Below are 57671 nucleotides of genomic sequence, written 5' to 3'. Positions count from 1 at the left end.
CAGGCCCCAAGGCAGGGTCCATTGCGGCACGCCCAGTTTGCGCGCGATGCGATTTGTCAGCTCTTGCAACGCGCCGAAGGGGCAAAGCCAGCCGCAATAGGCCCCGCGCCCCCAAAAGATCAGCGCTGCGGCGACTGCGAACCACAGGATAAAGGTCAGCGGATCAAGCAAAAACGCCTGCCAGCTGAAATCCGAGGTCAGCGCGCCAAAGAGCGCCATCAGGTTGACGACCGACAGCTGCGCATTGGCATACCAGCCCAGAAAGACCAGCGTGACGGTGAGAAACCCCATGCGGAACCAGGTTGTGACCCGTTCGGAGCGCACCAGAAAGCTTTGAAAGAAGAACGCGAGCGTGAGAACTGTCAGCATCACGCCAAGGCCCACGATTTCGACGGTCTTGTCGCGCCAGATCCGGGACCAGAGGGCGGTTTGCGCGGCGCTCTCGCTTGCGGTCTCTTGCGCCAGCGGCGGTGCTGGTGTCGGGGCGGCCACCGGGCGCAGGTAGGCGGCCGGCAACTGATAGCCCAGATCGAAGGTGGTGAAGACCCTCTCGATGGCTGCGACATCGCGCTGCGCCAAAAGTTGCAGGCGCCACGGCTCTGCGGGGTCAAAGCCAGCATCGGCGGGGATCTTGAAGATGTCCATTTCCGAGAGCGCGGGCGCGCCATCGGCCATGATCTCGCCCACGCGGCGGTGGCCCCGGTCGCGGAACCGCACGGAATCTTCGCCCTGCACCAGAATGATGCGATCAAACACCCCGCCCCGCACATAGCCCGACCCCTTAAAGGAATAGAGACCACGGGCGGCGACCAGAATGGCGTGTTCCCCCTCGTCCAGCCAGTCGGCAAGATTGGCAAATTCCGCCTCGCCCAGTAGTTGCCGCCCGATGGCAGGCACGCTGATGAGTGTTGCATACATGTCGATATAGGTGTCGTCCTCGGGCGCGGTGATCGGGCGGGCAGCGGCGCGGGGATCATCCATCGCGGCAAAGGCGGCGTTGACTTGCCCCACATCCAGCGACATGCGGCGCAGCGTGCCATCGCCGGTCAGGGTAAACCAATCGCTGGCCGCCTGCGCATCAGGGTTCAGCTCGAATGTTGGGCCGGTGTGGGCCGCGAGTGGCGCAAGCCCCCCCAGCCCTAGCGCGCGGGCGACACGGATGCCCGAACGGGTGATCGAATCGTCGATCACCATGATCGTGACCGTCGCGCCCGAGATGATGTCGAGCTCATGCCCCGATCCGCCTGCTTCGGCCTCGGCCACCAGATCAAGGCCCACGAAATCCGCAACCAGTTTGGATACCTTGGCCTCGGGGATACCGATGAGGACAATGGGTTCTGAATGTTTGACCAGCTTTACGCCGGTCAGCTTGGCATCCAGTCCGACGGCGACCATCACATGGATGGGCTTGCCGGAATAGCCGGTGGTGCCCACGAAATCGGACGTGATGAAAGCCCAGCCAATCGTTTCTCCGCCGCGCAGCACCGGGGCCACGGGCAAGTCGCTGCGCATTGCGCCATAGCTGTCTGCACCCTCGACCAGCGTCGCGGCGGGCACTTTGGCCAGATATGTTTCAAGATAGGGGGATTGCGCCTGAACCGCCGGGGCCAAAGCCAGCAGAGCGATCCAGAAGGCGGCGATACGTGCCAAAAGGCCGAACGCGCGCAGGCGCAAGAAGAGAGCAAGGGGCATCAGGGGGTCTTTCATGCTGTCGCCTTTGCCGCCGGGGGCGCGCGGCTTTGAGCGGTCAGGATCATTTCGGGATGATGCAGGTCTGCGCCGGGCTGATCCCGGTCAGCAGCCGTCACGCGCTGCGCGCCAAGCTCGAACTCTGCGGTGAGCAAGACGTGAGAGCCGGTCTGCAAACACTCGTCGCAGAGTATCTTTTCGCAATGCGGCAGGTTTACCGGCGTGCCATCGCGGGCAAGATGCACGGTTTTCTCACCCTCGGCCCCCGCGCAGATCACCATCTGCGTCAGAGTGGCCTTGAACGCGGCAAGACCTGCTGCCCGGCCCGCAGTCAAAGCGCCCAACGCCAAGGAAAGCGCAAGGAGGCTGGTCAGCAGAAAGAGGGCGTATTTCCGTATCATTGGGCCAGCATGTCGTGAGTCGCAGAGCCCGACCTTGATATGGGTCAAATGAAATAACTCTTTTGTGATGAGACGTGACAAGCTGACCACTTGCCAATTCAAAATCTTTCAGAATTATGTTAGTTAGCTGGAGGCCGTTATGCGTCTAACTAAGTTTACAGATTATTCTCTGCGTGTTCTGCTTTACGCCGCAACCTTGAAACCCGGTGAATTGACCACCATCGAGGAGACGGCAAAGCTCTATGACATCTCTCGCGCACATCTCAAGAAAGTGGTGTTGCAACTGATCCATGAGGGGTTTCTGGAGGGGATCCGCGGCCGCAGCGGCGGCTTTCGGTTGGCGCGTTCCCCCGGTGAAATCAACCTTGGGCAGGTGGTGCGCAAGATGGAGCCTGAGTTCGCTCTGGCCGAATGTTTTTCTCCAGACAATGCCTGTCGGGTCACCAAAGGCTGTCGGCTGCCCATCGTGCTCAACCTCGCCCTGACCAATTTCCTCAACACGTTTGACGATTTCACACTGGCCGACCTCGCAATTTCTCCGCGCTATTTCGAGACACCGAAGCTGGATCAATATCCACGACGTGGGCCACATCTCGCGGATTCGGTCTGACGCCAGTCCGCCACGCGCGGCCCCTTGGCCTCGGCGCCATCTGCGTTTATCACAAACCTCTCAGATCATCCGAGGGGGCCCAGAGTGACAGACACAGCCGAGCGTATCGCCCGAATTATCGCCACTGAAATCGACGCGCGCCCAAATCAAGTGGTTGCCGCAGTGGGGCTGCTTGATGGCGGTGCGACGGTGCCCTTTGTTGCGCGCTACCGCAAAGAGGTGACGGGTGGCCTTGATGATACGCAACTGCGCAATCTGGCTGAGCGACTGACGTATCTGCGCGAGCTAGAGGCGCGGCGTGTGGCGATCCTGAATTCCATCAAGGATCAGGGCAAGCTGACAGAGCCGCTGGCCCGCTCTATCGCCGGGGCCGAAACCAAGGCGGTGCTCGAGGATATCTATCTGCCCTTCAAGCCCAAGCGCCGCACCAAGGCGATGATCGCACGCGAGAACGGGTTAGAGCCACTTTTGCGCAGGATTTTGGCTGAGCGGTCTGCGGTGCCCGAGGATTTGGCCGCAGGATACCTGAGCGAGAGCGTAGCGACAGTGAAAGAGGCGCTTGAAGGCGCACGCGACATTCTGGCCGAGGAATTGACAGAGAATGCCACGCTGTTGGGCCGTTTGCGTGAGTTCATGCGCGCAGAAGCGGTAATCAGCGCTCGTGTGCTGCCGGGCAAGGAAGAGGCGGGGGCCAAGTTCTCGGATTACTTCGATCATCGAGAGCCTTGGGCAAAGATTCCCGCGCATCGCGCCTTGGCGATTCTGCGGGCCGCCAAGGAAGAGATTGTGACGCTCGATATTGCCCCCGATCCTGACACCGGCGCGCTGCGGGCCGTGGGTATGATCGAGGCGACAATTGGCATTCCCGGTAACGCGCCCGGTGATATCTGGCTGCGCAGCGTTGCCGCTTGGACCTGGCGGGTCAAGCTGAGCCTGTCGATGTATGTCGATCTGATGGGCGAATTGCGCAACCGCGCCCATGACGAGGCGATCACCGTGTTTGCGCGCAACCTCAAGGATTTGCTGTTGGCCGCCCCGGCTGGACCACGCCCAACCTTGGGTCTGGATCCAGGTATCCGTACTGGTGTCAAGGCTGCGGTGGTGGATGCCACAGGCAAGCTGATCGAGACTGCAACGCTCTATCCATTCCAGCCCAAGAACGATTTGCGCGGCGCGCAGGTGGCTGTGCTGGAGATGGTACGCAAACATGGCGTCGAATTGATCGCCATCGGCAATGGCACTGCCAGCCGCGAAACCGAGCGTATGGTGGCAGAGGCGCTAAAGCTCTTGCCGCAAGGGGCCAAGCGCCCGATGAGCGTGATCGTGTCCGAGGCCGGGGCGTCGGTCTATTCCGCCTCGGAGCTGGCGGCCAAGGAATTTCCGGGGCTCGATGTCAGCTTGCGCGGTGCGGTGTCGATTGCGCGACGGCTGCAGGATCCGTTGGCCGAACTGGTCAAGATCACGCCGCAATCCATCGGCGTGGGACAGTATCAGCATGATGTCGATCAGCGGCGTCTGGTGCAGGCGCTGGATGCCGTGGTCGAGGATGCGGTGAACGCGGTTGGTGTTGATCTCAATATGGCGTCGGCGCCGCTACTTGCCCGCGTGGCGGGGCTGGGGGCGTCCTTGGCGCAGGCCATTGTGGCGCATCGTGACGCTGAGGGTGCATTTGCGTCGCGCAAGGCACTGCTCAAGGTGGCGGGGCTGGGCCCTAAGGCGTTCGAGCAATGCGCCGGGTTCTTGCGTATCCGGGATAGTGCGGAACCTCTGGATGCCACCTCGGTTCACCCGGAGGCCTATGGCGTGGCGCGCCGGATCGTGCAGGCCTGTGGCCGCGACATTCGCGCCATCATGGGCACGCCCGAGGCGCTAAACGGTCTGCGGGCCGAGGATTTCGTGGATGACAAATTCGGACTGCCCACGGTCCGAGACATTCTGACAGAGCTGGAGAAACCCGGCCGCGATCCGCGCCCAAGCTTTGTCACCGCGCGATTTGCCGATGGGGTGGATGATATCAAAGACCTCAAACCCGGTATGCTGATGGAGGGCACAGTGACGAATGTCGCGGCCTTTGGCGCGTTTGTCGACATTGGCGTGCATCAGGACGGGCTGGTGCATGTCAGCCAATTGGCCGATCGGTTCGTCAAGGACCCGCATGAGGTGGTCAAGGCGGGCGATGTGGTCAAGGTGCGCGTGACAGAGGTTGATGTTGCGCGCAAACGCATCGGCCTGAGCATGCGCAAAGACGGCGCTGCGCCCGAGACGCGCGCCAAGGACGCGCCAGTGGCGGCCAGAACTGCGAAGTCCGGCAAACCTGCCAGCGCGCCGGTGCGGCCACCAAAATCTGAGCCGCAGGCCACGCAAGGGGCCTTGGGCGATGCCCTTCGCGCAGCTCTGCGGGGCAAATCCTAACCTTCGGTTTGGATTGGGTGGCGGAAGGTCATTGCCTAAATGTAAGTGGCAGACGCATGGGGCGTGCTCCGTATGTGTCTGTTTTCATAAATTGTGTACGAGTTTGCGAGACCTGAGTGTCGCAGATGTGGGTATTCCCATGCTGCTGATAGATCGGCTGTTGGTGGTAAGGATGGGGGCAGCAAATGCCCAAACCCACACCAAAACTGAAGGCGCTTCAGATCAAGACATTGTCTGCGTCAGGCCGAAATGTGGGTGGTTGCGACAATGGCCTTGACCAGACTATCCCAGAGACCGGCGCGCGATCATGGATACTGCGCGCCACCGTCGATTTTTGGACGTATCGCTGGGCGGTAAGGGTGCACGAGCCGTCGGACCGTAGACAGCGCGCGCAGTGTCACCCGAGCCTCTGAATCCTCATCACAAAGGTGTAAAGCCAGAGCGCGCGTCAATAGCCCGGGGCCGGTTTTAAACCACCGATGATCCTTTTCTCGGTCAAGGCAAGAGGCCACTGCTTTTTCAAAGGCCGTTTCGATAACGCTATGGCCGGGCGTTGCTATAACCAGATCGGTCACAACCGCCCCACGACCATCGATGAAAAACCCTGCCTCTTCCGTGTGGTCGATGAGCGGGTCAACATCTCTGCTTGGCCATTGCGTCGCAGACAGCGTAAGACCACCCTCGACCAAAAGAACGCCCAGCATCAGAAGATCAGCCTTTTGTTCACGATCAGGAGCCTTCGCAAAAGCCCGGGCGGCATCAGAGCCGGCGTTTTTCCGTAGCCAACTTTGTGCGTTGCGAATGTCATGCAGAACCACCTGACGCCGCGATACCTGACGCCAAGCATCCAACAGCTGCTCTCGTTCCGAACTTGTTTCGGGAATATCAAACCAAATAGCATGGATCAGATCGGGCACTTTAGGGATACAAACATCTTGTGGGGGCTCAACGTCCAATGCCTGTTTTGCTACTTTGGCCCGCGCCGGAAGGAAAAAATCGGCAATCGCGCTCATGTTACTGCCCAGATCGCCTTCGTCCCAGCCTGACGCTGCTAGAATACGGGCTTCGTTCAACAACGTGCCAACACGGGTAGCGCGAGGCCGACTAATCAGAGCTTCTTCCAAACGGCCCGCGTCTTTCGACAGCTTGGCAACGTAGCCTTCTGCCGTGTTAAAATCGGATACCAGAAGAGACATCTCGATCATATCGACAACCGGTGCTCGTGCGGCCCCCGATGCCGCCTGTGTTTCACAGGCCATCAGCGTTTCACCAATTTCCCCCAAGGAGAGCCCGGCGGAGACGTAACAAGCTAAACGCCAATCCTCATCGACGCCCGAACAAACCTTCTCAAGAAGGTCTGCAACGCGGTGAGCTGCACCGGTTGCAATCAGCGCTTGGGTGGCAAGACGCAAGAATTGGGGGTCGGCGGGCCAGCGGCGGCAACAAGCCCAGAGATAGCGAACCGCCAGCTTGCCAGATCCTCCAGAGACGAGAACACGCCCCAGACGCTCTGCTGCCTCAGACTCTCGGCGCGCTACAGGATGGCTCCGAACCCAGTCCAGGGCAGCGCGCGGCCCGTTGCGCAAGAGCTGATCCTCGATCGCAAAAGCATGCAGGTCAGTGATAGGCCATGAACGGGAGGCAAAAGATTTGCTTAGGCGCTCTGCAAGGTCTGAAGAGCGATTTAGCCAGATGTGCCGCACGATCTTCAGCGCCCGGTACCATGGGATGTCATCCGAGCCGGCCACGATCTGCAGCACGTCGTCGTCTGAGAGGCCATTTTGAGCCCGAGGCGCATCAAGCTGAAGCATAAACCTGTCGATGTCGAACTCTGGAGCAGCAAGGCCAAGATGGCGCTCCTCTTCGCATATTGGCGCAACAAGACCTTGAGCGTCCTTCGTCTGTGTCGCGTGCACGGCATCAAGACGTGCAATCGCTTCGTCTGCCAACACATCGAATGCTGACAAATTCAGGCTCTTTAGCTTAGACCACAGCAGCCGCGCGTCTTCCACGGCACCTTGATCTTCGGCGAGGTTGGCACGCAGTTGTAAAAACCAAGGAGCAAACTGCGTATCCTCAGGCGCGCTTTCTACTAGGCGCATGGCGCGCTGGTAATCTCCGGCACCACGGCATGCTTGCGCAGCACGCAAAACGATTTCGGGATGATCCGAATGATGCATCAGCGCTTCGTTTGCAAAACTGACAGCACCTGCGTTATCGCCGGATTGCAATGCGATTTCGATCCGCGCGAGATGTGCCAAGTCGTGATCCGGGCGAAGTGCTAAAAGTCGCTCGCAAAAAGATGTCGCATCCTCTAATTTTGCCGCCTTTCGGTGCAACGAGATGACGAAAGCAAGATCATCTGGCGCTTCGATAGTCCTCGATGTCATGATCCCAATGGCTTCAACATACCTCTGTGCAAGGTCGAGTGCTTCAGCAGTCTTCCGATATAAAATTGGCTCATGGGGTAGGGTTGCGAGGGCCTTGTGCCCAATATCCGCAGCAGCGTCCGCTTCTCCGCGTGCAAGCGTCATCTCAACAAGTCCGACCCACGCCCAGAGGTGATGAGGATTTGCATCAACGATCTGGCGGAACAAAGACTCGGCCAAGTGGGTCTCACCAGCTTCGGCGAGACCACCCGCGACGCCAAAGCGCAAGGCTGCAAGCCAACCTTGGTCACCAGTTTGGCCTTCAAGTTGAAACGCCAGACTGCGCAGGGTCTGAGCAAAAGTGCCGCTATGATCGTCACGGTCGCACTTGGTCATACATGTGCCTTTGCGTTTTTCTGTCTCACTCTACACGTGGTCCCCGTCAGTAGCGCTCAATTCGCCAAGTGGTTCAATACTCGTAAATAAGTGTCGATTCCTTACGAGCGGCCAAACGGGCTATCTGACGTCCGAACCGCATCTTCGGAAACCTCGGCAAGGATGGACAATCAGGGTTGAAAATGGCCCCGCGTAGATCAGAGACAACCCGAGAGAATAGACCGAGAACCAAGGTATCACGATCCAGCACATCCACCCCGGCCAGCCACAGCCAAACGCTTGTGACGAGCGCTAGAACAGCACCGTCCGGCATGCGTGGCTCGATCCACATCATCGCAAGCATCAGCGAAGGCTAGGATCAAGCCATGCCCAGTCACAGAAGTTTCATCCGATTTGGACCAGTGTCCTATCGCCTGACACGCCAACTGGTGCAGGTGGATCAACCGAACCACCTCTGACAGCAAAACGGCGGCCTAAACATTTTGACGCGTGAAATTACGCTGAATATCAGGCGGCGTCTTTGATGCCCAAACGTTTGCGAAGTGTAGCAGGCAAATACCGAGACGTCGTGATCCGAGGAGTAGAGTTCTCGGATATCGAGCGGGCGTCGCCATAGAGCGATACATACTCTTGGTAATTGTCGAAGGCTTGCCTCCCGACATAGTCTATATACGTCTCTACCGGCAGACCCTCGGCCAAGATCACGTCATGGTTCTCAGTCTCGACATGGTAAACCGAGTGACTGTCGCCCAACTCGGCCAACGAAACCTGCGTGATGGAATAGCCATTGACCATCGCACCGGCGTTTACGAGCAAACCATCGATGAAAAGAGCGTGGTCTGCGGTCAAGGTCAGGTCGCGCACCGGCAATCCGTTCTCTAGCGCGCCTTGGTCCACACGGATAAGGTCATTGCGCGCGGCAGACCCGAAGCGCGTGGACGTCGTCTGCTTTCCTACCCACATCACCCGGGTCAGGGTGCCATCCGACTTGACGACCTGTGTGCCGATTTCCAGATCCTCAACATTGATTTCGCCCTTTGCCGTCGCAATCCGCGTACCTTCGGCAAAGCAGGCCCGATCAAATGTTTCACCGCTATTCAGTGCCAAAGTAGGCGGGACAACAACAGGTTCCTGATCAAGAAAGACAGCAAAGAAACCCGGAAATTCCAAAAACTCAAATACCGGCCAGATCGTGCCGTCCACCTCCATTGTGCCGAGGTACTCATAATTCAGAGAATTGGTTGGCTCAAAATAGGTGTCACCGATTTCGAATGTCGTGTCTGCATCGCCATCCGTGATGGTAAAATTTCCATTCTGAATTGAGGGCGAGCCGCTGCTGTACGTAATGGAGTGCGTTGACGTAAATGAGCCCATTTCAGTTTATCCTTGATGATTAAATGCATATCGCGACTTTACACCCATCTATAAGCAGGTTGCGTCAGGGGGTCCAGCAACTTAACAGATAAGTTTACGCGCGAAGTGAAAAGTCAGAATAAAAACAAGTGCTTGCATTGGGAGATGTCTTGCGGAGAAGCTTCCACTATGACCTGAGTTTGGACGAGAGCCGCAAGATTGCGAGCTGAGGTGCCTCTTCGACCACGCCGTATTTCAAGCCTGTGTTCGATGCAATGTCATGGGAGGAACACGCTGGATCATACGGGCTTTGCCCTCTTGAACCAAGATGCTTCACGGTCGCGAAAAACCCACTTTCATTGGCCGACCGATTTTTCAGAGGTCCTTTGAAAAGGGCAACCGCGATGCGCGTAATTCATGACCATGATACAATTACGGGGCTTACTTAATCACGGTCTCCATTATCTTGCGAAACGAGACGGCTTGTTCCAAGAAGCTTGTTACTTTGACAGGTTGGTCGGCTACGCTCGAGGTGCCGGTATCAAGAGCTTCAAGGATTTGACGGCGTAATTCTCCGGGGCCTGCACCAATGGCGATAAGGCGCTCTCGAGAAACAGCATTATGTTCGACCGTCCCACCACTGTCAGTCTGGATCACCTTGATGCCTCGGGCCAGAGCTTCGCGTATAGTTAGGCCAAATGTCTCTTTCCACTGCGACATGAACAACAACACGTCGATCCCGGCATAGAAATCGTCCATGTCGGAGTGATGATACCGGGGAACGACCCGCCACTCTCCCGGGAGCCTGGACAGGTTTTGCCCGGCCCACCAACTGCCATCAAGGCTGCCATCGACCAGACGCACGCCGAAATCAGAGCGCGGTAGGTCTTTAAATGCCTCGCGGATTTTTAGCCAACCTTTGATTGCCGAGGGTCCCCCAACAAAGCCAAAGACGATCCGCGGGTCTGCTGCGCGTCGCGCGGCCTGTTTGGCGGCAAAATCCGAGCGTGGCATATGCACACCGTTTTCCCACACCACCCCAAGACCCGGAGCCAAACCTGAGGCTTCACAGAGGGTGCGGGCGAAATGGCTGGGATAGGTGACAACATCCGCGAGAGACGCCGCGTCTTGTAGCGTCTGGAACCGCGCCTTGGCTGCGCCAAGATCCGCGACACAGCCCTTGCAGGCGTCGATCTGAACGGGATCTTGCGCGCAATACACCTGATCGGGTTTTACCATGAATTGCCGTTCGCATATCCACCAATAGTCATGCACAGAAATCACAATCGGCACCTGTGCGCGTTTGGCGACGCGCAGGATATCCACCCCGATTTCCTGAATGCAATGCACATGCATCAGGTCAGGTGACAGATTGGCTATCAGATCGCTGACTACGCCCCCTATCTCGGGGTTATCGTAGAAATACTTGTAGGTGCGGTTCTGCGGCACATTGATCAGGTAATTGTCGATCCCCATGACCTGAGATCGTAGAACGGAATAGGGCTGCAACTCTGGGCGGCTGATCAGCGAGATCACACTGACCCTTGCGATGTCTTCGTTCACCAGTTCTCGGGCCACTTGTTCGGCGACAACGGTCGCGCCGCCATAGGTGTAGGGGGCAAAGAACACATTCACGAGCAGGATATGAGGACGCTTTGTCATGGCTTCACCCAGTCGAGCAGGGCAGGGGCGATAATGTGGGGCTCCGCCTGCACACTCCATCGGGTCTCAAGCGTTTCGCGAGCTGCGATGCCCATGACGCGGGCGCGAGCTCTGTCATTCGCGAGAGCTTCCAACGCAAGCCGCCAGTCGCTGGGGCCGCTTGCGATAAATCCGGTGCGCCCATGGTCGATCATTGTGGGCAGGTCCCCAACCGCGCTCACGATGGAGGCCAGCCCCACCGCTGCGGCATCAATCACGCGCACACCGCTTTTGCATCTGTTGAACAGGTCATCCTGAAGCGGCATCACCGCGACATCAGCCCGCGCCAGATTGGTAAGGTAGGCATCATAGCTCAAGAACGGATGATGCTCGGTTTGCTTCATAAGCGATGCAGGCAGCTTATCGGTTTGAAAATGGCCAAGGATGGTCAAGCGGCGCGTGGGATCGGCGGTCACAAAGGCTGCAACGTCGGTCTTAATCAGATCGAAATCCGCCTCGTGGCCCTGGGATCCGCTGGCGAAGACGACGCGAAACAGACCATCAGCCGGACCAAGCGCGGCAATTGCGGCAGCCCCGTTTTGCAAAGTGTCGGGGTCAGCAAAGTTTCGTCTGACGTAAACCGGGCGAGGCGTGTAAAGCCGTGCGAGATCGGCCAATCCGGGCGTCGAGACGGTCACGATATCGGCCCCATTCATCATGGCGGCATAGCGCGGTGCGACGGTTAGAAAATGTGTCTTGAGCATCGGATCAAGGTTCGCCATGTTTTGATAGGTCTCATAGGCTGCGACCGAAAACAGCGGATCGTCGATGTCGAACAGAATCGGCAGGCCAAGTCGGCGTGCCTCATAGCGATACATCTGCGTCAACGGTGTGTCTTCCAGCCTGTATTCGCAATAATGCGTCGCCCTTTGTAGAAGCCGCAGCGCCCTCGGGGTGTCTTCGTAATGCGCAAAATCGAACTCGACATTCTGCGATTTCCACAGCACCTGAAGCTGCTCGACGCGGTATTTTCGGCACTGTGACAGGTTGAGATCACCAATCAGCGCAATACGCGGGCTCGTCTTCTGGTTGATGCGCGCATGAAACCCCTCGCCACGGGCCAGTTCCGACCAAATGGTTTGCATCTGGCGCTCGGGAGTAAATGAGGTGTTTGGGGCAAACGCTGCAGGGGCCTGACGGCCAAACAACGACGGTGCCGATCCGCGTAGATAGAGCCCCGCAAAATAGCGCGATCGGTTCAGCGCTTCGGCAAGACCGTATTCGCGCGTTACCGATATAAAGCGGCGCAAGAGTGACAGACGGACGAATTGCGCCAAATCAGAGTTTTCCTGCCTTAGTCCAAATTAGGTTATGATTACTCGGTACTTAGGCAACTGCGTTCAACTTCACATTTTCACGCATACACAGAATCATGCATCTTGCACGATGGCCGTTGTGGAGTTTCCAAATGGAATGTGACACACCGATTACATGATGAGAATGTCGCCCTTTCTTACCGCTCTCCAGCCACCTTGCATAGGCGGGCGACGGCCCTTTCTTCTGGTTACAAGCCAGAATTTTGGTGCCAAGATTTTTAGTGTCGAGATCCTATCAAGCAGTATGTTGTCGGCCGCATGAATACAATCCTAAGGCGCACTTGAGATGACCACCGTAAAAAGCACGCAACAAAATGACAAGACCACAGATATCGGTGGTTTGCAGACTCTCCTGATGGCGAATGGCGAAGTCTTTGCAAACTTCACCGAGATGCCGCGCGACATTGTGGAAATCGCCATTGGCTCTGCAAGTGCCCAAATGCGTGGCTGTGCGCCGGACGCATTGGCATCCTTCGGGGCGGCGCGCCTGAACGGTCTAGACTCCCGGGATTTGAAGAACAGCATTTGGTCGGAACCCGCAGAAAAGGTGCCAGGCGACACCTACGCGGTCTGGATCAATGAACTTGCGGACTGGGCCCTGTCCGGCACGCAGACCATTCAGATCATGCTTGTTGATCGCAACGCCCCCTGTCGGATCAAAATTGATCATCCCATCGTCATAAAAGGGGATACTTCGGATTTGTTCTTACGGGCGCATATCGCGTCTCATCGCAGCAAGGCTATGCTGCACGTTACGTTTTCAGATTCTGCGACGCGGGAAATTAGGACCTGCAAGGTAGCATTTGCGCCCAGTTTTCTTGGTGGGCGTCACTCTCAGGGGTATCAGCAGGTCAGCCTGCCCCTGCCTAAAAGTGTCGGGCCAATGGAAGTGAGTCTTGCGGTCCATCATGAAGAATATGTCGATGATGGATCAGGGATCGAGCCCTTCGTCTTTCTGGCGGATGTGCATGTCGGCAACCAGAGCAAACCAGAGGATTCATTTCTTAGCCCCATGATGCTCGTGGGCACCGAGATTCCCTGCGATGGTGTTTGGCTTCGGGCTGATCTGCCAGCCTATCTGATGCCCAATGACGACATCCATTTGCGATATGGTGGCAAGACCGATGTCAGAACAATCCCAATGAGCCCAAAAATCAGCGTGGATGACAGGCAGGGGCACACGCTGCAAATTGAAAGCTCGGATGCCGCTCTTCTCAGCTTGTACATTGATGGCTCACCCCAAGGTCAGCTCTCGGTGGGGCCGGGACAGACGCCTTTTCGTTTGGCGGATAAATATTTAGACGGTGCAACGCATCACATCAGCATACGTGATCTGTCTGGAACGGTGCGGCTCTTTGAAACACTGACCCTAGTTCCATCAATTCTGACCCCGGCGGATGTGTTGCAGCGCGAAAGCCGCGCACCGTTTCCATCGTCTATTTTTGCGCAGACACCGCGCCGCTTTGCCAGTCTTCGCAAACTCTTCGAGACGGTCACGCCAGAGACTGATTTCGCCCAGATCATCCATGCGCTCGACACGGTTGAGGCGGGCTATGACTGTGTCACGCTCAAGCCTCTGGCATTCCCAGAAGTGGCCACACCGAAAGTGTCCATTGTTATCCCGGCTCACAACAAGGTCGAGGTGACGTATCTCGCGCTCTGCTCGCTGCTTATCGCGCCCAATGAGGCCAGCTTTGAAGTCATCGTGGTGGATGACGGATCAACCGATGAGACCGCTACGCTCGAGACTGTCGTCAGCGGGATTACCGTCCTCCACAATCCCGAGCCGCAGCGCTTTATCCGCGCCTGTAATGCCGGGGCCGATCAGGCCCGTGGGGAGTATATCGTCTTGCTCAACAACGATGTTGAGGTGACGACCGGTTGGCTGGATGAACTTCTTGCCGCCTTCGAACGCTTTGATAATGTGGGTCTGGCCGGGTCCAAATTGCTTTATCCGGACGGGCGTTTGCAGGATGCCGGTGGCATCATCTGGGGCACGGGCAATCCGTGGAACTATGGCAACCGCCAGAACCCGGAAGAGCCGCGCTTTTGTTATGCTCGACAGGCGGATTACCTGTCTGGTGCCGCGATGATGGTGCCGAAATCCGTCTGGAAAGCGGTGGGCGGGCTCTCCTCATACCTCGAACCGATGTATTTCGAGGATACGGATTTCGCATTCAAGGTCCGCGAGGCGGGCTATTCGACCTGGTTCGTTCCGTCTTCTGTCATCTATCATTACGAGGGGATGACTTCGGGCACCGACGTCAGCTCAGGCTTCAAACGCTATCAAGAGATCAACCGACCCAAGTTCAAACGCCGTTGGATCGAGGCCTATGCTCAGTTTGGCCGCGAGGGACAGAACCCCGACCTGGAGAAGGATCGTGGCATCAAGGGGCGCGTGCTTTTTGTCGACTATACCACACCGCGTCCCGATCAGGATGCGGGCTCTTATGCTGCGCTGCAAGAAATCAGGCTGGTGCAGTCGCTGGGCTACAAGGTCAGCTTCCTGCCGACAAATCTGGCGCATCTGGGCACATATACCGAAGACCTCCAGAAGCTCGGGGTCGAGATGATCTACGCCCCGTTTTTCCTGAGCGTGCAAGAGTATCTGTCCCGGCACGCCGCAGATTTCGACGCCTTTTATGTCACAAGGTTCTATGTCGCTCAGGATGTTCTGGGCCACCTGCGCAACTACGCGCCAGAGGCCAAGATTCTCTTCAACAACGCCGACCTCCACTTTCTGCGCGAGATACGTGCAGCGCGCGCCGAGAATGACGAGAACCGCTTGCAAATTGCGCGGAAAACTCGGGACGAAGAATTGGCCATCATCAACCAGGTCGATGTGGTGCTGAGCTACAACGAATTGGAACATGCTGTGATCGAGGCCTATAGCGAAGGCCGCGCAACGGTTGTGCGCACCCCTTGGGTCGTTGATATACCCGCCGCCGTTCCGCCGCTCTCAGAGCGCAGGGGAATGTCCTTTCTGGGCAGTTTCCGGCATCATCCGAATGTTGAGGGGGTGCACTGGTTCGTCCGGGAAGTCATGTCACACCTATCCACACAGCAGGACGCTCCCATGTTCTCGATTTATGGCTCCGGCATGCCCTCTGACATCGCCGCTCTTGCAAGCCGGACAATCTTGCCTGTTGGCTTCGTGCCGCAGGTCGCCGATGCCTATAACCCGCATCGCATCTTTCTGGCGCCGCTGCGCTCTGGTGCAGGGATCAAGGGCAAGGTCATTGATGCCTTGGCGCATGGAATCCCTTGTGTCCTCTCCCCCGTCGCAGCAGAAGGCATAGGGTTGCGCGACGGTCAGGAATGTTTCATCGCCCGTACCCCCGCCGAATGGATTTCGGCAATCTCTCGCTTGAACGAGGACGATGCGCTCTGGCTCCGGATGTCCGAGGCCGCGCGGTCCTATGTTGCAGAGAATTATTCGTTCACCCGTGGCCGCCACGCCATGCATGAAGCCTTCGAAGCTGCGGATATGTTCCTGCCGGGGATCGTTGCAAAATGAAACATCAGACTTTGCCCTCGGAAGGTGCGCTAATGTTCGCAAGAAACCCACAAAGAAAGACGTGATAGCCGCATGCGCACTGTCATCCTGCACCACCACCTTTTCAAGAACGCTGGCACCTCGCTAGATCAGATATTGAAGGGCAATTTCGGCCCTGCTTGGGTCACGCGAGAGTTTTCAGCGTCGCCCTCCCGACATGGCAACACGCCAGAGGTCGAATCCTGGATTCGCGATAACCCCGAAGCGGTGGCTTTTTCGTCGCACACAATGATGGGGCCGCCGCCGCAGGTCGAAGGCGTCCGAATTGTCTCCATGGTCCTGTTGCGTGACCCAATAGACCGTATCAAATCCGCATACCGTTTCGAGAGAACGCAGGTGGCGGAAACCTTTGGGGCGGTTCTCGCAAAGCACACAGACCTCGAAGGCTATGTAAAGGTGCGGCTTTCTCTCAAGCAAGACAGACAGTGCCGAAACTTTCAGACTTATCGACTGGCTGCGCTTGTCCCAGGCAAGGGGTCTGAGCTGGAGCGGGCAAAACAGGCGCTAGAGCGCATCACTATCGTAGGGCTTGTGGCAGATTTCAGCGGTGCCGTTGCCCGACTGACAGCCGAGATATCCGACACCTTCCCAAATTTCAGGTGGGAGGAAGTTCATAGCAACCGCTCAGATGCGACATCCGCCACGCAAGAGCAAAGCGACCTCAATGAACTCTTGAAGCAGTACAATGCGGATGACTTAGCGCTTTTGTCGGACCTCTCATCTGTCGCTCCGATTGTGCCACCAATGGCGGCCCCATGACGAAGCTAAAACTGCTCGTGACCGGAAATTGTCAAGCACGCCCCGTCGCTACGCTGCTTGAGGCTACGGGGCATTTTGAATGTCTTCCTCCTATCATCCTACAGCTTGCAAAGACTACAGAGAAAGAGGCTCATCTCTTTCGGATTTCTGAGGCGGATATTGTCCTTGCGCAGAACACAAACGATAGTTTTCCTGTGCCGCACCTCAGATCATCGGTATTACGCCAAAGCCATTCGAACGTATTGATCTGGCCGAACGTATTCTTTTCGGGGCAGCAGCCTTTCATTCGTTACATGACCCATATTGCCACGGCCAGCCGTCTGGTGGGCCCAATCGAAGCGCTCCACGACTTGCGCATTTTCTCTCGCTGGCTGTATTCGCGGGGATTGATAAAGCAACCTTGGCAACCCGATGAAAGCACGTTTTCCAGAACAGTCGCGGACCGTTCTATCGCCGATCTGATGACGAGAGAGGCTGACTGCGATATAATGATCTCCGACTTCATTGCAGAGCATGCAAGAACAGAGCGCCTTTTCTTTACGTTCAATCATCCGAGTCGTCGTGTTCTGAACGAACTTTGTAACCGCTTTATGGCGCATCAAAACTTGGCCTATCTGCCTGATGGCACGGCAGAGTATCTAGACCGGTATTTGGTCCCATCCCACTGGGGTAACGAATGTCTGGCGACCTATAGAGGGAACGACTTTACACTGGGTGATGAGGGAACGGTTACAGCGCTCGGCACTGAGCGACTTTACAGCCCAGATGAACTGCAAGCTGCCTTTTTTGAGGTCTATGATCACAATCCCCTGTACAGAGATATGGAGTCCATCCGATTGACTCCGCAGTTTGCTGGCGACCTCGAATGACCGAAAAAACCTAGGAAACTCTGCATCCAAACTTCCTAGATACGATTCAGCATGTCCCGCCGTTTAGTTGACTGCGCGCACCCATTACCGCGACACTTCCCGCCCTCACACCAAATCTTCCCATGTCCCGAGATTTGGCTGAACGGTCAGGGTCTCGTATCCGAAACGCTTGACCCGCTTCATGCGTGTCGATTTGTGATTGGCGGTGACATACTCTTGAACCACCTTCAAAAAATCCCGGTGGAATGATGCAGAGCACAAGAGCAGCTTGTTGCATGTAACGATCAGCGGCACGTACTGGAACTCTCGGATGAGGTACATCTTTGCCACCGCCTCACTCACCCCCGGCCAATTGGGGTTGGTATAGTCATCCACTGCGATGATCCCGTCATCGCAGGTCACGCTCATGGCGAATTCGATGTCGCGCGTCGTATGAAGGACTTCGTGGCACCCATCTACGCTAAAGAACTTGATCTTGCCTGATTTCGCCATGATCTCTTGCGCATCGCTGTGCCTGAGCGTGAGAGAGTCCGCGCGTCGCAGGACAACACTCTCAACGCCATGCGCTGCGCAATTCTCAATCAGCTTGTCGCGTTTGCCAACCCCAGCCCCGTCCAGATTGAATTGCTGGAGGTCAAAGACGTCGATTGCTACAGAATCGTGGCGGTTCTCGGCAAAGCATTTTGCAAGGCCGATAAAGAACTTGCCCTCGAACACACCAATCTCTGCAATCGGACCGGCGCCGATGGCCTGTCTCAGCGGCCATATGCTTTGCCACAGTTGGGGGATACACCACCCATCGACCTTGTGAATGCCAGTCTGGAGATATGCGTTCAAATCCGTGCGCGCTGCGTGCATCTGGGGCTGGTCCTTGAATTCATGGTGTCAGAGGTAAAGGGCGTTGAACTGGTCCAAAGCCTATCAGGCAAGACCCCGGCAACGCCAGAGAGGGATCACGAAAAGAACTCTTGCAAGCGACGCTTAAGCGTCCCGTCCGCAATCACGGGCAGGGCGACGTGATGCGTGTCGACCCCTGCAAGGATCTCGACCTGAGCGTTCCCAAGACCCGCCAAGGCCTGCGCGCGAGCAACATCTGGCGCGTAATCGCCGCCAATGATCTGAACCAGTTTGGTTTCGGGTTTTGCTTTCAGAGCGCCCCGAAGATCATAGGATTGCAGATCGCCGCTGAACAGCTCCACCAACCCCTGCTGGACATGTGGCAGTTCATCATGGTCCGCCAGAGCCGGTGTCACAAAGCCAGCCAGTGAAATCACCTCATCTGCACCGATCGCCAACCCGGTGCGAAGCGCAGCATATCCCGCCGCTGACCCCCCGATGGTCAAAACCTTTCCGCCGCCAAGCTCTGCCACACGTCGGGCCAAACCAGACTGCATCGCAGCTTCGGTCTGACCAAATTCAGGGAGTCCGTTCAAATAGACCCGTCCATATGGATCGCGCAGGTAGATCACATTTGCGGGGATCTCGGATAAAAGAAGGTCGAGATGCCGATCACTCAGGTGGCTTAGCCCCCCGAGGAACCCCCCAAAGACAAGGATTGTGCCGCGCGCGCCAGCTTTCTTGACAATGCGAACATCCGCATCCTGCGTCACTTCTGGACGCGGAACCGCCGAGCCGAGCACTGATATAGCGGCCAACAGGCTGCGTGCTGTCGGCCCGGTGGAGGGATGATCCGTCAAACTTGCCAGCACGGCCCGGCCATGCTCGTCCTGACCCACGCGCAAGCTGAACAACGCAAACTGCAATCGCCAGTTGGCACCGGTCTGCGCCGTGGCGTCGATCTGCGCTAGGGTCTCAAAAATCGCGCGATCCTCGGAATGATCGAGGAAAATCCGGTTGAGCCGATACAAAGACCGCCACTCGAGCGGATGCAGGTCGAGCGTCCGCCGCAACACCGTGAGCGACAGATCAAAGCGGCCTGCCGCCGCCGCAAACCGACACAGACGGCAGAGCGTTTCAACATCCTCCGCGCCCGCCTCCCAAAGCGACAACACCGCGTCGGTCGCCGCATCCATCGTGCCGACGAGTGGCAATACCTGGCTTTTAATGCGTGCGGCATAGGCTGGAAGCGGCCCGGCGCGTTCCGCCCTTTCGAGCATGTCGATGGTCAGGGCTGTATCCCCGCTGACATGGGCACGCATCGCAAGCCGAAGTTGCACCACGGAACTCTCAGGTTTCAAGTCAAGAACCGATTTCAGAAACGTGACCTGTTTTTTTTGCGGCACAGAGCCCAAGAGCGTATTCAGCGCTGTGGTCATCATCGGCTCGTCAATCTCGATCTCTGCCAACCGGGTCAGAAAGAGCGTGCAGGCCGCATCATGCTGTGCAGCCTTATAGAGGCTTTGCAGATGAGACATCAGGACCCAAGGATTCTCGGGTCGTGCCTCTGAGAGAGCAGATGCAAGCGTGACCGCCTGCGCCGCATCGCCCTTGGCCAGCGCATATCGCACCTCTGCCAGTCGCGCGGGCAGAAAATCAGGCTGTTGGTCGAGGATGGCATCAATCTGCCGAGAGGCCTCGTCCAGATCTCCCCCCAAGATCATTTGATTGACGGCGGCGCTGTCCCATTGGGTCTGCGAAGTCTCGGTCATGAAGTTTCCTTTTTTCGCCGGGGGTGTCGTGGTCGGGTTTGATCTCGAAGCTCTGCCGAGTGCCTGCATGTTTTCCTTGCGGATCGCGCGAACGAGTGCGGCGTCCGGGTCAGCACCAGAGAAGACGTCCTTACATCGGACATGTTTGCGCCCAGAGGTTAGGAGTTTGGCCACATCTTGCCAATGAGAATCAAGCTGCACGGCAATGGCATCCGGCAAGCACGGCGGATCACTCGCCAAGAGGCTGGGCAGAGAGGCGAGCGCCTCGGCCCAATTGGTGACAACATCCTGCGCGCGGTTCATTTGTACGGCTTGCCCCATAAACTTGTGGAGCAGGGGCACCGCCACGAGCTTTGATGCCACCCCGTAAGCTGCAGCGGTGATATGGCCATGCAGCGAACTGCCGAGATAGGCGTCGGAGCCCGCGATGACCGCCGCCATATCAATCAGATGCTCGGTATCGGTGATGGAAAAGGTGCAATCAGGCTTCAGCCGGCGGATCTCCTCCGCAATCGCGTGGTCACCGTGGCATCTTCCGAGCGCGACCAGTACCGCAACCGTGCCTGTCCTGCGCAGCGCGCCCTCAAGGGCGTTTGCAAAGCTCGGGATGTCGACACCTGCCAGACTGCGCGCCTTGACGTGGAGCGCCACAACCCTCTTCTCGTCAGGTATCCCAAGTCTGGCGCGGATATCGCGGAACCTGTCTTTCACCAACGCAAGCGGCCACAGGCGCGCAAGGTCCAGGGCCGTGTCGGGGATCACAGACGGCCTTCGACCTGACCACAATTCCAGTCCTTTGGCACTATCGTTGTCGCGCACCACAAAGCGGTCTGCAGCATCCACCGTCCGCTGCAACCACTCAGGCGCCTGCCGGTCCACCCTCTGCTGCAACACGCCTGGCCCGTTCCAAATGACGGGCAACCCCTGCCGCACCGCCTGCGCGGTGGCGCCGATCCACAACGCGGCATAGGCTGTCGCCGAATAATCCGGCAACTCGAAATCCTTGGTATGCACAATGTTCCCGCCCCCGATCAGGACGGCATCGAAGCGGTCGACATCTCGGACAAACTCCGGGTAGGAGAGAGGCAAGACGGCATCGCGGTAGCGGGTCGCATGGGCGGTTGGAGAGATTGCTACCACTTCGACACCCAAAGGCCCAAGACGCTGCTTGGCGATCAAAGGGAACAGCAGGTCACCATAGTTCTCGACATCAAACGTGCCAAAAATCGCAAGACGAAGCGGGCGCTCTTTGGGCATTTTCCACCTCCAAGTGGCGCGACCGGGCGCGGCGTGCGCTCAGGCTTCTGGGCGGCATCCGGATATTCGACTTGCCATTCTTTTGCCGGAACATCAGTGTGTTGGCAAGAGCGGGGCCCGGACACAGATGCGTCTTAGTGTGGGTTCAACTCGTCCAAATGCGACAGGAGCCCTGCCTTAGATGACTGACCACATTGCAAATGTGGGATTTGACCACCAATCCGCCCCCCGGCTGGCGACACTGGTTCAGGACGCAGAGGCGCTGTTCAAGGCGGAACGCTTTGCCGAGGCGATGGCCGTCTTTGAAACTGCCGCCCAACTCCATCCACCGCACAGCACTGTGCTGATCCGTCTTGCAGGGCTCTCGACCCGCATGGGGCAGTTGGACAAGGCGCAAGCGTATCTGAGTGTTCTGCGCGAGCGCTTTCCGGATTTTCAGTGGACCCCCATGGTCGAAGGTGATCTGGCCATGGCGCGGCTTGATTATGCCCGTGCAATCGCGCTCTACCGCGAGGCACAGACCCGGATGCCCGATAAGGCAGCGATCAAGACGCGCTTGGATGAGGCCGTGGCCGAGCACGCCCGTGAGTTTAGCTGGAATGCGCCGGTCGAGATCGAAATATGGCCAGCGTCCGGCCCGTCGACCTTTCTCGAGGCCGCTCCACAAGACCGGGTTCTCGTCGTGTCATGGGACCTTGGCCATAATGTTGCCGGGCGCGGCATCACCATGGCCGAAACCATCTGCGACACCCGGCCCACCGCCATGGCTGGGCCCCTCTTCCCCACCTATGGGGATGCCCTATGGTCGCCACTGGCCGAAGCAGATCGCCGCGTGCCGATCGCAGGCTGGCGCGCTCCTCATTTTCGCCACTTCCTCGAAGGTGCCCTGAAGCTGGTCAAGACCTGGCCCGCAGCAACGGTCTGGGTGTCGAAACCCCGCTTTCCGGGGCTTCTCATCGGCCTGCTATACCGGGAAATCCTTGGTGCCCGCATTATTTGCGACCTAGACGATGATGAATTGGCTTTTGTCAAAGGGTCTGCGCCACGCGATTTCAACAGTTTCCTAGCAGAGTTCAATCCGCAAGATTGGGATCGCCCGCATGGTCGAACCTGGACAGAACTTGGGATGGGCATTCTGCCATTTGTTGATGCCGTCACCTCTTGCAACCCGGTCCTTGCGTCCCGCAATACCGCCACATTGGTTCGCCACGGCCGCTCTCAAATCGCCGCGCAAAACGCCATGGCACGTCGAGACGCCACGCGCTCGGAGCTTGGCTATACGCCCTCGGATCGGGTGGTGTTGTTCCTTGGAACCCCCCGGAGGCACAAGGGCCTTGTTGAACTGGCACATGCTGTTGTCGCCTTGAACCGCCCGGATGTGGAACTCTGCATCGTTGGTTCGGTGGCAGACCCGGACATGGAACGCGAACTCTCCGCCATACCAGGCCTCAAACTGCGCCGGATTGGTGCGCAACCCTTCTCGCGCGTGCTGGACCTAAATGCCGTGGCGGATGTGGTGGTGCTCTTGCAGGATCACGATAGCCCGATCACCCAAAGCCAGACACCTGCCAAGCTGACTGACGCCATTGCCGTCGGGACCCCGGTTCTTGTGACCGAGGCAGGCCCCGTTGCCGATGTGATCGCCTCGGGCGCCGCCATGGCGATCCGCAAGGGCGACATTCTGGTCCATCGCCTTGAGGCCGCGCTTGCGGCTGATCGGCAATCAGGTCACGCACACCCGTTCTTTGCCAACGAGATGTCCTATGAGGCGAACCGTCCGAGAGCGTTGCAGGCGATTGCGGCGGCGCATGCGGCCCCGCCGCGCGTCTACCCGGACATGCCCGGCCTGTTGTCGTTTCTGCGCCGCGAAATGCCTGGGGTGCTCTCGTCAGATATTGGCACTCTCACTGCACCATGGCTGGCCCATGCAACCGCGCCTGCGCCTCTGGTGGACCCTGACCAACCGATCAACGTGGTTTTCTTCTGGAAACAGAATGATTCAGGTCTTTATGGTCGTCGACAAGACATGCTGTTGCACGAACTCTCGCTCAGGCCGGAAGTCGGGCGTATTCTGCACATCGACGCTCCCTTTCCTGTGACGGACCTCCGGGTTCACACAAACCCGATGCGTGCGCCCGTCAACGCCGAAGGGCCGATCATCGCCGCGACCACTTTGGCCCGGATGACGGGTTTGGCCGACGAGGGCAATATTCATCGTCGCAGCTTTTTAATCGGAACTCCGGGTCAGACCATGCTGGGCCGCCCGGTTCACAGCCATGAAAGCTTCCCAAACGCGGTCGAAGCTTGGATGGACGATCTCGACATGCGCAACAATTGTATTGCGTGGGTCTGTCCGGTGGTTCAGGGCTTCGAACAGGTTCAGCAACGGCTCCGTTTTCCTTTTGTCATCGGTGATTATATCGACGACCAACGCTGCTGGCCGATGTCCGAGCAGCGGCGCCGGAAAATTGAACAAAACTATCGCTTCATGGCGCAGACCGTGGATGTCGCGATCACGAACTGCGCTGCCATGCAAGAGGCCCTGAAACAAGAGTCGCTTGCGCCTCTGCTCGTGCCCAATGGCATCGACATGCGCGCCGAAATGCCCGTGGCCGCCCCCGAAATCACCCGTCTGGGTGGCCCGGTGATCGGCTATTGCGGCAATATGGACGACCGCTTTGATTTTGAGTTGGTCGAGGCACTGGCGCAGGCAAGACCGCAGTGGCAGATCGTTCTGATCGGCAAGCTGTCCCGCCCTGCACACCGGGAACGGATGACCGCCTTGCCGAATGTTCATCTGCTTGGCATTCGCCCTTACGATCAGGCACGGGCCTGCATTGCGGGTTTCGACGTGGCAATTGTTCCGCACGAGCGCTCGGATCTGTCGGATCGGATGAATCCGCTCAAGGTCTATGTCTATCGGGCGCTTGGCTTGCCTGTTGTCGCGACGGACATTGCCAATCTCGATGATCTGCGCGACGATCTGACCATCGCAGAAGGTGCCGATGGCTTTGTGACCGCAATCGAGGCGGCGTTGGTCCGGGTGGCAAAACAGGGGCGGCGGTTCTTGCCCACCGATCTGAGAGCATCCCTGTCTTGGCAAAACCGCATGGACACAATCTGGTCAGAGGTTGACCAACGCCTTCGCTCCAAGATGTCTGGATCCGTGTAAAGCGGTTGCTCAAACCGGGGCGGCACAGAATGCTAATCTGTGAAAAATAAACGGCTTTAGCCGCTTTCATCGGGTCGACAGGCAGAGCCGACACAGGCGGTATCCCCGTGTAATCGACCACTGCGTTACTAGCCGATCAGGCTCGGCTCCGGGCTGCGGTAGAGACACTCGAACACGTTGCATCACCGCATCCAGAAGCAGAGACAGGAACTGACGACTTGCCTGCCCCCCAACACACGCCAGTGGGCCAAGAGAAAACGTGGCCGTTGGTTGACGGGGCCGATCCAACAGGCAGGTGTCAGGCTCTTGCCAGAGTGCAGGGTCCCGGTTCGCAGCGGAAAAATCCAGCACCACAAGACTGCGCGGCGGTAGCCAGGCATCGCCAAGGTTCAGCCCCGTCGCCCCAATTTGCCGTATGCCATATCGGACTGAATTCATCAGCCGCTCCACCTCTCGGATATAGCCGGGGCGCAGCTCGGGCCGCGCGCGCAATGTCTCCTGAAGCTCTGGGGTCTCTGCCAGATGGGCCAGCATCGCCACGCTTGTGTAGGCAATCGGCAAGAGCGCCAGAAACGCAGGCGAAATCCAATGCGTGACCGGCATCTCGTGGGCCTTGCCGCGTGTTTTCGCCAAAAGCGTCAGGTCTTGCATCACCGCGACCGCCAGCGGTTCTATCGGTGCAAAATCATTCGGCGCGTGCTGCTCGACCGCAATCATCATCGCCAGCAACCCGTCTTCGACCCTCTGACCCAACTCGGGGTCGATGGCCACCGCCGTTGCCCGCCATGCGCCAAGCATGGGGCGCAAGATGTCCGCCATCACATCGACCGTGCGGCCTTCGGCTGAGGCAATAGCCCCAAGCGCGGACGCCATGTCCAGATCTTGAAGCGTGCCTTGAAAAAGCCGCGTGATTGCAATGGCATCACGTCTTTCTGCGTCGTTGGGAACCCGATGTGCGCGCGCCACGATCCTTACGATTTCCATCGTTTGCTCAAGTGTAACCCCCTGTTGCGACATAAACCGCGCCATCGCCTTGGGGGTCAGCATATCCACCGTCGTGGTTGGATCGGTCAGAACGGTCCGCACATCGCACATCCGCGAGACGATCCACTGCCCATATCCGCGCTGTTTTGGCAGCCCAACCCGCAACGGATCGGCGTTAGGGTCCAGCGCAGGCGGGGCGGCCAACCGCGGAGCATCTTGCGTTGGGGGGACAGGTGAGGGCATGAAAAGCTCTGGACAAGATGGGGCAGGGGAATCGATCAAGGATATGAGTAAAGTTTTCCCGGCCAAAGTGACAGATTTATCGACCCCAGACATCTCCATAGCCATCACCTGCTGGAACATGGAGCGGGAACTGCCGCGCACCCTTTGGTCTTTGTCCCGTGCCTTTCAGCAGGGGGCAGATGACTTGACTTGGGAGATCATCGTTGTCGACAACGGCTCAGACCGTCTTCCCCTCTCCCCCAAGATGAAGCCCGCGCCGCGCATCCTCGCGGCCCGCCTCCCCGCGCCCTCGCCCGTGGGTGCCATGAATGAGGCGCTTGCGCTTGCGCGTGGGCAGATCATCGGTGCCTGGATCGACGGCGCTCGCATGGCCTCGCCTAATCTACTGGCCAGTGTCGCCCGTGCCGCCAAGGCCCATCAGGCGCCGGTCATCGCCATCCCCAATCGGCAATTCGGATCAGACCGCCAAGCCACCGCCGCGCTACAAGGATATGATCGCACAGCAGAAGATGCGCTGCTTGCGGTGGCTGGCTGGCCAGAACCCTCGGCCGATCTGTTCGCCGTGTCTTGGCCGGAAGAGCCCTCGCCAACAGCGCCCATGCTGGAATCAAACGCCTTGTTCCTGCATCGCGATACCTGGGCTGCGTTGAACGGCTATGACCCTGCCTTTGTCGAGGCCGGCGGTGGGATGTGCAATCCGGATATGCTCGACCGCGCCCTAAGACACCCGGGCACCCAGTTCATCCGCATGTCGGGCGTGGCTACCTTTCACCAGTTTCACGGCGGCACGTCGACCTCGGACGAGATGCGGGCGGTTGAGATGGTCAAAAAGGCCACACGCGCCTACGTCGCCCTGCGCGGCCATCCCCCGCGCAAGCAGCGCGCGCGCGGTTGGGTTTACGACGCCACAACCGCCACGATGGACTATGGTTCGTCCAAAGTCTGATTGGCCCCGCGCGCATCGCGGAAAGATGGCATCCCCCAATGGTTCAACGCCAAAGCGAGGGTCGGCCCTCCCTACCGCGGGTCCGCGTCCAAGGTCGCCGCCTCGCGCATCACAATCCCGGCGGAATGGCGCAGGATGTCGCGGTGTCTCCTGAGGGCCTCTGGCTCTAGATCGATCTTGGGCTTTGCCTCGAGCAAATAGGTGCCGTGATCCTGACCACGGACCATTGTCGCATAGCCCTTGGTCGTGCCACGCTGCGCCACATCCCCGGCGATATACCGGATGGCAAACCCAATTCTGCGGCCCGTGATCGCGCGGTTCGTCGCAGAGCCGTGCACCAGCATCACATGGTGGATCGACATTTCTCCGGGTCTGAGCACGCAATCCACTGCGCGCGTCTCGTCTACTGGCTCTCGCACTTCTTCGCCCAATGGCAGCATAGAGGACGCGGCATTTCGGACGGCATGGGGCACCGCCGCGGTATGGCTCTCTGGTATGACACGTAAACACCCGGTTTCCGGCGTGCTTGGTGTAAGAGCAAGCCACGCGGTCAGCCCCCTTGGCGCATTCAGCCCCCAGCAAGTTCCATCCTGATGCCACGGCACCACATCGGCAGAGCCCGCTTGCTTGCAAAAGAAACTCGATCCCCAGCACAGCACATCAGGCCCCAGGATTTCGGCAACGCGCGCAACGATCCGAGAATCTTGCACAACATCCCAAAGAAACGGAAAGAGCAGATGCCCTTTGACGTTCAGCAGTTTGAAAATACTTGGCCCGAGCCGCTCTTCCACCTGCTCGAACTTTGCGACAAGCTCTGCCGCCTCCGTCTCGGTCATCACCGGGACAGCCGAGACATAGCCGTCCCTCGCGTAGCTCTGCATGATATCCTCGGTCATGTCCCAGTCTCCGGTGATGGATCAACCTGCCTAAGATGGGCCTCTTTCGCGCGGCGGATCACCCGCCCGGCCTGGCGGATGACATCCGCATGCCGCGCCAGCGCGTCAGCGCTCAGCGCGCCCTCTGGTGCGGTTTCTAGCGGCATCCCCGATATATTGCGCCCGCTCACCAGTGTTACGGTGGCCCCATCTTGGCTGATGGTGGCTGGTACATAGCGGATAACGAACCCAAGCCGTCGATCCGACGAAAGATTGCGCCCAGACCCGTGCAAGACGAGCGGATGATGCAAAGACATTTGACCCGGTCGAAGCACCAGTGCGCGCGCAAGAGAGCGGTCGATTTCCTGCCGTACTGCCTCGCGCGCACCCAGCATGTTGCGGGCATCCTGCGTATCCAGATGCGCCAATTGCCGCGTGTGTGTGCCCGGGATCACCTCCATGCAGCCCGACTCGGAATTGGTAGCACTCAGCGCCAACCAGGCGGTCGCACCAATTGCGTCGCTCAGTCCCCAAAAGGTTGCGTCCTGATGCCAGGCCACATACCCGTCAGATCCCGCCGGCTTGTCGATAATGCTTGATCCAATGCAATAAATGTCAGGCCCCAGCAGGCTTGAAACGGGGCCGACGATCCGCGGATCATGCACAATGTCCCAAAGAAACGGCAGAAGCAAATGCGGCTTGACCCGTGTCAATCCCGAGAGGCGTCCATGCGATTGCGCCTCCTGTGCCTCGATATGCGCGCGTATCGTCGCGGCCTCCTCTTCCGACATGACGTCGAGAGGACAGAGCACGCCATCATGCCCGAAAGAGCCGCAGGATTCGGGGGTAAGCGCATGGCGTTGTGAGGAATAGGCATCCGTCGAGGGCATGGGTTAGAATGGCTCCGTTTCGTGTATGTCCTGCCCCGTCAGGGCGGCTTTGCGGTCCTGCGGCGTGCTGAAAGGCGTCATCGCCCAGTTCAACCCATCTTGCCTCAGACCTTCACGAAAGGCGAGCGCTGCGAACGCGAGCCGCTCACGCCGTTTCGCGTCTGGTCCGGCCCGAAATGTCTCGGCAACTCTGTCCCAATGGCGATCAAGTCTGGCGAGCACACCGGGCGGTATGGGCTGTGATGGGCCTTGCACAGCCTGTTCCAGCGCGGCAAGCGCCTCTGGCCAATCCTTCATCAGGTCGCAACTACGCCCCAGATGTCTGACAAGGCCGTCGAACTTTCGGTAGGCCGGGCGCGCCACCAAAAGCCCAGGCACACCATACGCAGCGGCGGTGATATAGCCGTGTAGCGATGACCCGGCATAGGCACGCGCATGCGCAAGAAGTGCTGCGATATCCCGGAGCCCGCGCGGCCGGTCAAGGGCTGCGGCGGCCACCCCCCGCGCAACAAGTGCTGCCGTCAGTTCGCGCGCCATCCGGTCGTCGGCATGCGCTGTGCCAAGCCCGATCACAATCGGCGATACGTCAAGGCGCGTGCACATCTGCGCCAGACCTTCGGCGAGGTCGCACAGCGATGCCTCCCCAAGCGATCTGCGCCGAACATGCGTCGCCAGCACCCGGTCTGTCCGTGTCACGCCCAGAGTGGCGCAGACCCGGGCAAAATCTTGGGCCAGTTCTGCTTTTGGCCAGACTGTTTCAAGGCCGAGAATCGTATCTGGAACGATCTCGACCTCTGGATGCTCTGACAGGCCCACCATCCGGATCGAACCGGCATCCCGGAGTGCAAGGTAATCGGCACAGTCAAAGGCCGCCGCCGCGAGCGGCTTTAGTCCGGGCCGAAGAGGGTGCGGAACGCCAGGGGCATTCCACGCTACAGGCACATCCCGCAACGCCGCCGCCAACGTGGCCCCGAGCCAGGTCAAGGGGCCAATCGCAGCGCCGATCCCACCCTCGCGATACTCTTTGAGCGGGTCCATGCGATGGGTATGCACAATATATCCGCCGCCTATGAGTAGGCCATCACACGGGGCAAGCGGATCAAACGCTGTGGCAATGTCGCGAGATGCCATCGCCTCGCGCAGGCCGGTCTCTGCCCCGGTCGGTGACATCGCATGCACGCGACATCCGCGACGGCCCAGTTCATGCGCGGCAACCACGGGGAACATGAGATCGCCGAAATTCGGCATATCGAACATGCCGGTGATCATGATATCGAGCGGTCTTTGGCCGCAAGCGTTACCCATGGCTATGCCGTCGCTCGGCTCTCGCCAATCGGATGAGCGAGATGGTGGCCAAGGACCCTGACGCTCGGATTGTCAAAAATCTCATTAGGGTTCACTTGAATGGCGAACTGCTCGTTCTTCTGGGCGCAGATGTTTGTGGTTTCGGTGGTATCAAGCCCGTAGACATCGAAACGGTCCTTCGTCGAAACGGGATCCGGCACCTTGATCACTGTGGTGATATATGCCGCAATCCCGCCGCGGATCACGCCCTTGTCAGCGGGTTGGATCAGAGGTGTTCGGCTGGGCATGAATCACCTGCGTTATTTCGTTACGGGCCAGATGTGGGTTGGCCTAAGTATCCCCGAATTATCCCGGTCTTGCAATCAATTGGGCCAGACGCCGATCAGATCACGACTGGGGAGAGAGGTCGTGTAACCCGCCCCCCCTTTCGCGCCGCACAGGGCAGAACCACCCCCGCGTTCCAGTGCCAAGGCGTCAAACCAGACGAAGCTTGCCCAAACACATTTGCTTTGGAATTCAAAGACTCGGTCGAACACCCGTTGCAGTGCCGTGTGACGCAATTCGCGCCCGATCCATTGTCATCCTCAACGGGCCTGCCACGACCGATCAAGCGATCCCCGCCATAACGCTTCGCGACACCGGCCATTACTGCATCCAAGGCTCGTGACGCCTTCGCGTGTCCCTGCCGCGTCTAGGCCCTCTTTACTTGTGCAGCACCCAGGTTTGCCGTTTTGCCTCGATCTCGAACCCATGGTCGCGTGCGAACTCTTTGATTGCCTCCTGCATCACAAAGCATCCGGATTCGTCCGGCCAGAGCCAGTCATCACCACACAAGATCGCATCGGGATAGAGCGCATAAGCCGCATCAAGATCGGCCCGATGCTTGAACGCGTCGATATAGATCATGTCCACCGGAATTTCCCGGCGCCTCAGGTAATAGAGCGCCTCAGGCGAGAACCGACGAACCGGATAGAAGCGATGCCTGAAGTCCCGCAGATTGTTCAGGGCGACAGCAAAATTCCCATAGTCGGACAAGAGGCGGGCGATGCGCTTCACTTCGGTATCTGACAGATGTTCAACATGGAGCGACATCGACGGATGATGTGCCATCCCCAAAACGTAATCCGCCCAGTTGCCATCCCAAGGATCAACGCCAATCAAGTTTAGATCAGGATTTGCCGTCAGCCAGTGCAGCGCCGATCCCCCCAAGAAACAGCCCACCTCAACCATGAGACGCACGTCCTTTGCGACGATCTCACGCAACACGATGTCGCGTCCCCCATCGCCATTCGCGTCCAGCGCCAGCTTGAAGGGTGCGTGGTCTTCCCATGGGAAATCCGGCCATGGATTGTCGCGTCTCAGCGCCTCTAATCCCAACATGATCTGCGACCCCGGTGGCGCGTCTTCCGCAGGATAGCTAGCATCCACCTCGTTGCGCACAGTCCGAACCGCCGCCGAAGCCCCCGGTGCGATGGTCCTCTCAGGTTTTGGCGCGCTCTTGGATCGGGCTTCAGCCAAGACCACCGCAGGCGGATGCGCCCCCTTGCAATAGTGGAATACGCTATGCCCCGACGCGCCTTGACGCGCCGCCGTGGGGATCGCTGCGCGCCGCAGGTCGTCGCGGTCAAAGATCTCAATTGGCTCGATCAGATGTGGGCCTGTTCCCCAAACCTCTTGCAGCAAATCCCTCAGATCGCTTGACCCGAAAATGCGCATGTGATCCTTTTCGCCAAAGCGTGCCAGGCGCTCAGCATCCGTCAGATCAGGCGATAGATCTTCGTCAGTCTTCTCGCCACGGATCGGGACAGACAGGAAATGCAGCCCGCCCGGTGCCAATATCCGGTCCAACTGACGCAAGACTTCGCGCACGTCGCACGGGACATGCTCCAGAACATGGTTGTGAAGGATCACATCATAACTGGCATCCGGGATCGCCGCGAGGTCCGTGCATAAATCCAACATGCGGATGCTTTTGTTTTGGCTTTTCTGGAAACGTTCCGCGTTCACTTCGGCCCCGTGGTAGGCATCGCCGGACAAGTCGTTGAACTTTCGCGCAAGGCTTGGTTCCGGTGCCAACTGCAGCACTCGCTTGCCCGGTTCAAAACCGCCCAGCCGATCCAAAATCATCCACATCAGCCGGTTGCGCTCTACGGCTCGGCATGTAGAGCACCGCGCGTTCTGGCGACCGTTGAAGTCTTCGTACTCGGAGCCCTTGCAAATCGGACATTCCAGATCCTTGGCACGCTCCTGCGCAGGTGGCTGCACGGCACTGTGAACGCTCCGCATCTCTGGCGATGCGACTTTGCGCATCACGAATGTCGCATTGGTGTAACAGGGCTCCTGCACGCCGCTGCGTCTCACCACGGCCAGATGCCCCCCCAAAGAGCGGATGATCTCCGACAGATCGCCCCCGTAGTCGGTGAACACCAAGCATTTTGTCCCATCCCCAGCGTTATGATAGCGCTCGGGTTTGAGATGAACCAACGTTCCCTGCTCCAGTCGTGCCCGTGTCTCGGTGCGATCCGGTAGAGGATAGTCATTCGGGATAGAGAAGACATGGATGCCACCGGGCCGAAGCACACGCAGCGTCTCGGCAAAGGCTTTCTCGATATCGGGAAGATGTTCCATCACATCGCTGGTGATGATCAGATCAAAGCTGTTGTCTTGGAAAGTCAGCCGGGTCAAATCTTCGTTGCGCACGCCGTCCGAAGAGACGTCGCCAAGCGGCTCATCGGGGCGGAAATAAGAGCGGACGTAGTTCTGCAAGCCTTTGAGGCGCGCAACGAACGGCCCCCGCAGCGCCGGTTCGTAGATCGATATGTCATTCAGCAGGCCGCGCTCGACAAGTTGATCAAGAGAAATCGCCCGTCCGCGACCGAACTCATCTACGATGACGCCAGCCTGGTCTCGCCAGCGCAACGTAAAGCGACAGTTCGAACAGGCATAGGATTCCCGCACAGACCGCTGATCGCCGCGAAGCATAGTGCCGACGTGACCACAGATCGTGCAGAGACCGAAAAGATCGGATTGTTGCAAGGTGTTCCCTCCGAATGACCGACTGCTTGACGCGCAGTTTCATTCGATCTTACGCACGCGTTCACCTTCTTGCGCAGGTCAAAAAATGTCAACTGCGGACACCGAACCGATGCGCCTCTGCAAGATGCCGGTGGTATCCAACTGTCATCTACGTAACGTCATGTAAGCAAGTATCCTCGCATGCCGTCATTTTTCCGCTCAACCGGAAGCATTCCACTGTTTACCTTAAATGCGACGCGAGATAGTGATGGGTCGAGAAAAACGGGACTGCTCTAGAATGAATAACAAGTTGTTTTCAAACCTTTTCCTGAGCATCGGTGCGATGAAAGCGGGCACAACATGGCTCTATGCAGTCTTGGAGCGTCACCCAGAGCTTCATTTTACGCCCGAAAAGGAACTGCATTATTTTTATCATAGGTATGTGGACAACAGTTACCTGAACGAAAAGCGACGGCTCAAGGACGCCAAGGATCGCTACCTGTTCCGCTACGATCCAGAAAAGGCGAATATCGACCGCATCCGCGCGAATTTGCATTGGGTGTCGAACTATCTGAACAGCCCTTTGGATGATTTCTGGTATCGCAATCTGTTCCAGTTGCGGGATCATCAGGTCTGGGCCTGTGATTTCTCTAATCTTCATGCCTTTGTGCCCGAGGCGGCATGGCCTAGGATTTCTGCCGACTGCGAGCGGCTGCGCGTTCTTTATACGATGCGGCATCCGCTCAAGCGGCTGTGGAGCCACACCAAGTTTCATCTTCAACTGACCGGCAAACTGCACCTCCTTGATGAGTGGACCGCCGGCGATTACGAGACCTTCGTGCGTTTACCGCATATATGGGACAACGCGGAGTACGGGGCGGTTCTGCGGCGCATGAAATCTGGCCTCAAAGAGCAGGAACGCATGGTAATGTTCTATGAAGAGCTTCATGCCGACCAGCGCGGTACTCTGGCGCGCATCGAAGAGTTTCTTGGTGTGGCGCCCTTTCAGTATCCGCAACCCCTGCTGAACCGCCGCTTCACTGAAAGTGCTTCGCGCCCTATGCCCGATTTCTTTGCCAAGATCTTCGCGCAGGACATAGAGCGCATTACACAGGAAGTCGAAACAGAGGGTTTTGTCGTGCCAAAAGAGTGGCAGTCGCACTGAATTTTTTCGTTTCAAGAATCCGGTGCCGCGTTGCCGATAGAGGCGTTTTTGAGATAACACCGCAAATACCACGGCCAGAAAGCGTCTGAAGTCATGGCATGCGCACCGCAAACCGTGAGAGGAGCGACAAACGTCCATTTGGGCCCTTCGGCAGCAAGGGCTGAGGCGCGGCGCGGCCGGTCTGGAAAATCTTTGGACAAATCTGAGGCAGTGGGTTCTTTGAGCCTCAAATCTCCCAGACATGACTATGCCCTTGCCAGATGCCGCTAGCGTGAGGGATGTCGCGTAAAGCCGCGTCTCAAAGCCCAACTCAAATTTTGCCGCCAACCAGAAAGATGGATTTATCCGATCATTTTTGTGGTTTGGGGCTTCAAAGGAGGAGAGCGCCTGAAGGCTTCACTTAACTCTTTGAAATCAGGGGTTTTTGGCGGAAGCTCAGGGATTCGAACCCTGGGTACCTCTCGGTACGCTGGTTTTCAAGACCAGTGCAATCGACCACTCTGCCAAGCTTCCATGCCTTAGACGACACCGGCGCATCCGGGCCGGGTTAGGCCTGACAATGCGCCGCTGTGTGGTGCGACTGTGCCTATAGAGGTCCGGGCGATTCTGAAAGGGGGGGATGCTGGGGAAAATCGCGCATCGAACGCCTGCGCACTTTTCACGCGAGGGGCAAGGCGCTAGAGTGCGGGCGCGCGACAGGACCGGGACGATAACAGGCAAGACCGGACCACCGGCTAACACCGCTGAAAACTTGCGCATACGGGCACGGGGCAAAGGGCAAGGGGCAAGAGATGACAATTGCGGAACAGGGCAAGGGCGGACAGGTGCGGCTATCGCGGCTCGTCCTCGTCGGTGCGGCGATGATGCTGCTGGCTGGATGCGAAGAGGGCGCGCCCTCATGGCTCAAGCCCGACAGCGCCGCGCAATCGTCGACGGGGGGCGCGACGCCTGCCCGTCAGTCGGTCAAGCTGGTGGAGCGTGATGTCGAGGCCCCGGATGTCTTTCAGGTGACCGATATGGGCCTTTGGGACGGGCGGCCATCGCTCGGCGGGGTTTGGGTGGCACATCCTGACGTCAAAGAACCGGAGCGGGTCATCATCCGCAGCACGGCGGATTCGAAATTCGTGATCGGCGCGCTGTTCCGACGCGCGCGAGATATTCCCGGACCGGCGTTGCAGGTGTCTTCGGATGCTGCCGCGGCACTTGGTATGCTGGCAGGCGCTCCGGTGCAGCTCAATGTAACCGCCCTGCGCCGGGAAGAGGCCAAGGAAGAAACACCCGAGCCCGAGACCGCGCCGGATGCGGCAGAGGTCCTTGCAGCACCGTCCGAGATCGAAGCGACAGCGCTTGATCCCGTCGCCGGGGCGGCGGCGGCAATTGATGCGGCCGAGGCTTCTGCGGAGACGCCAGCAACTGCGGCGCAACCAACCGTTGCGGCGGCGCCAATCCCTGCTCCTGCGGCCACTCCCACTCCCACTCCCCCTCGCGCCTCTGGCCTTGATAAGCCCTTTATCCAGATCGGGATTTTCAGCGTTGAAGAAAACGCGCGAAATACTGCGACGGCGATGCGGCAGGCCGGAATGGTGCCGACGGTGCTAGAGCAAAACAGCCAAGGCAAAGCATTCTGGCGCGTGATCGTGGGGCCCGCGACCAGTTCCTCGGAGCGGGCAGCCTTGCTCAAAAAGATCCAAGGCATCGGTTTTGAAGACGCCTATGCCGTCACCAACTAAGATTAGGAGGGTCTGATGCGCCTTATCCGCCATATTGCTGCTGCAACGCTTTGTCTTGGGGTGGCGCTGCCTGCGCAGGCCTTTGAAACCAGTGCCAAGGCGGCTTATGTCATGGATGTGACCACCGGGACGGTTCTGCTCGACAAGAACGCCGACACACCCATGCCGCCCGCGTCAATGTCCAAGCTGATGACGCTCTACGTGGCTTTTGAGGCTGTGCGCAGTGGGCGACTGACGCTGGACGAGCGCCTGCCTGTATCCCAGCACGCTATGAGCTATGGTGGCTCGACAATGTTTCTTGACACCACCGACCGAGTCCGGGTCGAGGACCTGTTGCGCGGTATTATCGTACTCTCCGGCAATGATGCCTGCGCGGTGATCGCCGAGGCCCTCAGCCCAGATGGGACCGAGGCTGGGTTTGCCCGCTTTATGACGCAGCGCGCGCAGCAAATGGGCATGACCAACTCCATTTTCCGCAATGCCAGCGGATGGCCCGCCGAGGGGCATGTCATGAGCATGCGTGATCTGGCGCTTTTGGCGCGCCACATTATTGAGGATTTCCCAGAATTCTATCCGATGTTCGCCGAAACCGAGTTTCGCTTTGACGGGCGCGCACCGAGCAATATCAGCAACCGCAACCCGCTGTTGGGGCTGGGGATTGGGGCGGATGGTCTTAAGACCGGGCATACAGAACAGGCGGGATTTGGCCTGACCGGATCGGCCAAGCAGGGTGAACGGCGGGTGGTTTTCGTGATCTCGGGGCTGGCGACAGCGCAGGACCGAGCGCGCGAATCCGAGTCGATCGTAAACTGGGCCTTTCGGCAATTTGCAGAGAAATCTGTGCTCACGGCGGGCGAGGAGGTTGCGCGCGCTGCGGTTTGGATGGGCGAGGCCACCAGCGTGGGTCTGACCGTGGCCGAGGATGTCTCGACCCTGCTTCCGGTGCTTGATGGCGGTGAGCTAAAGGGCGAGGTGGTGTATACCGGCCCGGTGCGCGCGCCGGTGGCCAAAGGTGATGTGCTGGCCGAATTGGTCTTTGCGCCCGAGGGGTTGCCGTCCACGCGCGTGCCTTTGGTGGCTGCCGAGGATGTGGCGCAGGGTGGGTTCATGACCCGGATACGCACTGTTTCAGGCGTGCTTTTGGCGCGCTTGCAGCAGGGCCCCGAGGGGGCGCTTTGAGCGGGCAGGGGCTGTTCCTCAGCTTTGAGGGGATTGACGGGTCAGGCAAATCCACACAGGCGCGACGGCTGGCAGAGACGCTGCGCGCCAAGGGCCGCGATGTGGTCTTGACGCGCGAGCCGGGGGGCAGTCCGGGGGCTGAGGAAATTCGGCGTCTGGTGCTCGAAGGCGACAAGGACCGCTGGTCCGCCGAAACCGAAATTCTGCTTTTCACCGCCGCGCGGCGCGATCATCTAGAGCGGGTGATCGCCCCCGCTCTGGCCCGTGGTGCGGTGGTGATCTGCGACCGCTTTGCCGACAGCACGCGGATGTATCAGGGTCTTGGCCGCGCTGATTTGCGCGGGATTGTCGATCAGTTACATACGCTGATGATCGGGCGAGAGCCGGATTTGACCGTGCTGATTGATATTGATCCCGGTGTGGGCCTTGGGCGGGCGCTGTCGCGCGGGGGCGACGAGGCGCGGTTTGAATCCTTTGGCGAGGGGATGCAGGCGCGGATGCGCACCGGGTTTTTGGCCCTGTCGCAGGAATTCCCAGCACGTTTTACGGTGATCGACGGCGCGCGAGACATGGACGCCGTGGCCGAGGACGTCGCCCGTGTGGTGCAGGCGCACCTGCCATGAACGACGATGGCCTGCTGCCTGAACCTGACCGCGTCGAGGGCGCGCCGCATCCACGCGAGACGGTGCAGCTGGTTGGCCAAAGTGCGGCGGAGGCCGAATTTCTCGAGGCCTTCAACACCGGACGGCTGCATCACGGCTGGCTGATCACCGGGCCGCGTGGTGTAGGCAAGGCTACACTGGCGTGGCGCATTGCACGGTTTTTGCTGGCAACCCCGCTGGTGCAGGACGAGGGGCTCTTTGGCGCGCCGCCGCCACCCGCAACGCTGGATGTCGCGCCGGATCATCCGGTAGCGCGGCGCTTGCTGGCTTTGTCCGATCCGGGGCTATTTCTGCTGCGGCGCGGCCCCACCGACAAGGGCGATCGGCTGGCCGCCGAAATTCGCGTCTCCGAGGTGCGCAAGTTGGGCAATTTCTTTGCCCTCTCTGCCGCAGATGGCGGGCGGCGGGTTGTGATTGTCGATGCAGCGGATGATCTTAACACCCAAGCGGCCAACGCTATCCTCAAGATGCTGGAAGAGCCGCCTGCGCGCACGGTGCTGTTGCTCATATCGCATCAACCCTCTGGTCTTTTGCCCACCATCCGCTCGCGCTGTCGCACATTGCGGTTGGCCCCTCTGGGACCGCAAGAGATGGCACTGGCACTGGACCAGGCAGGAATAGCGCCCGAGGGCGATCCGGCGGCCTTGGCGGAGCTTTCAGGCGGCTCGGTTGGGGCGGCGGTGCGGCTGCTCAATCTGGGCGGGCTTAAACTCTACGCAGAGCTGGTGGGCCTGATGGAAAGCCTGCCGCGCCTTGATCGCCCCCGCGCCCTGCGGCTGGCCGAAGCGGCGGCGACGCGCGGGGCCGAAGACCGGCTGGATCTGCTGTTTTCTCTCACCGATCTTTTGCTGGCGCGGTTGGCGCGGACAGGCGCCACAGGCCAGCCCCCCTCCGCCGAGGCCGCAGCGGGCGAGGCCGCGATGCTGGCACGGCTGGCACCTGATGCCTATCAGGGTCGGGCATGGGCCGACTGTGCCGAAACCATCGGCGCACGGGCCCGGCATGGGCGGGCGGTCAACCTTGACCCTGCCAGCCTGGTCCTAGATACGGTGTTCAGGATTCAGCAAACCGCCGGGGCCTAATCCCCGCGCCCGAGGACAGGCATGAGCACCGACATTCGCATCACTGACAGCCACTGCCACCTCGACTTCCCTGATTTCGATGACGAGCGGGATCAGGTCATTTCCCGCGCCGTGGCTGCGGGTGTGCATCGCATGGTAACGATCTGCACCCGTCTGGACCAAGAGCCGCGCGTGCGCGCAATTGCCGAGGCGCATGCGCCGGTGTTTTATGCGGCGGGTATTCACCCGATGCGCGCGGCCGAGAGCCCCTTGGTGCACGTCGATGATTTGGTAAAATTGGCGGAACATCCCAAGTTTGTCGGCATCGGCGAAACGGGGCTCGACTATTACTACACTGCCGAGAGTGCCGAGGTGCAAAAACAAAGCCTGCGGGTGCATATCGAGGCCGCACGGCGCACGGGACTGCCGCTGATCATTCATGCGCGCAGCGCGGATGACGACATGGCGCGCATTCTGGCCGAGGAATATCGCAACGGCGCGTATACCTGCGTCATGCATTGCTTTTCTTCCAGCGCTGAATTGGCGCGCGCTGCGCTTGATCTGGGGTTCTACCTGTCGATGTCAGGCATTGCGGCGTTCCCCAAAAGCCAGGACTTGCGCGATATCTTTGCAAGTGCACCGGTAGAGAGAATCCTGTTGGAAACCGACGCGCCCTATCTGGCACCGCCCCCCCATCGTGGCCGCCGCAATGAGCCCGCCTATACGCTTCACACGGGCCAAAAGGCTGCTGAAGTGTTCGGCATGGGCTGGGCCGAATTTGCCGCGCAGACCGAGGCCAATTTTGAGCGACTTTTTACCAAGGCGGTGCTGTGATGGCAGAGTTGCGTTTTATCATTCTGGGCTGTGGATCGTCTGGGGGGGTGCCGCGCCTTGGGGGGCATTGGGGCGAGTGCGATCCCACCAACCCCCGCAACACGCGCCGCCGCTGCTCCCTTCTGATCGAACGAGAGACCGAGGGGGGCATTACCCGCGTGCTGATCGACAGCTCGCCCGACCTGCGCGCGCAACTGCTGGATGCAGGCATCGGCGCGCTGGATGCGGTTGTCTATACCCATTCCCACGCCGATCATGTTCATGGCATCGACGATCTGCGGATGATCGTGTTCAACATGCGCAAGCGTTTGCCGGTCTGGGCCGATGGCGACACGCAAAACGCGCTCTATTCTCGGTTCGGCTATGCTTTTGTCCAACCTGCGGATAGCCCTTATCCCCCTATTCTTGACATGCACACGATCAACGGTCCGTTTGAGATCGAGGGTGCGGGAGGGGCTATCGCGCTCACACCGTTTCAGGTCAATCACGGCTCGATTGACTCGCTTGGCTTTCGCGTGGGTGATCTTGCCTATCTGCCTGATGTGGCCGCCATTCCCGAGGATGTCTGGCCAGTGCTGAGCGGGCTGGATTGCTGGATATTGGATGCGCTGCGCCGCACGCCGCATCCGACGCATGCCCATCTGGCGCTGTCGCTTGAATGGATCGCGCGCGCGGCCCCGCGCCGGGCTGTCCTGACCAATATGCATATCGATCTCGACTATCAGACTGTGGCAGAGGAGACACCGGCGCATGTGACCCCCGCCTATGACGGGATGATCCTGCGTTACACGGTCTAAGCGCGATGCAGGCGCTGTTTGAAATCATCCTGCCGGTTTTTCTGGTGATCGGCTTTGGCTATCTCGCGGTTTGGCGGCGCTGGTTCAGTCAGGCGGGCGTGGATGGCCTGATGAGCTTTACCCAGAAATTCGCCATTCCCTGTTTGCTGTTTACGGCCATTTCGCGCCTCGATCTGGGGCAGAGTTTCGATTGGCGGCTCTTGCTCAGTTTCTACGTCGGGGCGAGTTCCGGCTTTGCTCTTGGTCTTTTCGGCGCAAGGCTGATCTTTGGCCGGACATGGGAGGATGCAGTCGCTATCGGCTTTTGCTGCCTCTTCTCCAACTCGCTGCTTTTGGGCCTGCCGATCATGGAGCGTGCCTATGGGGCGGATGCCTTGGCCGCCAATTTCGCCATCATCGCTGTGCACTCGCCGTTTTGCTACGGTCTGGGCATCACCGTGATGGAAATCGTCAAGGCGCGCGGAACGGCGGGGCCGAAGGTTGTGGTCAAAGTGCTCAAGGCGATGTTTTCCAACACGCTGATCATGGGCGTCGCGGCAGGGTTTGTTGTCAACCTGTCGGGTTTGGTTCTGCCTGCGCCGGTGGAGGATGGGCTTGATCTTATGGCGCGCGCGGCGCTGCCGGCGGCGCTCTTTGGTCTGGGGGGCGTGCTGGTGCAATACCGTCCCGAAGGCGATTTGCGGGTGATCCTCTATGTCTGCCTGATCTCATTGGTGGCGCATCCGGCGATCACCTTTGGCCTTGGTCTGGGGATTGGCCTTCCGGTGGAGGGCGTGCGCTCGGCGGTGGTGACGGCGGCCATGGCACCGGGGGTCAACGCCTATGTCTTTGCCAATATCTATGGTCACGCCAAGCGTGTGGCGGCCTCGAGCGTTCTTTTGTCCACTGGCTTGACGATCGTTACGGCTTGGATCTGGTTGCAGGTTTTGCCCTGAGCCAAGGCGGTGCGTGGATCTGCCTTAGCGCATCCAGAACCCGTTGCGCTTGATGGTATTGCGGATCACTTGCTCGCGACGGGGCAGATCGTTTTGGTCAAAAAGCGCGCGCACCTTCATTCCACGGCCCTGATAGATCATCCGCTTCGCAGGTTCGTAATTCTTCAGCACGCGCTTGATTTTGTTGGGGGCCGTCACCTCTTGCAGAACTTCGACCACATGATCGGCCTCGCGTGCATAAAGCAGCGGCAAAAGCCGATAGTGACAACTGATCTGACCATCCAGCAGGTCGGGTGGCAGCGTGTCCCGCCCGCCTCCAAGCGAGTGGATCACCAAGGGCAGTGCCACCTGATCGAGCCAAGGATCGAGGGATTGCAGGAGTAATTCGCGCGGCGCATCATCGCGTATGCTGAGCGCATAGTCGAGAAAGCGTCGGCCAAAGACATGCGGGCAGTGATAGAAAAAAAAGCCTGCGTTGAAATAGAGATAGCGTTGCCAATAGCCCTCTGGCTGGCCCTGATCGAGAGAGGTTTCGAAAGTGAGGTCGAACTTGTCGTAGAGCGATTTCCAGATCTGGGTATGGGTTGGGCCATAAAGCTCGATCTGCGGCCATGTGCCTTCGCGGCGCAACGAGGCTGTGGGGCGGCTGAAATCGAAGGGAACAGAGGCAAGATCGCCGCAGATCAGCGTGTCGGTGTCGAAAAACACAAAGGGCTCGCCCTTGGGCAGCGCGAACAGCGCCTCGATCTTGTTGCCATAGGGATAGGCTGCGCCGAAATGGCGGCTTTCAAAGGCCACGAATTCCGCGCCGAGATCAGTCAAGAGCGCGCGGCTGTCCTCGTCCTTGATGCGTGGATCGTCGCCCCAGAGCGGCCCCGGCTGCGGCTCTGCCACAAAAAGACGCCCCGCAAAGCCGGGTGAGGTGGCGCGCAGTGACGCTGCAAAGAGAATAGCCTCGTATTGCAACCGACCGGCCTGACCGACGATCAGGATATTGTAGGTCTGAGGCACCTTTGTCTCGGGGACCTTTGTCTTGGGGGCCATTCTTGTCGTGATCCTGCCTGACTGCCACCCTCACTATGGGGTTTTCCACCGCACAGATAAAGCGGTTATCGCAGGTCAGCGCGCGCTGCGTGTCAAAAGCGCAGGGTTAATCCCGCAAGTGGGCCAGAGAATGTCGCGTCAAACTTTCGGCCATTCTTGCTATAATCCACGTAAAGATGCCGGTATCCTGCCGAGAGCCAGAGCCGGTCACTGGCCTGCCAGTTGAGCGTGCCGACAAGCTGAGATGTCATGTCTGAGCCCGCCCCAAAGCCACCGACATCGACGTAACCGATAAAGGACCAGCGGTCCGTGAGCCGCAGATTGGTCCGCGCGGCGAGGATCGGATCGGTAAAGCTCACGTCGATCCCGGCGGCAAGCCCCGGCACCGGCGTGGTGGCGCGTCCTTCAACCTGCCAGTGGCGCAGGCCTGCCATGAAATCAACCGTGGCATCAGGCGTCGTAAGCGCCCGATACCCTGCGGTAAGCGTCAGCGAGGATTGCTCGATCCGGCCACGCGCGGGCAGGCCGGGGGCAGGGGGTGGCAACGGCACGGTTCCGCGTCGCGAACTTGCCGAATGGGACAAGTCGCCCATCACCACCAAACGCTGATAGCGGGCATAACCCGTGAGAAAGAACGCCGTATCGAGATCTTCGAGAACGTCTGACAGCCCTTTGTCAAAGCGCAATGACGGGCCGCCTGCACGGGGTGTGATCGTCCCACCAATGCCGGTCCCCCATGCATAGGGCGTGATCTGGGCGTTCCAGTCTTGCGCATGTGCAGGCGGCGCGAGGCTGAATATCGTCAACAGGGCTGCGAACCGCGCAAACATCAGAGTTGATCCTTCACGACCGCACCGCCCTTGACGATCATTGCAAGGCTTTGCTCGGGCGTATCAAGCCAGTCAAGCCCTGCCTCGGGATCGGTCTCGACCACCAGAAGATCGGCCATCGCCCCTTCTGCGATGACACCAAGTTGTCCGTCATAGCCGCTGCGTTCCCCAGAGAGCGCCAGCAGATCGCCCGCCGCCCCTGTCGCCATGCGCAAGGCCTCGAGCGGGGGCATGAAGCGGGTCAGCTTGGCCAATTGCCGCCCCTGACTGCTGGCCCCTGTGGGGTTCATCAGGATGTCGGTGCCAAAGGCCATGTTGACCCCCACAGTGCGGCCCATTTCAAAGGCCTGCACGGTGCCTACCGACACCTCCTGCCGCTTGGCGTTCTGTCGTGGATCGCTGCTTGGGTTGGAATCCTCATCGGCCAAAAAGGGCTGGATCGACCACCACGCGCCCATGTCGCGCATCAGGCGAACCGTCTCAAGATCCGCTAACTGACCGTGTTCAATGGATTTCACCCCAGCCCGCAGGGCGCGCTGGATACCTTTGGGCGTATAGACATGGGCGCAAACATAGGTGCCCCAATCTTCTGCGGCCTCGACGGCGGCGCGCATTTCGTCTTCGGTGAATTGCAGGCTCTCGAGCGGATCATAAAGCGAGGTGACGCCGCCGCCGGCCATGATCTTGATTTGGCTTGCGCCCTTCATCAATTGTTCGCGGGTGCGGCGCAGCACCTCGGCGCGCCCGTCTGCGATGGCCACAACGCCGACCCGTTCACTATAGCTCAGATCGCCGTCGGCGCGGGGAAGTTCCGAAGTCATGCGGAAATCGCCATGCCCCGAGGTTTGCGAAATCATCGCGCCCGACGCAAGAATGCGCGGTCCGGGCAAAGCGCCGCGATCAATGGCCAGCTTGAGGCCAAAAGCCGGGCCGCCGGTGTCGCGCACGGTTGTGAAGCCGCGCAAGAGCGTGGCCCCTGCCTCGCGCCCGGCCATCAGATGCACAAAACCAATGTCGGCTGTCATGGCCTGCATTTGGGTCACACCAACCAGCGTACTATGCCAATGTGCGTCGATGAGGCCCGGAATGACCGCCCGACCACCACAGTCTATGCGCTCAGCATCCGTCGGTCCCTGTTCGGCGGCGGGCAGGCCGGTGATCCGCCCGCCTTCGATCAAGATCTCGCGGCCTTGGATCAGAGAGAGGTCATGGCCGTTGAAATAGCGCAGGTTGGTCAAGAGCAGCGGGCGACCGGGGGTCTGTGCCCGAGCCGGTTTTGACGCCAGACCAAACCCCGCATAAAGACCCACCACCGCCGCCAGACCACCCAACATAGCGCGGCGGTTGAGGTCTGCCTCGATCCGGGCAAAGGCCGCTTGAGTAGTGGGGGCGCCGCAGAGGCAGCAATCAATTTCGTCGTGGCTGTTTGAAGGGGAAGGGCAGCATATCTGGCACATCGGTCTCGCCTCTTACCTTGATCTTGATCGGCAGAGGGCACGCCGCGCTGTCTCCGCTTGTCAGAAGTTAGGGACATCAGGCGCGACGTCAACGCAATAGCACATAAAGTCGCCAATGCTCTGCGCACAGGCGGGTCTGCGATCCCTTGAAATTAAGAGGGAAAGTGGTGGGCGACCCAGGAATCGAACCTGGCGTGCGTCTCCGCGAGGGAGTTACAGTCCCCTGCCACACCTTGCGGCCTGTCGCCCACTTTCCCAGCACTTGCGCGCCGGACGTGGGGGGCTGATTACTAGTGGCCGGATGCTGCGTCAACCGGAAAATCGCTTGCAAGCAGTGGCCGCCCGTCGCATTGTCACGGGCCGGAAAAGAGGGGCCTTACAGCCATGAAAAAACCCCGTTGGGTGATCGACAAGGAACAGGCCAAGCGGGCGGCAGCCTCTGAGACTGTGTGGCTGTTTGGTTTGCATGCGGTGCGTGATGCGCTGGAAAACCCGGCCCGCGAAAAACTGCGGCTTATCGTGACGAAAAACGCCGCTGACAAGCTGGAGGCGGCGATTGCTGCAAGCGGCATAACACCCGAAGAGGTCGATCCGCGCAAGTTCAACGCGCCGCTTGATCCCGGTTCGGTGCATCAGGGTGCCGCGCTAGAAGTCAAGCCGCTGGATTGGGGCCCGATGGCTGAGGTCTGTTTGGGGGATGGTCGCACCGCGCCCCGCGTGGTGCTTTTGGATCGGGTCACAGATCCGCATAACGTGGGTGCTATTCTGCGCTCTGCCGAAGTATTTGGCGCGCGGGCAGTAATTGCCCCCCGCCATCACGCCGCACCCGAAACCGGGGCGCTTGCCAAGACCGCCAGCGGTGCGCTTGAACGCCAGCCTTACCTCAGAGTGCGCAATCTGGCCGATGCGATCATCGAGTTGCAGGCCATGGGCTATACGGTGCTGGGGCTGGCCGGTGAGGCGGAACTGACCATTGAGGCCGCTCTTGAGGGCAAGCGTGACCGTCCGGTTGCCCTTGTGCTCGGCGCCGAGGGGCCGGGGCTGCGCGAGAGGACGCGCGAGGTGTGCGATGCCTTGGTGCGGATCGAGTTCGCCAGCGATTTCGGCTCGCTCAACGTGTCCAACGCGGCGGCTGTGGCGCTTTACGCAGCGCGAGGCTGAGGGCGGGCGGCGGCATCCTCGAAGGCTGCGATGAACCGCCCCTTGATCATCCAACTGAGGCCAAAGGCGCAGAGGCCGAGGGATTCAAACAAAAAGGTAAGGCGGAGACTGTCCCAGATGGCCTCTATGCTCTGAGCAAGGCCAAGAGGCAGGATCATCTCAAGCAGCGCGGCCTTGATCGCCAGCATGCCCACCACGGCAAAAATGATCCGCCCAAGTGTGCGATACCACAGATTGCGCCGGTCCTTGCGATTGCCAGCAAGGCGCGCGGCGGTGGAATTTTCACGGGTAAAGACATAGGCGGAGAAATACCCAAGCACCAAAAACATCACCCCCGCCGCGCCGAAATGCATCATTTTAAGAACGGTTGGCACATCTGCACCGAGCGCGGCAAAGCTGGCCCAAAAATCATAGCTGATCGTGCCCTCGACCGTGCCGCCCGGCGGGTGAAACCCCTCTGAGCCGCTGGCATTGGTCAAGAACACGCGCGCCACCTCGCCGGAATAGGTGCACCCTGATCCGGTGGTCGGCACAAAGGCCACGATAACGGCGGCCACCCCGGCCAGTTTTAGTAGTACCACATCATACCAATGCCAGCCCAAGCACCCCTCGCGGCCCGGCGCACGAAAACTGTAAAAGAACATGAGCAACAGGCCGATAAAGCTGAGCGCGCCCACAAGGATATCCCCGCCGATCCGGCTGAAGTAATAGTGGCTGATCGAGGCGTTGAAGCAGGTGTTGGTCAGCAGGGACACCAGCCCAAGTGATACAGGCAGACCAAGCGCCACATAGCCGACGCCCAGATTGAGGCGGCGCAGGTCTATGTCAAAAGGCAGGTCGCGCAGGTCGGGGAGAGGCGCATTCGTATCTGTCATCTGGCGTATCCCTTGTCACTGAGACAGGATCAGCCTAGCCCAAGATCGCCGCAACCCGAAACGCTTTCACGCCTCAGGCGGCGTCTTCTGTGCTCTCTTGATCTGGAGCGGTCCAGCGGTTGACGTAATCGGATTGATACACCTTGTCTGCTGATTTTGTTGAGCGCTTCGGCTTGCGCACCGCATAATCGAGGATGATCCCGCCCTCTGCCAATGATCCCGACAGACGCGGGCGCTTGCCGGTCACATTGGGATTGGTGGTTGTCACCACCTTTCGGGCATGCGCAGGCTTGATCGGTTGCAATGCGCAATGCAGCACCTCATAGCCCAGTGTCGCCTCCCAAAAGCCATAGACCATCTCGGGGTTGATCTGGTAAAATGAATGATTGACCCAGTTGTTGCAGGGGCTGTGCCCGATCAGCACGCCACCGGGTTTGAGCATCTTGTGAATATTGCGATAGGCGGTGGGCAAATCAAAGATATGCTCGCAGGTGCCGCCGTCATAGATCACGTCGAACTTGCGCTCCAGTTTCTTGGGCAATTCGGCGCTGAGGTCTTGAATGATACTGGCCTTTTCAAAATCCGAGTAATCCATGGAATCGACCGAGGCAAAACCGAGTTTCTCGAAGAAGGGTTCGGAATAGGTTGCACCTTCGGGAACCAGATCGGCCTCGCTCAGGTCCGGCAAGTGGTCTGCCAACGCTTGCGCAAACACCCGCGACGACGCACCGCGCCGTGACCCGATCCAGCGCTGCCGCCCAAGCATCAAGAAACTACCGTTCAACTCATGACCTTTGACAGTCTCAATCAGCCGGGCAGCGAGGGTATCAGGAATGGCCATAACGGGGCTCCCTAGGTGTTGGATTGAGCGCGTCGACCATCCCAAGGCCCCCGCCGGTCAACTTTGCAGCCATTGCGCGGGCGCTTCAAGTAAAGATATGCGCGCGCGGCTTGGCCAAAATCGCCTACTCGCGACGGGTTCCGCTCAGTGCGACTATTCAGCGCGCGTATCAGCGTTTGGGCGCGCTTTTGGTCAAGACGCGTCGTGGCAAAAGTCCGGACAGCCGGGCTTGACCCTTGGGCGCGCCTCTACTAACTAGCGCAAGAGCGCGGGCGTTGTGTAATGGTAAGACCCTTGCCTTCCAAGCAAGAGACGCGGGTTCGATTCCCGCCGCCCGCTCCACCAAATTCCCCCTAACATGCCCTCTGTGGCTGATCTGTCCCCTTGACCACGGCCTCATCGCCCGCCAAGAACCTTGGCCAAAGGATGAGGAATAAAAATCTATGGTGCGCAGGGCCGAAAACGGGGCTGATCTGCTGGATCGCGAGAAATCGAAACATGTGGGCGCGTTGGCTGAACTGTGGCCATTCTTGCGCCCCTATCGCAAACTGCTGACTGCCGCGGTTCTGGCGTTGGTCATCACCGCAAGCGTGGCCTTGATGCTGCCACTGGCAGTGCGCCGGGTGGTGGATAATTTCAGCGCTGAGAACGGCGCTATCCTTGACCAGTATTTCGCGGCGGCTGTGCTGATCGCGGCGCTTTTGGCGGTAGGCACCGGGTTGCGGTATCTGCTGGTGACCCGGTTGGGCGAGCGCGTCGTCGCCGATATTCGCAAGGCCGTGTTTGACCGCGTGATCGGCATGAGCCCAGCCTTTTTCGAGCGGCTGATGACGGGCGAGGTTCTGAGCAGGATCACGACAGATACGACGCTGATCCTGTCAGTGATTGGCTCTTCGGTGTCGATCGCGCTGCGAAATTTGCTGATCTTGATCGGGGGCATGGGGTTGATGATGCTGACCTCAGCCAAGCTGACGGGGCTCGTTCTGTTGATCGTACCCCTCGTCATCGTGCCCATTCTAACGCTTGGCCGACGGATGCGCGTGCTCAGCCGCGAGAACCAAGACTGGATCGCGCAGAGTTCGGGCAATGCGTCAGAGGCGCTTTTATCTGTGCAGACGGTGCAGGCCTTCACCCATGAGCGCGAGAGCCGCGCGCGATTTGGTGATGTGACCGAACGCAGCCATGACGCCGCACGCCGCCGGGTCAATACCCGCGCGCTGATGACCGTGATCGTGATCTTTCTCGTTTTTACAGGGATTGTGGGCGTGCTTTGGATCGGCGCACGCGATGTGCGCGCAGGGGGCATGACCGCAGGTAGTTTGGTGCAATTTGTCATCTACGCGGTGATGGTCGCAGGGGCGGTTGCGGCGCTCTCGGAAATCTGGGGCGAATTGCAGCGCGCGGCAGGTGCAACCGAGCGTCTGGTCGAGCTGTTGCAAGCCGAAGATCCGGTGCGCGATCCCGCCCGACCATCCCCTGTGCCACGCCCGGTGCGGGGTGAGATCGCCTTTGAGGATGTGCAATTCGCCTATCCATCGCGCCCCGGCATCCCTGCACTGGATCACGTGAGCCTGACGATCCGTCCCGGCGAAACGGTCGCTCTTGTCGGTCCCTCTGGGGCGGGTAAGACCAGCGTCATTCAGTTGATCCAGCGCTTCTATGATCCGGATGCAGGGCGAATCACGCTCGATGGCGTGTCGCTTGCCGATATGGCGCGGCACGAATTTCGTCGTGATCTGGCCTTGGTGCCGCAGGACCCGGTGATCTTTGCCGCCTCGGCACGCGACAACATCCGCTTTGGCCGGCTTGATGCGACCGACGCCGAGATCGAGGCCGCGGCGCACGCAGCCAATGCGCATGATTTTATTTGCCGCTTGCCGGACGGCTATGACACTTATGTGGGGGAGCGTGGTGTGATGCTGTCCGGTGGGCAGAAACAGCGCATCGCCATTGCCCGCGCTATTCTGCGAGATGCGCCAGTTCTGTTGCTGGACGAGGCGACATCGGCGCTTGATGCCGAGAGCGAACGCGCGGTGCAGTCAGCGGTAGAAGCGATGGCGCGCACCCGCACCACGATTATCGTCGCCCATCGTCTGGCGACGGTGAAAAAGGCTGACCGCATTGTGGTGATGGATCAGGGCCGCATTGTCGCGCAGGGCACGCATGACAGCCTTGTCGCTGAGAATGGCCTCTATGCGCGGCTCGCGCGGTTGCAATTCACCGATGGCGAGGCGGCCTGACGTCGGCAGGATGCCGACGTTATCGACTATGGTGGACCGCCTCGCAAACGCGTCCCGTTCAGGACCAATTCACCGATTACACCGGGCGGAAATGTGAGGCGGCCCCGCAGATCATCCCTCAGAAGGACATGATCCGCGTCTCCTCCGCCAAGAGGCGCGCAGCCACGGCAGGTGGTTTCGCGGCGGTGATCCCGTCTAGCAAAGCGGTCTCATCCACGCCCTTGTTGGGCAGGTATATGGCGCAGACCTCAATCGTTGCCCCGGTCTCCATGATCTTTTGCATCAGGCCCTGTGGGCTCATCCCCATCGGCGCTTGCGGCGCGGTGGCACTGGCGGGGGCATCCTTGAGGGCCAGGTCGCCAGCCGGGCCGCAGAGCAGCACATAAGAGCTTGCCCCGGCCTGCATCGTCTGCATCGTCAGAACCATGCCCATGAGCTGCGTTTGGGGTTCTGCACTGGTCAGGATCGTGACCATCTGCTTTGCGTCCTCGGCCATGACAGGGCTTGTGAGGGCGGCCAGACCAAGCGTCGCCGCGGTGATGATTTTGCGCATGATGTCCTCTTTTCTAGCAAAGATGAATTCTGAATCCGTGTTTTCAGGGCCACCCTAGGCTGTGTGCAGGCCTATCGACCTTGATCTGGATCAATCACATTCAGAAAGAAGAATTTGATGCAGCTTCAGAGAAAGCAGACAAACCCTCTCGGTTCGGAATTGCGCCAAATCTTGCGCCTTCACTGGGCTCGCTTTCGTGTCGAGATACCAAAACTGAGGGATTTCCCCCATTTTGTCAGCGCGACTGGCGGCATAATTGTGTAACCTCATGCCTGAAACGGAGAGTACTAGATGTCGACACCACAGTCCTCGGACATGCGCCCCACGCCCGATCCCGCCGAAGATAATGCCTTTTTCCCCTCGCCCTATTCCCTGAGCCAGTTTACCGCGCCGGTTTCCGATCTGTCGGGGGCGGACTATCCTCATCCCTATTCTGGGGGGCGCTGGAAGATTCTGGTGATCTGTGCAGATGAACGCTATTTGCGGATGGAGAATGGTACGATGTTTTCGACTGGAAATCATCCAGTCGAGACCCTGCTTCCGCTCTATCATCTTGATAAGGCAGGGTTTGGCTTCGATTTCGCGACGATTTCCGGTTATCCAGCCAAGTTTGAACTCTGGGCCATGCCGAGGCAGGACCCTGAGGTGATGGGCCTGTTCGCAAAATATGCCGAAGCCTTGAAAACACCTGTGAAATTGCGAGATGTCCTCGCAAAAGTGCTTGAGGGAGGGTCAGACTATATCGGGGTGTTTATCCCCGGTGGGCATGGTGCATTGATCGGTCTGCCCGAGAGTGCGGAGGTCAAGACCTTGCTTGAATGGGTTGCAGCCGAGGACAAGTTTCTGATCTCGCTGTGTCACGGCCCTGCTGCATTTTTGGCCGTGGGCAAGGACAGCACGATCTATAAAGGTCGCAAGATCGTGGCCTTTCCGGATGCAATGGACGCGCAAACCCCCGAGATTGGCTATATGCCCGGGCATCTGACGTGGAAATTCGGAGAGGAATTGCAGGCCATCGGCTTTGAGATTCTCAACGAGGGTATTTCCGGTCAGGTCCACAAGGATGGTAAAATCCTGACTGGTGACAGCCCGCTGGCTGGTAATGGCTTGGGGAAACTGGCGGCGACGGAACTGTTGGCTGAGGTGCACAAAAAGTGAGCCGTGAGCCCGCGGATTCGGTTCTTTCAGTTCTTTTGCGGCTGGAGGAGGCCACAACGCTTGAAGGGGTCTCGCAGGTTATCTGCGAGACCTGTGAACCGCTTGGGTATGACCGGGTGCTGCTGTTTTCGGCAGCTGCACAGCGGGAGCAGATCGTGAGCAGGGTGTATTGGGTCAAAGGTGATTGGTTCGGTGATGGCAGCACAGTTGATGCCGAAACCTATCTCCAGAGATGCCCCATCACCCTCAATGTGCTAAAGTGCAGCGCGCCGTTTTTCTGGACCAAGACGCCGAATACCGAATACCGGGTTGTTCGCACCCCGAGCCTGTCGGGCACCAATGGGTTTCAGGTGCCGATTTACGGGCCGATTGGCTTGGAGGGCGCGGTGAGCTTTGGAGGCGGCCGCATCGACGCCTCTCGGCGGGTGCAACTTTTGTTGACCTTGTTGGCGGAGCAGGCGTTTCGGGTCAGCCGCGCCTTGATCGAAGGTGAGAGCCCCGAAACGGGCCATCTGTCGACGCGCGAACGCGAGGTTCTGGCGTGGGTTGCGGCCGGGCGCCGAGGGGCCGAGATTGCCGGCACTCTGGGAATTTCTCAGAGGACGGTTGAAAATCACCTGCGTAACGCGCGCAATCGTTTGGCTGTCAAGACCACGGCACAGGCGGTGCAGGCGGCCATTCGGCTTGGTCAATTGGATGGGTTGCCAGACTGAGCGACAGTTTAACTGTTCCCAAGCTTGGTGTGCTTTGATCAGGTGTCCCCATCGCCCAGCCGCGCCAGAATGGGGCCTGTGTCGAGCGTGCCAATCGCCCCGGCCACACGTCCACGCGGATCGCTGAGGCGTGTCGAGATATAGCCCTGCGCCACCGCATCAGGGGCATGCCGCATCAGGACTGAAGCGGTCAGAAGCGTGGCGAGGCTCTCGGCATACCAACGGGCCTGAGCCTCTTCGGGCAGCTTGGGAAAGGTTTGCATATGCGCTTTCAGCGCGGCGTCAAACCGGCGGTCCTGCCCGGCGACGCTGGCCAACTCCGCAGTCAGAACCTCGCCTGCAAGCGGCTCTTTGCGCAGGGTGCGCAGGATATCAAGGCAGATGACATTGCCCGACCCTTCCCAGATCGAATTGAGCGGGGCTTCGCGGTACAAAAGGGGCAGGGGCGTATCTTCGATATAGCCCATGCTACCCATGGCCTCCATGGCCTCATAGACCACACCGGGGCAGAGCTTGTTGCCGAGGAATTTCGCGAGTGCCACGCCAAGACGTGCAAAGGCGCGCTCTGCCGGGCTGCGCCCGTCAAATGCCCGCGCCACATGAAGCCCAAGCGCCAGCGTGCCCTCCCAATCAAGCGCGAGATCGGCCAGAACGGCGCGCATCAGCGGCTGGTCGATGAGTTGCTTTTGAAAGACGGACCGATGGTGCGCCCAATGCCGCGCGTGATCCAGTGCTGCGCGCATCAGCCCTGACGGGGCCATGGCGGTATCCAACCGCGTGTGATGCACCATTTCCAGAATGGTACGTAGCCCCGCGCCCTCGTCGCCCAACCGATAGGCGATGGCCCCGTGATATTCAATTTCCGCAGACGCATTGGCACGATTGCCAAGTTTATCCTTTAGTCTTTGGATCTGGATCTCATTGCGCGCGCCCTCCAGCCAGCGCGGCACCAGAAAGCAGGTCAGCCCCTCGGGCGCTTGCGCCAGCGTTAGAAACCCGTCTGACATTGGCGCGGAGCAGAACCATTTATGGCCGAAAAGACGATAATATGCGCCCTCTGGCGTCGCGGTGGTGGCATTGGCACGAATGTCCGATCCGCCCTGCTTTTCGGTCATTGCCATGCCCAGTGTGGCACCCGGTTTGCGCGCCAGCGGCTTTGCGCCCGGATCATAGGCGCGTGCCGTAAGTTTCGGCACCCAATCTGCAAAAAGCGCCTTGTCGCTGCGCAGGGCAGGCACGGCGGCATAGGTCATGGTCATCGGACAGCACACGCCCGGTTCCACCTGAGAGGTCAGATAGACCATCGCGGCATGGGTCACGTGGCCGCCCTTGGCCCCCTCCCACGGAATGGCCGCATAGCCCGCGCCGATACCAACGCGCATCAGATCATGATACGCGGGGTGAAACCGCACCTCGTCCAGCCTGCGCCCGCCCACATCAAAAAGCACCAGTTCGGGTGGGTGTCGGTTGGCCGCGCGCCCTGCCGAACGCAGGGTTTCAGTGCCGATCCGTGCGCCGTAGGCGGCCAGAGTTTCGGGATCGGCCCCTGCTGCCGTCGCATGGGTCTGCAAGCCAGGATCGTCTGCCCAAAGATCAAGATCACCGCGCGATGCGGGTTGGTTCGTCACCTCATGGGTGCCAAGCATGTCCTTAGGCGGGCTGTCCTGCATCGCGCTCTCCTTTGGCGGGTATGCTAGTGGGGGTCGCGCAGCGGCGAAAGGGGATTCACAAAGCGCAGAGCCTGTGGCATGATGCCTGCAACGCCCGACACGAGGCGGATCGAAGAGGCAGAGCAGAGTATGACACCCCGCAGCCGCCCTTGGGGCCTGTTGATTTTTTTCCTGATCGCCTTTTTTCTAGGGGCGTATTTTACATTTGCGGCTGTGCAAGGGGATTACGGCCTATTCCGTCGCGCCGAAATTGATGCACAAAGCGTCGAGTTGCAGGCCCAGCTTGACGCGTTGAATGTGCGGGTGGCGCGGATGGAAAACCTGACCCGGCGGCTCTCGGACGGCTATCTTGATCTTGATTTGTTGGATCAGCAGGCGCGTGAAGTTTTGGGCCTGTTGCGCAGTGACGAGATCGTAATCCGCTGAGGCGCGCGTGACGTCTTGCTCAGAGTGTTCGCTTAAGCCCAACACCTTAGCCCGTTTAGGCCTCGGCCTTCTTTTCCCATCGCCCGCCGGCCTCGGACCAGTATTGCGCGGCGCAGCCTGCGCCGGTCAGCGCCTTCCATTGTCCACGCGCAACTTGAACGGCCGCGTCGTCATTCCCGTCAAAGAGAATGCAGACCCGTTGCAGCGACTGCACCTCCTCTGCGCTCACGTCTGCCCCGTCGATCGCCATTACGCAGGCTGCGCCATTGGGTCTTGCGTGGTCTGTCGTCAGCAAAACCGGCTGATCGGCATCATGCGCCCCACCGGCCACGCCATGCGGCAAAAACCCATCCTCAGGCCCTAACCAGAGCCGTTCATCGAGCCAGACAAGCCGCGCCGCCTCTCTTCCCCGCACCACCACGCGCCAGCCAGCCCCCAAGGATTTCTCAAGCAACATCGGCAATGTCGCCTCAAGTGGTTGACGCGTCAGGTGATAGAAGTAGACGGCCCCCATCAACTCTCCTCAAGCATATCCGCAACCAGACGGTTGAGCGCCAGAACGCCCCAGCCTGTCGCGCCCTTTGGGGCGTAGGTCGTGTCCGCCTTGACGCTGGCCACCCCCGCGATATCAAGATGTACCCAAGGCATGCCCTCCTGCACAAAGCGGTGCAGGAATTCCGCTGCCGTGATCGTGCCCGCAGGCCGCCCGGCAGAGTTCTTGATATCGGCAATCTGGCCCTTGATCATATCGGCATAGCCCGGCCCAAGCGGCAGACGCCATGCGCCTTCGCCTTCTGTCTTTGCGGCACGCAGGAAGGCGTTGCAGAGCCCTTCGTCATTGCTGAGAACAGCGGCATTCTCGTGACCCAAGGCCACGATGCAGGCCCCTGTGAGAGTGGCCAGATCAATCATTCCGCGCGGCTTATAGGTTTCTTGCGCATACCAGAGCACATCTGCCAGCACGAGCCGCCCCTCGGCGTCGGTATTGATCACCTCGATGGTGTCGCCCTTCATCGACGTCACCACGTCGCCGGGACGGGTGGCGCGGTCCGAGGGCATGTTTTCCACGATGCCCACAAGGCCCACGACATTTGCCTTGGCGCGCCGAAGGGCCAGCGTGCGCATGACCCCTGCGACAACACCGGCACCGCCCATGTCCATGGTCATTTCTTCCATGCCAGCGGCGGGTTTCAGGCTGATGCCGCCCGTGTCGAACACCACGCCCTTGCCGATGAGGGCCAGTGGTGCCTCGCCCTTTGGCCCGCCCAGCCATTCCATTACTGCCAGTTTCGACGGGCTGGCGCTCCCGTGACCCACAGACAAGAGCGCACCCATCCCGAGTTTCTCCATGTCCTTTTCCTCAAGAATGGTGATCTTGAGGCCCAGATCCTTCATCGCGGCGATGCGATTTGCGAATTCGGTGGTGGTCAGGTGATTGGCAGGCTCGTTGACCAGATCGCGGGTAAAGAATACCCCCTCGGCCAAGGCCAATGTGGGCGCGGCTTCGGCTTTGACTTCATCCGGCCTGCCGGTCATCAGCGTAACGGCACCGGGGTCCTTCGGGGCGGTGTCTTTCTTGGGCTGCGATTTGTGCGGGGTGAAATCATAGGCCCGCAGCAGCACGCCAAGCAGCACATCGACCGGACGGCGCAACGCCGATCCAAGGATCAAAAGCGGCTTGTCCCCCTTGAGGCGGCTTAGGTTCACACCTGCGCGGCGGCTTTCGGCGGGGCTGGCGCTGCGGGGAAGTATGACCACATCAATCGCCTCGGCCACCATCCCGGAGGGCCAGTTGATGCTGATCACGTCGCCAGGTTTTTTGTCGTTCAAGGCGGCCGCCTCGACCAGCCGGGCAAGCGTGCCGCGCGTCATGCGATTGATCTTTCGCGCACCGGCGTCAAGCTTGCCTTCGGGGGGAATGATCACAGCGATCCGGCCGGGCGCTGTGGCGAGCGCCTCTAGATCAGTCTCGGCAAAGACAACGTGCAGGGGGGTGGTCATCGAGGGCTCTCCTTGGTTCGGCTTTGCCAAGACCTAGCGCGGCTTGTCGCCAATGACCAGTTAGCAGTTTTCCCCCGCAATCAATTCCGCTAGGTTGCCCGGCAATACTGCTGCCACGGGGGATAAGAGTGACCAGATTCGACAGATACATGCTGTCGCAATTCATGGTTTTGTTCGGTTTCTTTGCGCTCGTTTTGGTTTCGATCTTTTGGATCAACAAGGCGGTGCGCATGTTCGACCGGCTGATCGGGGATGGCCAGCCCGCTTGGGTGTTTGTGGAATTCACGGCATTGACCCTGCCGGGGGTGATCGGCGTAGTGCTGCCGATTGCGGCCTTTGCTGCCGCCGTTTACGTGGTCAACCGCCTGTCAAGCGAAAGCGAGCTGACGGTGATGCAGGCCACTGGATATTCGCCTCTGCGCTTGGCCCGCCCGGTGTTTGTCTTCGGTGTGATCGTCGCAGTGATGATGTCGCTCTTGGCGCATTTCCTCATCCCCAGCAGCCTAAGCCAGCTGCGCCTGCGGCTGGATGAGGTCTCGCGCAATATCACGGCCAAATTGCTCAGCGAGGGCGAATTCCTGCATCCCGCCCCCGGCGTGACCTTCTACATTCGCGAGATCACATTGTCTGGCGAATTGCGCGACGTGTTTTTGTCTGATCGGCGTGATCCCGAAGCGCCTGTGACCTATACCTCGTCCCGCGCCTATCTGGTGCAAGAGGGGGGCGGCACACGGCTGGTCATGGTCTCGGGATTGGCCCAGAATATTCGCGCCGATCAAAACCGGCTCTTTACCACCTATTTTGACGATTTTTCCTATGACATCAGCAGCCTTGTTCGGCGCGATGTGGTCAATTTAGACGAGGTGGCCTTTGCGGGCACGCTCGAGATGCTGCGCGACCCCGAGGCGGTTGCGGCGCGCACGGGCGTCAGTTTGGGGGCTGTGATGGCCCAGATGCATGGCCGCATCACGGCGGCTTTGCTCTGCGTGATCGCGGCTTTGGTTGGGTTCTGCACCCTCTTGGTGGGGGCACATAGCCGGTTTGGCGTCTGGCGTCAGGTGTTGCTGGCCTTTGGTCTTTTGGTGGGTCTCAAGATCGTCGAGAGCCTTGTGCTGGCACCGGTTCTAGCCAGCGCTGTGCTTTGGCCGTTGCTTTATCTGCCGGCGCTGATCGGGCTGGCGTTGTCGGGGCTGCTCCTGGCGCTTGCCAGCTATCCGGGCCTGTGGCATCGGCTGCGGCGCAAGGGGCCTGCGGCGGAGGTGCCGACATGATCCTAGAGCGCTATTTCGGTCGACGTTTCTTTGTGAGCTTCATGGGCGTGACGATCACCATGCTTGTGATCATGGGGCTGATCGACCTGATGGACGAGTTGGGCGATTTCCCTGAATTGGCCTTTGGTCAGGTTTTGGGGATCGTGCTGTTGAAACTGCCCGAAGCCTATTACGAGATCATTCCATTGGTGATGATTCTTGCCTCGGTGGCGCTTTTCTTACGGTTGGCGCGCTCGTCCGAGATGGTGGTGCTGCGCGCCTCTGGCCGGTCTGCATTGCGCGGTCTGCTTGCTCCGGCAGCGGTGGCTCTGGCTATTGGCCTGTTGGGGCTGGCGGTAGGC

45 protein-coding genes and 3 tRNA genes (2 of these 48 cut by a window edge) are annotated in these 57671 nt (G+C 59.4%); 23 read left to right on the top strand and 25 right to left on the bottom strand.

Annotation, left to right across the window (positions count from 1 at the left end):
* Together GC127_RS15150 and GC127_RS15145 are read right to left on the bottom strand one after the other, a co-directional pair.
* Positions 1–1707 carry the 5' portion of a NosR/NirI family protein gene (locus GC127_RS15150; RefSeq protein WP_151978892.1) on the bottom strand. Its footprint begins 522 nt before the window's first position, so 1707 of the gene's 2229 nt are visible here — the first part of the coding sequence; the start codon lies at positions 1705–1707; the stop codon falls past the left edge of the window.
* Positions 1704–2090: a hypothetical protein gene (locus tag GC127_RS15145; RefSeq protein ID WP_081508050.1), complete on the bottom strand. Its 387-nt coding sequence runs from the start codon at positions 2088–2090 to the stop codon at positions 1704–1706. Before GC127_RS15145 ends, GC127_RS15150 begins: the two co-directional genes overlap by 4 nt.
* 139 nt (positions 2091–2229) lie before the next feature.
* Here GC127_RS15145 and GC127_RS15140 point away from each other — a divergent pair, with 139 nt between their 5' ends.
* Positions 2230–2700: an Rrf2 family transcriptional regulator gene (locus GC127_RS15140; protein WP_008280104.1), complete on the top strand. Its 471-nt coding sequence runs from the start codon at positions 2230–2232 to the stop codon at positions 2698–2700.
* An 84-nt stretch (positions 2701–2784) separates the two neighbouring features.
* Complete coding sequence (locus GC127_RS15135) at positions 2785–5112, top strand: Tex family protein (protein WP_151978891.1); 2328 nt, start codon at positions 2785–2787, stop codon at positions 5110–5112.
* Between the two features lie 305 nt (positions 5113–5417).
* On the opposite strand, the gene GC127_RS15130 is transcribed toward GC127_RS15135, so the two are convergent.
* The 4 genes from GC127_RS15130 to GC127_RS15115 form a co-directional block, all read right to left on the bottom strand.
* Positions 5418–7877, bottom strand: a complete 2460-nt coding sequence (locus GC127_RS15130; RefSeq protein ID WP_151978890.1) for a tetratricopeptide repeat protein — start codon at positions 7875–7877, stop codon at positions 5418–5420.
* A gap of 507 nt (positions 7878–8384) precedes the next feature.
* Positions 8385–9251 (bottom strand): Hint domain-containing protein, encoded by an 867-nt coding sequence (locus tag GC127_RS15125; protein WP_151978889.1) that lies wholly within the window; start codon positions 9249–9251, stop codon positions 8385–8387.
* Between the two features lie 420 nt (positions 9252–9671).
* Entirely contained in the window at positions 9672–10892 is a 1221-nt protein-coding gene (locus GC127_RS15120) for a glycosyltransferase (RefSeq protein WP_199861269.1), read from the bottom strand.
* Complete coding sequence (locus GC127_RS15115) at positions 10889–12208, bottom strand: glycosyltransferase (RefSeq protein WP_151978887.1); 1320 nt, start codon at positions 12206–12208, stop codon at positions 10889–10891. The genes GC127_RS15120 and GC127_RS15115 overlap by 4 nt, the downstream gene beginning before the upstream one ends.
* 325 nt (positions 12209–12533) lie before the next feature.
* On the opposite strand from GC127_RS15115, the gene GC127_RS15110 reads away from it, so the two are divergent.
* From GC127_RS15110 to GC127_RS15100, 3 genes are all read left to right on the top strand, one after another.
* Entirely contained in the window at positions 12534–15764 is a 3231-nt protein-coding gene (locus GC127_RS15110; RefSeq protein ID WP_151978886.1) for a glycosyltransferase, read from the top strand.
* Between the two features lie 72 nt (positions 15765–15836).
* A complete protein-coding gene (locus GC127_RS15105; protein ID WP_151978885.1) occupies positions 15837–16562 on the top strand; it encodes a sulfotransferase family 2 domain-containing protein in 726 nt (241 codons plus the stop codon).
* A complete protein-coding gene (locus GC127_RS15100; protein ID WP_151978884.1) occupies positions 16559–17431 on the top strand; it encodes a WcbI family polysaccharide biosynthesis putative acetyltransferase in 873 nt (290 codons plus the stop codon). The genes GC127_RS15105 and GC127_RS15100 overlap by 4 nt, the downstream gene beginning before the upstream one ends.
* Before the next feature lie 105 nt (positions 17432–17536).
* Here the strand turns inward: GC127_RS15100 and GC127_RS15095 are convergent, their stop codons facing one another.
* Positions 17537–18289 (bottom strand): class I SAM-dependent methyltransferase, encoded by a 753-nt coding sequence (locus GC127_RS15095; protein WP_151978883.1) that lies wholly within the window; start codon positions 18287–18289, stop codon positions 17537–17539.
* 95 nt (positions 18290–18384) lie between these two features.
* Positions 18385–21297: a polysaccharide pyruvyl transferase family protein gene (locus GC127_RS15090; RefSeq protein WP_151978882.1), complete on the bottom strand. Its 2913-nt coding sequence runs from the start codon at positions 21295–21297 to the stop codon at positions 18385–18387.
* Between the two features lie 181 nt (positions 21298–21478).
* Between GC127_RS15090 and GC127_RS15085 the strand changes: the two genes are divergently transcribed.
* Positions 21479–24469, top strand: coding sequence for a glycosyltransferase (locus tag GC127_RS15085; protein ID WP_151978881.1), 2991 nt, complete (start codon positions 21479–21481; stop codon positions 24467–24469).
* Positions 24470–24535: 66 nt separating this feature from the next.
* On the opposite strand, the gene GC127_RS15080 is transcribed toward GC127_RS15085, so the two are convergent.
* The gene (locus GC127_RS15080) at positions 24536–25696 is read right to left on the bottom strand and encodes a cytochrome P450 (RefSeq protein ID WP_199861268.1); all 1161 of its coding nucleotides are present in this window, start codon (positions 25694–25696) and stop codon (positions 24536–24538) included.
* Positions 25697–25739: 43 nt separating this feature from the next.
* On the opposite strand from GC127_RS15080, the gene GC127_RS15075 reads away from it, so the two are divergent.
* Positions 25740–26642 carry a glycosyltransferase family A protein gene (locus GC127_RS15075; protein WP_199861267.1) on the top strand — a complete coding sequence of 301 codons (903 nt, stop codon included), beginning with the start codon at positions 25740–25742 and terminating at the stop codon, positions 26640–26642.
* A gap of 71 nt (positions 26643–26713) precedes the next feature.
* Here the strand turns inward: GC127_RS15075 and GC127_RS15070 are convergent, their stop codons facing one another.
* The 5 genes from GC127_RS15070 to GC127_RS15050 all read right to left on the bottom strand — a co-directional run bounded on the left by GC127_RS15070 (position 26714) and on the right by GC127_RS15050 (position 32748).
* Entirely contained in the window at positions 26714–27538 is an 825-nt protein-coding gene (locus GC127_RS15070; RefSeq protein ID WP_151978879.1) for a phytanoyl-CoA dioxygenase family protein, read from the bottom strand.
* Positions 27535–28407 carry a phytanoyl-CoA dioxygenase family protein gene (locus GC127_RS15065; RefSeq protein ID WP_151978878.1) on the bottom strand — a complete coding sequence of 291 codons (873 nt, stop codon included), beginning with the start codon at positions 28405–28407 and terminating at the stop codon, positions 27535–27537. Before GC127_RS15065 ends, GC127_RS15070 begins: the two co-directional genes overlap by 4 nt.
* Before the next feature lie 3 nt (positions 28408–28410).
* Entirely contained in the window at positions 28411–29712 is a 1302-nt protein-coding gene (locus GC127_RS15060) for a polysaccharide pyruvyl transferase family protein (protein WP_151978877.1), read from the bottom strand.
* Between the two features lie 2 nt (positions 29713–29714).
* On the bottom strand, positions 29715–29999 hold the full coding sequence (locus GC127_RS15055) for an acyl carrier protein (protein ID WP_151978876.1): 285 nt from the start codon (positions 29997–29999) through the stop codon (positions 29715–29717).
* A 415-nt stretch (positions 30000–30414) separates the two neighbouring features.
* Positions 30415–32748, bottom strand: a complete 2334-nt coding sequence (locus GC127_RS15050) for a methyltransferase domain-containing protein (protein ID WP_254700129.1) — start codon at positions 32746–32748, stop codon at positions 30415–30417.
* A 277-nt stretch (positions 32749–33025) separates the two neighbouring features.
* Between GC127_RS15050 and GC127_RS15045 the strand changes: the two genes are divergently transcribed.
* Positions 33026–33892, top strand: a complete 867-nt coding sequence (locus GC127_RS15045) for a sulfotransferase (protein WP_151978875.1) — start codon at positions 33026–33028, stop codon at positions 33890–33892.
* A gap of 425 nt (positions 33893–34317) precedes the next feature.
* On the opposite strand, the gene GC127_RS15040 is transcribed toward GC127_RS15045, so the two are convergent.
* Positions 34318–34405 (bottom strand) — tRNA-Ser (locus tag GC127_RS15040).
* A gap of 278 nt (positions 34406–34683) precedes the next feature.
* Between GC127_RS15040 and GC127_RS15035 the strand changes: the two genes are divergently transcribed.
* The 7 genes from GC127_RS15035 to GC127_RS15005 are packed head-to-tail and all read left to right on the top strand — an operon-like array spanning position 34684 to position 41090.
* Complete coding sequence (locus tag GC127_RS15035; protein ID WP_151978874.1) at positions 34684–35622, top strand: SPOR domain-containing protein; 939 nt, start codon at positions 34684–34686, stop codon at positions 35620–35622.
* Positions 35623–35637: 15 nt separating this feature from the next.
* On the top strand, positions 35638–36801 hold the full coding sequence (locus tag GC127_RS15030) for a D-alanyl-D-alanine carboxypeptidase family protein (protein ID WP_081508073.1): 1164 nt from the start codon (positions 35638–35640) through the stop codon (positions 36799–36801).
* Positions 36798–37424, top strand: coding sequence for a dTMP kinase (gene tmk, locus GC127_RS15025; protein WP_081508074.1), 627 nt, complete (start codon positions 36798–36800; stop codon positions 37422–37424). The genes GC127_RS15030 and tmk overlap by 4 nt, the downstream gene beginning before the upstream one ends.
* Positions 37421–38545 (top strand): DNA polymerase III subunit delta', encoded by a 1125-nt coding sequence (locus GC127_RS15020; RefSeq protein ID WP_151978873.1) that lies wholly within the window; start codon positions 37421–37423, stop codon positions 38543–38545. The genes tmk and GC127_RS15020 overlap by 4 nt, the downstream gene beginning before the upstream one ends.
* Positions 38546–38566: 21 nt before the next feature.
* Positions 38567–39358, top strand: coding sequence for a TatD family hydrolase (locus GC127_RS15015; protein ID WP_151978872.1), 792 nt, complete (start codon positions 38567–38569; stop codon positions 39356–39358).
* Positions 39358–40155: an MBL fold metallo-hydrolase gene (locus GC127_RS15010; protein WP_151978871.1), complete on the top strand. Its 798-nt coding sequence runs from the start codon at positions 39358–39360 to the stop codon at positions 40153–40155. Before GC127_RS15015 ends, GC127_RS15010 begins: the two co-directional genes overlap by 1 nt.
* Before the next feature lie 5 nt (positions 40156–40160).
* The gene (locus GC127_RS15005; protein WP_151978870.1) at positions 40161–41090 is read left to right on the top strand and encodes an AEC family transporter; all 930 of its coding nucleotides are present in this window, start codon (positions 40161–40163) and stop codon (positions 41088–41090) included.
* A 24-nt stretch (positions 41091–41114) separates the two neighbouring features.
* Here the strand turns inward: GC127_RS15005 and GC127_RS15000 are convergent, their stop codons facing one another.
* From GC127_RS15000 to GC127_RS14985, 4 genes are all read right to left on the bottom strand, one after another.
* The gene (locus GC127_RS15000; RefSeq protein WP_151978869.1) at positions 41115–42134 is read right to left on the bottom strand and encodes a hypothetical protein; all 1020 of its coding nucleotides are present in this window, start codon (positions 42132–42134) and stop codon (positions 41115–41117) included.
* Between the two features lie 92 nt (positions 42135–42226).
* Positions 42227–42964, bottom strand: a complete 738-nt coding sequence (locus GC127_RS14995; RefSeq protein WP_151978868.1) for a hypothetical protein — start codon at positions 42962–42964, stop codon at positions 42227–42229.
* Positions 42964–44421 (bottom strand): amidohydrolase family protein, encoded by a 1458-nt coding sequence (locus GC127_RS14990; RefSeq protein ID WP_151978867.1) that lies wholly within the window; start codon positions 44419–44421, stop codon positions 42964–42966. Before GC127_RS14990 ends, GC127_RS14995 begins: the two co-directional genes overlap by 1 nt.
* A 165-nt stretch (positions 44422–44586) precedes the next feature.
* A tRNA-Tyr gene (locus GC127_RS14985) sits at positions 44587–44670 on the bottom strand.
* 135 nt (positions 44671–44805) lie between these two features.
* Here GC127_RS14985 and rlmB point away from each other — a divergent pair.
* The gene (rlmB, locus tag GC127_RS14980; RefSeq protein WP_008280132.1) at positions 44806–45582 is read left to right on the top strand and encodes a 23S rRNA (guanosine(2251)-2'-O)-methyltransferase RlmB; all 777 of its coding nucleotides are present in this window, start codon (positions 44806–44808) and stop codon (positions 45580–45582) included.
* Here rlmB and GC127_RS14975 read toward each other — a convergent pair.
* Both GC127_RS14975 and GC127_RS14970 read right to left on the bottom strand, forming a co-directional pair.
* Positions 45564–46457 carry a hypothetical protein gene (locus GC127_RS14975; RefSeq protein WP_151978866.1) on the bottom strand — a complete coding sequence of 298 codons (894 nt, stop codon included), beginning with the start codon at positions 46455–46457 and terminating at the stop codon, positions 45564–45566. The genes rlmB and GC127_RS14975 overlap by 19 nt on opposite strands.
* A gap of 73 nt (positions 46458–46530) precedes the next feature.
* Complete coding sequence (locus tag GC127_RS14970) at positions 46531–47298, bottom strand: class I SAM-dependent methyltransferase (RefSeq protein WP_151978865.1); 768 nt, start codon at positions 47296–47298, stop codon at positions 46531–46533.
* 268 nt (positions 47299–47566) lie between these two features.
* Between GC127_RS14970 and GC127_RS14965 the strand changes: the two genes are divergently transcribed.
* Positions 47567–47640: transfer RNA gene (locus GC127_RS14965), tRNA-Gly, on the top strand.
* 101 nt (positions 47641–47741) lie between these two features.
* A complete protein-coding gene (locus GC127_RS14960; protein ID WP_008280135.1) occupies positions 47742–49538 on the top strand; it encodes an ABC transporter transmembrane domain-containing protein in 1797 nt (598 codons plus the stop codon).
* 118 nt (positions 49539–49656) lie between these two features.
* Here GC127_RS14960 and GC127_RS14955 read toward each other — a convergent pair whose 3' ends face one another.
* Positions 49657–50091: a hypothetical protein gene (locus GC127_RS14955; RefSeq protein WP_008280136.1), complete on the bottom strand. Its 435-nt coding sequence runs from the start codon at positions 50089–50091 to the stop codon at positions 49657–49659.
* 291 nt (positions 50092–50382) lie between these two features.
* Here GC127_RS14955 and hchA point away from each other — a divergent pair, with 291 nt between their 5' ends.
* Complete coding sequence (hchA, locus tag GC127_RS14950; RefSeq protein ID WP_081508083.1) at positions 50383–51249, top strand: glyoxalase III HchA; 867 nt, start codon at positions 50383–50385, stop codon at positions 51247–51249.
* A complete protein-coding gene (locus tag GC127_RS14945; protein WP_081508084.1) occupies positions 51246–51962 on the top strand; it encodes a PA1136 family autoinducer-binding transcriptional regulator in 717 nt (238 codons plus the stop codon). Before hchA ends, GC127_RS14945 begins: the two co-directional genes overlap by 4 nt.
* 38 nt (positions 51963–52000) lie before the next feature.
* Here the strand turns inward: GC127_RS14945 and GC127_RS14940 are convergent, their stop codons facing one another.
* Positions 52001–53632 (bottom strand): acyl-CoA dehydrogenase family protein, encoded by a 1632-nt coding sequence (locus GC127_RS14940; protein WP_151978864.1) that lies wholly within the window; start codon positions 53630–53632, stop codon positions 52001–52003.
* Positions 53633–53761: 129 nt separating this feature from the next.
* On the opposite strand from GC127_RS14940, the gene GC127_RS14935 reads away from it, so the two are divergent.
* On the top strand, positions 53762–54058 hold the full coding sequence (locus GC127_RS14935) for a septum formation initiator family protein (RefSeq protein WP_037297359.1): 297 nt from the start codon (positions 53762–53764) through the stop codon (positions 54056–54058).
* 55 nt (positions 54059–54113) lie between these two features.
* Here GC127_RS14935 and GC127_RS14930 read toward each other — a convergent pair whose 3' ends face one another.
* The gene (locus GC127_RS14930) at positions 54114–54572 is read right to left on the bottom strand and encodes a DNA polymerase III subunit chi (protein ID WP_081508086.1); all 459 of its coding nucleotides are present in this window, start codon (positions 54570–54572) and stop codon (positions 54114–54116) included.
* Complete coding sequence (locus tag GC127_RS14925; protein ID WP_008280140.1) at positions 54572–56059, bottom strand: leucyl aminopeptidase; 1488 nt, start codon at positions 56057–56059, stop codon at positions 54572–54574. The genes GC127_RS14930 and GC127_RS14925 overlap by 1 nt, the downstream gene beginning before the upstream one ends.
* Positions 56060–56208: 149 nt before the next feature.
* On the opposite strand from GC127_RS14925, the gene lptF reads away from it, so the two are divergent.
* Together lptF and lptG are read left to right on the top strand one after the other, a co-directional pair.
* Complete coding sequence (gene lptF, locus GC127_RS14920; protein ID WP_151979776.1) at positions 56209–57330, top strand: LPS export ABC transporter permease LptF; 1122 nt, start codon at positions 56209–56211, stop codon at positions 57328–57330.
* Positions 57327–57671 carry the start of an LPS export ABC transporter permease LptG gene (lptG, locus tag GC127_RS14915; protein WP_037297185.1) on the top strand. It continues 747 nt past the right edge of the window, so only the first 345 of its 1092 coding nucleotides appear in the window; its start codon is at positions 57327–57329; its stop codon lies off the right edge, out of view. Before lptF ends, lptG begins: the two co-directional genes overlap by 4 nt.

The sequence above is a fragment of the Roseovarius sp. EC-HK134 genome, from assembly GCF_902498815.1.
Lineage (GTDB): Bacteria > Pseudomonadota > Alphaproteobacteria > Rhodobacterales > Rhodobacteraceae > Roseovarius > Roseovarius mucosus_A.
This window is presented reverse-complemented; position numbering and strand designations above follow the sequence as displayed.

Coding starts and splice junctions, on each gene's coding strand:
- GC127_RS15145 (WP_081508050.1), bottom strand. CDS start 2,090: ATGATACGGAAATACGCCCTCTTTCTGCTGACCAGCCTCCTTGCGCTT.
- GC127_RS15140 (WP_008280104.1), top strand. CDS start 2,230: ATGCGTCTAACTAAGTTTACAGATTATTCTCTGCGTGTTCTGCTTTAC.
- GC127_RS15130 (WP_151978890.1), bottom strand. CDS start 7,877: ATGACCAAGTGCGACCGTGACGATCATAGCGGCACTTTTGCTCAGACC.
- GC127_RS15125 (WP_151978889.1), bottom strand. CDS start 9,251: ATGGGCTCATTTACGTCAACGCACTCCATTACGTACAGCAGCGGCTCG.
- GC127_RS15120 (WP_199861269.1), bottom strand. CDS start 10,892: ATGACAAAGCGTCCTCATATCCTGCTCGTGAATGTGTTCTTTGCCCCC.
- GC127_RS15110 (WP_151978886.1), top strand. CDS start 12,534: ATGACCACCGTAAAAAGCACGCAACAAAATGACAAGACCACAGATATC.
- GC127_RS15105 (WP_151978885.1), top strand. CDS start 15,837: ATGCGCACTGTCATCCTGCACCACCACCTTTTCAAGAACGCTGGCACC.
- GC127_RS15100 (WP_151978884.1), top strand. CDS start 16,559: ATGACGAAGCTAAAACTGCTCGTGACCGGAAATTGTCAAGCACGCCCC.
- GC127_RS15095 (WP_151978883.1), bottom strand. CDS start 18,289: ATGCACGCAGCGCGCACGGATTTGAACGCATATCTCCAGACTGGCATT.
- GC127_RS15090 (WP_151978882.1), bottom strand. CDS start 21,297: ATGCCCAAAGAGCGCCCGCTTCGTCTTGCGATTTTTGGCACGTTTGAT.
- GC127_RS15085 (WP_151978881.1), top strand. CDS start 21,479: ATGACTGACCACATTGCAAATGTGGGATTTGACCACCAATCCGCCCCC.
- GC127_RS15080 (WP_199861268.1), bottom strand. CDS start 25,696: ATGCCCTCACCTGTCCCCCCAACGCAAGATGCTCCGCGGTTGGCCGCC.
- GC127_RS15075 (WP_199861267.1), top strand. CDS start 25,740: ATGAGTAAAGTTTTCCCGGCCAAAGTGACAGATTTATCGACCCCAGAC.
- GC127_RS15070 (WP_151978879.1), bottom strand. CDS start 27,538: ATGACCGAGGATATCATGCAGAGCTACGCGAGGGACGGCTATGTCTCG.
- GC127_RS15065 (WP_151978878.1), bottom strand. CDS start 28,407: ATGCCCTCGACGGATGCCTATTCCTCACAACGCCATGCGCTTACCCCC.
- GC127_RS15060 (WP_151978877.1), bottom strand. CDS start 29,712: ATGGGTAACGCTTGCGGCCAAAGACCGCTCGATATCATGATCACCGGC.
- GC127_RS15055 (WP_151978876.1), bottom strand. CDS start 29,999: ATGCCCAGCCGAACACCTCTGATCCAACCCGCTGACAAGGGCGTGATC.
- GC127_RS15045 (WP_151978875.1), top strand. CDS start 33,026: ATGAATAACAAGTTGTTTTCAAACCTTTTCCTGAGCATCGGTGCGATG.
- GC127_RS15035 (WP_151978874.1), top strand. CDS start 34,684: ATGACAATTGCGGAACAGGGCAAGGGCGGACAGGTGCGGCTATCGCGG.
- GC127_RS15030 (WP_081508073.1), top strand. CDS start 35,638: ATGCGCCTTATCCGCCATATTGCTGCTGCAACGCTTTGTCTTGGGGTG.
- GC127_RS15020 (WP_151978873.1), top strand. CDS start 37,421: ATGAACGACGATGGCCTGCTGCCTGAACCTGACCGCGTCGAGGGCGCG.
- GC127_RS15015 (WP_151978872.1), top strand. CDS start 38,567: ATGAGCACCGACATTCGCATCACTGACAGCCACTGCCACCTCGACTTC.
- GC127_RS15010 (WP_151978871.1), top strand. CDS start 39,358: ATGGCAGAGTTGCGTTTTATCATTCTGGGCTGTGGATCGTCTGGGGGG.
- GC127_RS15005 (WP_151978870.1), top strand. CDS start 40,161: ATGCAGGCGCTGTTTGAAATCATCCTGCCGGTTTTTCTGGTGATCGGC.
- GC127_RS15000 (WP_151978869.1), bottom strand. CDS start 42,134: ATGGCCCCCAAGACAAAGGTCCCCGAGACAAAGGTGCCTCAGACCTAC.
- GC127_RS14995 (WP_151978868.1), bottom strand. CDS start 42,964: ATGTTTGCGCGGTTCGCAGCCCTGTTGACGATATTCAGCCTCGCGCCG.
- GC127_RS14990 (WP_151978867.1), bottom strand. CDS start 44,421: ATGTGCCAGATATGCTGCCCTTCCCCTTCAAACAGCCACGACGAAATT.
- rlmB (WP_008280132.1), top strand. CDS start 44,806: ATGAAAAAACCCCGTTGGGTGATCGACAAGGAACAGGCCAAGCGGGCG.
- GC127_RS14975 (WP_151978866.1), bottom strand. CDS start 46,457: ATGACAGATACGAATGCGCCTCTCCCCGACCTGCGCGACCTGCCTTTT.
- GC127_RS14970 (WP_151978865.1), bottom strand. CDS start 47,298: ATGGCCATTCCTGATACCCTCGCTGCCCGGCTGATTGAGACTGTCAAA.
- GC127_RS14960 (WP_008280135.1), top strand. CDS start 47,742: ATGGTGCGCAGGGCCGAAAACGGGGCTGATCTGCTGGATCGCGAGAAA.
- GC127_RS14955 (WP_008280136.1), bottom strand. CDS start 50,091: ATGCGCAAAATCATCACCGCGGCGACGCTTGGTCTGGCCGCCCTCACA.
- hchA (WP_081508083.1), top strand. CDS start 50,383: ATGTCGACACCACAGTCCTCGGACATGCGCCCCACGCCCGATCCCGCC.
- GC127_RS14940 (WP_151978864.1), bottom strand. CDS start 53,632: ATGCAGGACAGCCCGCCTAAGGACATGCTTGGCACCCATGAGGTGACG.
- GC127_RS14935 (WP_037297359.1), top strand. CDS start 53,762: ATGACACCCCGCAGCCGCCCTTGGGGCCTGTTGATTTTTTTCCTGATC.
- GC127_RS14930 (WP_081508086.1), bottom strand. CDS start 54,572: ATGGGGGCCGTCTACTTCTATCACCTGACGCGTCAACCACTTGAGGCG.
- GC127_RS14925 (WP_008280140.1), bottom strand. CDS start 56,059: ATGACCACCCCCCTGCACGTTGTCTTTGCCGAGACTGATCTAGAGGCG.
- lptF (WP_151979776.1), top strand. CDS start 56,209: ATGCTGTCGCAATTCATGGTTTTGTTCGGTTTCTTTGCGCTCGTTTTG.